Origin of the sequence: Halalkalibacter oceani, assembly GCF_040544555.1 — a bacterium.
In the GTDB taxonomy this organism is placed as follows: domain Bacteria; phylum Bacillota; class Bacilli; order Bacillales; family Bacillaceae_D; genus Halalkalibacter; species Halalkalibacter oceani.
The window spans coordinates 1-57,671 of sequence record NZ_JBEPKD010000019.1; the positions used below are offsets into that span (position 1 = coordinate 1).

Genomic DNA, 57,671 nt, shown 5'->3' on the forward strand with positions numbered 1-57,671 from the left:
GAGAGGAGCCATAGCAGCTTAATCGAAAAAAGGCGCATTACCCTTTTTCAGGGGTATTGCTATGAGCGGAACCTCTGCCCAAAAAACAGTCCGAAGGGGTTTGTCGGACAGTGAGCAGAGAGAGGAGCCATAGCAGTTTAAGTCAGAGGGGAAAAGCGACTGGGCGGTTTTTCCTAAAAGATAAGGAAGTATAAAAATTTTCGGGATGATTCGAGGCGGGGCGTCGGCTTCGCGCGTTACGCGGATGGCTGAAAGAACCCCGCTTTCAGCTACCCTTAAACGATTGTAACGGCTCCGCACGCCGCTTCTAAGAAAAGCCGCAACGCTTTTTTCTTATACATGGATTTCAATGTCTTGCTCATACTACATAACATATGCAGGAAAGAAAGGGGATTCGTATGAGTAAGGTATTGAGCTGGCTTTGGGCTGGTGTTGTCATTTGTGTACTTGGCTTAAATGGAGCACAAGCTGCTGGCTACCCAGGCTTTCCAGCGGCAGAGAAAGTAATCGTTATTGTAACAGCCGCGGAGGATGTTGATCATGCAGCTGCTGAAGTGATGGCCCAATGTTCAACCTGTGAAATAAGAAAGACTTTTTCTGAAGTGTTGAACGGGTTCTCGGTCGAGGTTCTTGAAAGTGAAGTCGAGCTGCTGCGGCAAATCAACGAAATTGAACGCGTTGATCCGGTCGTTCAATACGAGGCGGAGCTGGATGGCAGCGTGCCGTTTATCGGCGGTGATCAGGTGCGGGGGTCGCTCGATCGCAATGGGGATCGTTTGACCGGAAAAGGGATCAAGGTTGCTGTCATTGATACAGGAATTGACTACCGTCATCCTGATTTAAAGCGAAATTATAAAGGCGGCTACGATGTCGTCGATTATGATAATGACCCGATGGAGACGATTTCCTCTCAGGGAGCTCCGACGCTGCACGGCACGCATGTCGCCGGCATTATCGCGGCCAATGGGCAGGTGAAGGGTGTAGCGCCCGAAGCCGAAATTTATGCTTACCGCGCGCTTGGTCCGGGAGGCCAGGGGACAACGGAGCAAGTAATTGAAGCGATTGAAAAAGCGGTCGCTGATGGTGTTGATGTCATTAATCTTTCCCTGGGAAATACCGTGAATGGACCGGACTGGCCGACAAGCGTGGCGCTTGATAAGGCGGTCGAGGCCGGGATCGTCGCGGTAACCTCGAATGGCAACAGTGGACCGAATATGTGGACGGTCGGTTCGCCCGGCACTTCAACGAAAGCGATCTCCGTCGGCGCTTCGGCTCCACCGATTCAAACCCCTTATGTGACGGTGGCGGGGCAGGAGCGGGAAGTTACGCTTTATCCATTAGGAGGAACGCTTCCGTGGGAATTAAAGCGGGATGCCCCGATGGTTGATGTCGGATATGGATTAGAAGAAGATTGGAAAAATAGTGACGTTCAAGGGAAGATTGCCTTAATCAAACGGGGGATGATCCCTTTCGCGGAAAAAGCGCAGGCCGCTTTGGCGGCGGGTGCAAAAGCGGCGATTATTTACAATAATCTCCCGGGCGACTTTGTCGGCGTCACACAGGTTGGCGTCAAGCTGCCGGTTGTCAGCATTTCAAAGGAAGATGGAGAATGGTTGAAAGAGCAGGTGGAGAAAGAAGGAGACTCTCTTCACATCCGGACGATTTACCGCCATGAGGAGGATTTTATCGCGCCGTTCAGTTCAAGGGGGCCGGTCACCCAGACATGGGAGGTGAAGCCGGACCTGGTCGCGCCGGGAGTGGCGATTGACAGTACTGTCCCGAACGGCTACCTCGGGTTGAACGGGACGAGCATGTCGGCTCCGCATGTGGCTGGAGCGGCAGCTCTCGTGAAGCAGGCCCACCCTGACTGGACGCCGGAGCAAATCAAGGCGGCATTAATGAACAGTGCAAAAAAACTCGTCACAAAGGAGGGAGAGCCTTATTTGCCGTATGAACAGGGAGCCGGACGTCTTCAGGTCGACAAGGCGGTTGAAACGACGACGCTTGCTTACCCCGGCGCGTTAACGTTCGGAAAATGGTCGAAAGATGACCCGCGTGAAAAGCGCCAGGTCAGTTTCACCGTTGAAAACGTCGGCAGACGGACAAACACCTATCACATTAATCCGCCATTTGAAGCGCCTGACGGGTTGCAGTGGGAGGTCCCTTATGCGGTAACGCTTGCCCCCGGAGAAAAGGAAGAGGTGACGATTCAGCTTGATCTTTTTCCAGCCGTACTTGAAGAGGGCATTCATCACGGGGACATTGTTGTGGAAGGCGGCGAAGAGGACATTGTTGTGCCGTATGTCTTTTTTATTGAGGAGCCTGATTATCCGCGCGTCATGGCCTTCAGCTTTGCACCGGGAGATGCGCCGGGAGAATACCGCTACGAGCTGTATTTGCCGGGAGGAGCCGAAGAGGTCGGCATCGCCCTTTATGATCCGGATACGTTCGAGTTTATCCGTTTCCTTGACGTCAAGCACAATGTCGGACGTGGCATGACGGGAGGGGAATGGAAGGAGCTTGATCTGGAAGATGGAACCTATAAAGCGCTCGTCTACGCCAAGCAGGATGGTAAGGAAGACACGATTGAAGCTCTGATTACGGTGGGGGAATATCCTCCCCCTGAAAAACAGGGTACAGAGGCCCAATTTAGACCTGCTTTACCAAACTAATGTAATAAAGCAGGTCTTGTGGCTGTTGTTTTTGACAGATGTGTGAACGCAAAAAAGAAGTGGGATAATCTCTATTGATTTAATAGTAAAACACATTGACATGAGGTTATCCCTATTGTAAGATTACAAAGGATAAAATGGTAAGGGTTACAGTACATAGGGTAGGTTCGTTCTTTAAAAGAGCTTAAAGGTTTTGAGGGGGCAAGCTGATGCCTGATCATAAACGCAGCCCATGGAGAGCTATGGTGCTTGTTTCTATAATATCCTCTTATATTGTAGGCGGCGTAATAGGTGGAGTTTTTTTTGGCATATGGCTGGATTCCAAATTTAGTACACAACCTTTATTCCTGATTAGTTTTCTTCTATTAGGGCTTGCAACTGGACTTTATGGAACTTATCGCACAATCCAGCCTTTTTTAGGAGACGATGCTAAGAAATGATACTGTTCGAAGAGAAAATGAAGCATTATTCAGTTGTTGTTGCGTTGATTGGAATAAGTACACTTCTCATCTTCCTACTAACTCCGTTACAAAGCTATTCCCTTGGTTTTTTTATTGGCCTTACCTTTGGTTTCATCAATCTTTGGACAATCTATTATAAGACAAAAATTGTTGGACGTGCTGCAAATGTAAAAAATAAATCCGCCTTCTCATTCATCTGGGCAGGTTCAGGGTTTGTCGTACGGACAGCAATAGCCTTGTGTGCCGTTTGGCTGGCGATTGCCTATCCTGCGTATATTCATCTCCTTTCAGTCATTACAGGGTTTTCCCTGATCTATATAATTTTACTTATTGACATGATTATCCAATTTATAAGAAAGAGGTGAAAGATATGGATCATGAAGCTCCGATTCGAACTTATTTCGGATTAGATTTTAATATGTCGACTGTCCTAATGACAACGGTCGCCTGCATAATTGTTTTTCTTATCTGTTTCATTGGAACACGCCGCTTGTCAATGCGTCCGTCAGGTCTGCAGAACTTCCTGGAATGGATGATTGATTTTGTCAGAGGCATTATTAAGGCTAACATGGATTGGAAAGTCGGGGGACAGTTTATCGCACTGGCCTTTACCTTGTTATTCTACACCTTCGTCGCCAACATGCTTGGGATGCCGTTTGAGCTTTATAACCCTTCAACGCATGAAGTATGGTGGAAATCGCCTACCTCTGACCCGGTATTAACGTTGACGATGGCGGTACTAGTTGTCGTACTGACTCATTACTACGGGATCAAAATCAGAGGACTCGGGGAGTATTTGAAAGATTATATCCGCCCGGTTCCATTTTTGCTGCCGTTCAAAATCATTGAAGAGTTTGCAAATACGTTAACGCTCGGCATGCGTCTGTTTGGTAACGTTTATGCGAAGGAAATCCTGATGGTGTTACTCGTAACGGTGGGGACATCAAGCTTGTTTGGGGTTTTCGGGGCGTTTTTACCGCTTATGGCTTGGCAGGCATTCGGTATTTTTATCGGATCGATCCAGGCGTATATTTTTGCCATGCTCGCCATGGTTTATATGGCTCACAAAGTTGAGCATCATTAAGTGAACACCGTCCTTTTTTCGGACATTGTATAAATTTACTATTTCATAAATTACTAAGGAGGAAGTTAGATTATGTCTATGTCTTTATTAGCAGCTGGTATTGCAGCAGGTTTAGCAGCAATTGGTGGAGGGATTGCCGTAGCACTTATCGTAGCCGCAACGATTCAAGGGGTAACACGTCAACCTGAACTTCGCGGAACTCTACAAACACTTATGTTCATTGGTGTACCACTTGCCGAAGCCGTGCCGATCATCGCGATCGTTATTTCTTTCCTATTATTGTTCCAATAATAATGAGGATCGTACAAGCTCTCATAAGCAAAATGGCGATAGCGTTCAAGCGAACCTTCGCCATTCCTTATGTGGCTTGTTGTCAATGTCAAACGTAACTTATCACAGGAAGTATTCATAGAGATTATCCTTTTTAATCTTCATAACGAAGAAAGGAGTGAATGAAGTGGATTCAATCAACTGGGGATCAGCGCTTTATCAGCTAGTAGCATTCGTAGCATTGCTGCTATTATTAAATAAATTTGCTCTTAAGCCGCTTATGGGCATCATGGAAAAACGTGAGCAGCTTGTCAATGAACAAATTGATTCTGCTGAAAAGACTCGTAAAGAAGCAGATGCTTTTATTAATGAACAGCGCAAGGAGCTAGAAAAGGCTCGTGTTGAGGCGCAGCAGATTATTGAGCAGGCGAAGAAGCTGAGCGAGCAGCAGGCTCAGGATATTATCCAGCAGGCGAGAGAAAATGCTGAGCGCGTCAAGGACTCTGCTCTTGCAGAAATCCAACGTGAAAAAGAACAAGCCGTTGCTTCTCTTCGTGAACAGGTGGCAAGCCTTTCCGTTTTAATTGCGACAAAAGTAATTGAAAAGGAACTCGATGCGAAGGAGCAGGAGAAACTTGTGCAGGAGTATCTTAAAGAGGTAGGCGAGGAGCTATGAGCAATCAAATAGCAGCCAATCGCTATGCACAAGCCCTATTTGAGCTTGCACAGGAAAAGAACATTCTTCAAACAGTGAGCAGTGAACTGGAACTGGCGAAGAGAGTGTATGAATCAACGCCTGAACTTGGACGGGTTTTAAATCATCCGAAGATCAGCGATGCACAAAAGAGAGAATTCATTCAGAAGAGCTTTGGAGATGCAATAAGCGAAACGAGCTTACATACGTTCTTTCTCCTTATTGACCGGAAGCGGATTGATATTCTCGTACCAATGATTACAACATTTCAAGCCTTGGCTTATGAGGCTCAAAATATGGCGGAAGCCGTTGTTTATTCAGCCAAGCCGCTGACGGAGCAGGATGAGCAGCAGGTGGCTAACGTATTTGCAGGCAAGGTAGGCAAAGCCAATCTTGTCGTGAAGAATATTGTCAATCAAGATTTGATTGGTGGCATTAAGGTCCGCATCGGGGACCGTATTTTTGACGGTAGTGTTAAAGCACAGCTTGACCGTATCGAGCGCGAGCTTAGTACCGGAACACGCTAGTAGAAGATAGGGGTGAATGAATATGAGCATCAAACCAGAGGAAATTAGCTCTCTTATAAAGCAGCAGATTGAAAACTTTCAATCTGAAGTTCAAGTACAAGAGGTAGGTACGGTTATCCGTGTTGGTGATGGTATCGCTCTTGCTCATGGCCTTGAAAATGTTATGGCCGGTGAGCTGCTTGAATTCTCAAACGGGGTAATGGGGATGGCTCAGAACCTTGAGGAGAACAGTGTCGGGATTATTATCCTTGGACCTTACAAGGAAATTCGTGAAGGTGACGAAGTAAAACGTACTGGTCGCATCATGGAAGTTCCGGTAGGGGAAGAATTATTAGGACGTGTTGTCAATCCATTAGGACAGCCGATTGACGGACTTGGCCCAATCGCGACATCAAAGACTCGTCCAATTGAAAGCAAAGCACCAGGTGTTATGGATCGTAAATCCGTACATGAGCCGCTTCAAACAGGAATCAAGGCGATTGATACAATGATTCCAATCGGTCGTGGGCAACGTGAATTGATTATCGGTGACCGTCAAACGGGTAAAACAGCGATTGCGATTGACACAATTTTGAATCAAAAAGATGAAGACATGATTTGTATTTATGTCGCCATCGGTCAAAAGGAATCAACGGTTTCCGGCGTTGTGGAAACATTGCGTCAGCGCGGTGCACTTGATTATACGATCATTGTATCGGCGGGTGCTTCTGATCCGGCTCCTTTGCTCTTCCTCGCACCATATGCAGGGGTTTCGATGGGTGAAGAGTTCATGTACAACGGCAAACATGTTCTTGTGATCTATGATGACTTGACGAAGCAGGCATCTGCTTATCGTGAGCTTTCATTATTGCTGCGTCGTCCTCCAGGTCGTGAAGCATTCCCAGGGGATGTGTTCTACTTACACTCCCGTTTACTTGAACGTGCTGCAAAGCTCAGTGATGCCAAGGGTGGCGGCTCGATTACAGCGCTTCCTTTCATTGAGACACAAGCAGGTGACGTTTCAGCATACATTCCAACAAACGTTATTTCGATTACAGACGGACAGATTTTCCTTCAATCCGACCTTTTCTATTCCGGTGTACGTCCAGCGGTTAACGCCGGTCTATCGGTTTCCCGGGTAGGGGGTTCAGCGCAAATTAAAGCGATGAAGAAAGTTTCCGGTACGTTGCGTCTTGACCTCGCTGCTTACCGTGAGCTTGAAGCATTTGCTCAATTTGGTTCTGATTTGGATCGCGCAACACAGGCGAAGCTGAACCGTGGGCAACGTACGGTTGAAATTTTGAAGCAGGATCTTCACCAGCCTTTACCGGTTGAAAAGCAAGTTGCAAGTATTTATGCGTTAACAAAAGGATTCTTGGATGATATTCCACTTCAGGATGTACGCCGCTTCGAAGCGGAATTGCTTACATTCCTTGAACATAATAAGAAAGAGCTGCTTGAAGGTATTCGTACTACAGGCAACCTGCCTGACGACGCAGAGTTCAAAGCGGCGATCGAAGAGTTCAAAAAAGGGTTTAACGTATCAAGCAACTAATGCTTGGAACCTTCAAAAAGGTGGTGAAATAAAATGGCTTCATTGCGAGATATAAAAGCACGGATTACGTCAACGAAGAAGACGAAGCAGATTACGAAGGCGATGCAAATGGTATCGGCTGCCAAGTTAAACCGCGCGCAAAACAATGCGCAGTCTTTTCTGCCTTATACAGAGAAAATCCGTGAAGTGGTGGCGAGTATTGCCGCTTCTGGAACTCAGGTCTCTCACCCGATGCTGGAAGAACGTCCGGTAAAAAAGACAGGCTATGTGGTGATTACTTCTGACCGCGGGTTAGCGGGCGGCTATAATGCCAGTCTGATTCGTGAGCTTATGGAAACGATCAAGCAACGCCACTCCTCAACCGATGAATATGCGATTGTGGTGATGGGGCGTATCGGACGTGATTTGTTTAAAAAGCGTAACCTGCCGATCGTTCAGGAAATTGTCGGGCTGGCCGATCAGCCTGAGTTTCACGACATCAAAACGATTGCCAAAAATACGGTTGATATGTTCTCAGATGGCGTATTTGATGAATTATATCTTTGGTACAACCACTTTGTCAGTCCGATTACGCAAGATGTGACTGAGAAGAAGCTTTTACCGTTAACGGATTTGGCTGAAACGGCTGCTACGAGCACATATGAATATGAACCGTCTGAGCAGGCCATTTTAGAGCGCCTGTTGCCGCAATATGCTGAGAGCTTGATTTTCGGCGCCTTACTTGATGCGAAAGCGAGTGAGTTCGGCGCGCGGATGACAGCGATGAGCGCAGCAACAGACAATGCGACATCTCTTATCGATGAGTTGACATTATCCTATAACCGTGCGCGTCAAGCGGCGATTACGCAGGAAATCACCGAGATCGTCGGCGGCGCGGCGGCGCTTGAATAAAGATCGGATGACGGCGGCGTCTTTTCGGGAAGGCGCTGCTAACTGACATACAGAGAAATGCCTGTCTCTTAACGGAGTAGACATGATTGATTGAACGATAACAGCTGAATATAGTTATATAGGAGGGATAGGAAAACATGAATACAGGTCGTATTACACAAGTAATGGGTCCGGTTGTCGATGTGAAGTTCGATGACGGCCAGCTGCCTGAAATCAACAATGCATTAGTGGTCCGTCAATCGGCCTCTGGACAAAATGCTGTTGATGTCAATGTTACCCTTGAAGTAGCGTTACATCTTGGGGACAATTCAGTTCGTACGGTAGCGATGGATTCTACAGACGGTCTTGTACGTGGTACAGCCGCTGTTGATACAGGTGCGCCAATCTCAGTACCGGTTGGTGAAGTAACGCTTGGTCGGGTTTTCAATGTTCTTGGAGAAACAATTGACCTTGATGAGCCGATTCCTGCAGATGCGAAGCGTGATCCAATTCACCGTGAGTCACCAAAATTTGAAGAGCTTTCTACAACAACGGAAATCCTTGAAACAGGGATCAAAGTTGTTGACTTGCTTGCCCCATACATCAAAGGTGGTAAAATCGGTCTCTTCGGTGGAGCCGGTGTAGGGAAAACAGTTCTTATCCAGGAATTAATTAATAACATCGCTCAAGAGCACGGCGGTATTTCTGTATTTGCCGGTGTTGGAGAGCGTACGCGTGAAGGGAATGACCTTTACCATGAAATGACGGATTCCGGCGTTATTAAGAAAACGGCGATGGTTTTCGGACAAATGAACGAGCCTCCTGGTGCACGTATGCGTGTTGCCCTTTCAGGCTTGACGATGGCTGAGCATTTCCGTGATCGCGACGGACAGGACGTTCTTCTGTTCATCGATAACATCTTCCGCTTTACACAAGCCGGTTCTGAGGTTTCGGCTTTACTTGGCCGTATGCCTTCTGCCGTTGGTTACCAGCCGACACTTGCTACGGAAATGGGTCAGTTGCAAGAACGGATTACGTCAACAAAAGTTGGTTCCGTTACATCAATTCAAGCGATTTATGTACCAGCCGATGACTATACCGATCCAGCGCCGGCAACGACGTTTGCCCACTTGGATGCAACAACAAACCTTGAGCGTAAGCTGTCTGAGATGGGGATTTATCCAGCTGTGGACCCGCTTGCTTCAACATCACGTGCACTTTCTCCAGAGATTGTCGGTGAAGAACATTACAACGTAGCGCGTCAGGTTCAATCTACGCTTCAAAAGTATAAAGAACTACAGGATATCATTGCGATTCTTGGTATGGACGAGTTATCTGAAGAAGATAAGCTTGTCGTTCAACGTGCTCGTCGTATTCAATTCTTCCTGTCTCAGAACTTCCACGTCGCTGAGCAGTTCACTGGACAGCCAGGTTCTTACGTGCCGGTAAAAGAGACAATTAAAGGATTTAAAGAAATTCTCGAAGGAAAGTATGATGATCTTCCTGAAGATGCGTTCCGTCTTGTCGGACGAATTGAGGAAGTTGTTGAAAAAGCAAAAGAAATGGCTTAATCCCCTTTGATCCGGCCTGCATTGCGTAATGCGCGGCCGCTCAGGTAATAAGCTTTACTTTTCAAACCCGGGATTGCTAGTAGGGAGGGTCTACACATGTCGACGATTCATGTAAATGTTGTTACTCCTGATGGCAAGGTGTATGACGGCGATGTCGAAATGGTCAGTGTTCGTACAGTAGAGGGCGAACTCGGTATCTTACCTCGACATATTCCGTTGGTTGCTCCATTAACAGTAGGAGCAGTACGCTTAAAAAAAGGCTCTACTGTTGAAAAAGTAGCTGTGAGTGGCGGATTTGTAGAAGTTCGTCCCGACCAGGTAACAATTTTAGCAGAGGCTGCTGAGTTGCCTTCAGGGATTGATGTGGAACGTGCACGTCAAGCGAAAGAGCGTGCAGAAAAACGGATTCATTCAACTCAAAATGATGCCGTGGATTTTAAACGGGCTGAACTCGCTTTAAAGCGTGCCGTCAACCGTTTGGATGTAGCAGGCAAATAAAAGAAAAAAGACCGATCCAAATTGGATCGGTCTTTTTTTGTCGCAGTCAGCCAGGGCGGATCATCCCCGGCTGACGTGAAACGTGCGTGCTATTCCCCTTCATTAAACAATATGTCGCTTTTTGTGAGCAAATGTTGAACAATATCAAAAAAAATAGGTCCGAACAACCACGAAGAAAACTTGTTTTAGCAGTAGATTTTTTTAGAAATATCCGGTACTATGGAGGGTGGATTGCTTTATATCCAGCAGGAAGATCAAAGCAAAAAGGAGTAATGACAGTGCTAGAAGGATTTGGTCAACAAGCAGTCATACATATTGTCGTCAATATCTTTTTTTTAGCTGCTACATGGTGGGCATTACAATCCTTTCGATTTGATCTTTTTGTAAAGGATCCGGAAGGGCCAAAGGCGAAGGCGCTGGTTATCCTTATCACGATAGCCATTGCTCACCTTGTCAGCCAGTTTTTCCTCGACTATTTAAATTCTTCCCTGATGCTGAGGTATTTATGGGAATAATGATGTCGAGCGATGACTACAACTTCCATGTATGGATCACTCCCCAATGGTCAAAATGAGTAGTAATTAGACTTTCTCGGGGGAGGAGAAAAGCATATGGCGTTTTGGAGATGGGTTGTCATTGGTTTTGTTTTATCTGCATGGGGGTATATGCATGTACAGAGCTCGGAGGCATATGACGCATCTATTGAGCCGCTTACGGAGCTGCTTCAATTTGCGGAAGATGAGCAGCTTGCTGTCAATGAGTGGCAGGTTCGTGTGCGCGAGGATCAGCTTGGAAGTGTATCGAAACAAGCGTTCATCGCGAAAACACAATCGTTGGAAAAGAAGCTATCCGGCTGGGAAAAAGAATCCCTTTCTCTCGAAGGTTCGGAATGGAAGGCTCTTTTTACATATCATGACCCAAATCAGCAGATGACGGAGTCTGTGCAGCTCTTCGCTTACCAAGACGGTCAGGCAGATCAGCATACTGCTTTACTAACGTATGCGGTCAAGGGAACAAACAATCCTGGTGAAGATCTGGAAAGCCATCAGAATCTGGTGGAACAAAGAATTCAGCAGCTTGGTCTCGCACAATCTGATGTATATGTTCAAATTCAAGCTTACGATCACAACGACAGAAATGTATCAAACAAACAATTGGCACGAACATGGGTAACAAAGCTTGGCGCAAAAAAGGTTGAAGCTCTTAATGAAGAGAGTTTTGTTTCACTGTCAGCGTATAACCCCGATTGGCCAACAGGAATTGTAACAAATGAACTTGAAATGAATGTCCAGCTCGCGATCCGGGAACAAGGATTGGGCGCGAGAACTACAGTAACATTAGGAACGCCTATTATTACCACTGAATATTGATGATAGAGAAGAGAATATATTTAGACGCGGAGGGGAATACGTTGGAGAAAATTATTGTCCGGGGTGGCAATCAGCTGCACGGCAAAATCAAGGTAGAAGGCGCAAAGAATGCTGTACTCCCTGTAATTGCTGCCTCGATTTTGGCTGAGCGTGGCACTAGCCACATTTATGATGTGCCATCATTAGCAGATGTATACACGATGAGAGAAGTATTACGCAATTTAAATATTGAGGTCGAATATGAAAATAGAAGCTTCCGGGTTAATGCAGAAGGCGTCCTGAAAACAGAAGCTCCATTTGAATATGTACGGAAAATGAGAGCGTCGTTTCTTGTGATGGGGCCATTATTGGCGCGTGTCGGGAAAGCGCGAATCGCCCTGCCAGGTGGATGTGCGATCGGTTCCCGTCCAATTGACCAGCACCTGAAAGGCTTTGAGGCGATGGGAGCAAAGGTCGAAATTGGAAAAGGCTTTATTGAGGCCCAGGTTGATGGACGTTTGCAAGGCGCAAAGATCTATCTCGACTTCCCAAGTGTCGGCGCAACGGAAAATATTATGATGGCTGCGACGATGGCTGAAGGAACGACGATTATTGAAAATGCCGCGGAAGAGCCGGAAATTGTCTGTTTAGCGAACTATTTAAACGCGATGGGGGCGAAAGTCCGTGGTGCCGGAACGGGTATCATTCGCGTGGAAGGTGTCGAGGGATTGCAGGGAGCGGAACATACTGTCATTCCTGACCGAATTGAAGCAGGTACGTTTATGGTGGCAGCGGCGATCACAAAGGGCGACCTCGTTGTGGAAGGGGCTGTAGCTGAGCACCTTCGGCCGCTTATTGCCAAAATGGAGGAAATGGGCGTCACGATTACGGAAGTTGAGAATGGATTGCGTGTCATTGGTCCGGAAACATTAAAGCCGGTCGATATTAAAACAATGCCTCATCCTGGATTCCCCACTGATATGCAGGCGCAAATGATGGCGCTGCTCTTGCAGGCTGACGGCACGAGTGTCATTACGGAGACAGTGTTTGAAAACCGTTATATGCATGTGGAAGAGTTTCGTCGCATGAACAGCAACATTAAAATTGAAGGCCGTTCAGCGATTATTACAGGACCGAATCAACTTCAGGGCGCTGAAGTTGCGGCGACGGACTTACGAGCGGGAGCAGCCCTTATTTTAGCCGGCCTTGTGGCGGAAGGCGTCACTCGGGTTACTGAATTACAACATATTGACAGAGGTTATGTCAACCTTGCTGCCAAGCTGCAATCGATTGGAGCAGATGTGGAACGGATCGAGGAAGTCGTTGAGACTGGAATCGAAGACATGGAAGCTCCGGCATCATTACGACTTAATACGAATTTTGTTTAAGCCAAAAAGTCTCAAAAGGGAACTGACACCTTTTTGAGACTTTTTTATGGTGGAATGTATCTGGCTAATTCGCGGAAGGGCGTCGGCTTCGTGCGTAAGACAAAAGCAAAGTCACCTTTTGTCTTACGCTCTTGTTCTATTTTCAGGCAAGCCTTCATATGATGTAAGGAACTATACTAATGGAGGACTGTTCATGATGAAGCGACTTCTGATTGCAGCAACCATTCTTTGCACGGTTGTTCTAATGATTCCAGCAATGCTCGTACAACTCACTTCGGGCCCGGCTGATCAGCAGGCTCAGACCACTGCCGGTCCCGCGCCTGAAGAAAAAGCCTGGTCATATGATCCAGGGGAAGACATCAAGGTCAAGGTGTACCGCAGTCAGACCGAAACAGTCGAAGAACTGCCGCTTGAGCAATATGTGATCGGCGTTGTTTCCTCAGAAATGCCGGCTGATTTTGAAGTCGAAGCGTTAAAAGCCCAGGCGCTGACAGCAAGAACATACATAATCAAGCAAATGCTCGAGCCTACCGACATCCAAGTACCGCAAGGAGCGATGGTCACCGATACGGTTATGCATCAGGTGTTCCATAATGAAGAAGAATTGAAAAGCCTCTGGGGCGAAGAGTATGAATGGAAAAAAGCCCGGATTGAAGAAGCGGTGTACGCCACCCAGGGGCAGGTGATGACATTTGAAGGGGAGCCGATTACAGCCTCTTTCTTTTCCACGAGTAATGGATATACGGAAAACTCTGAGGATTACTGGCAAAACGAGATTCCTTATTTACGCAGCGTCGCAAGTCCGTGGGATCAGACGTCTCCACGTTTTACGGCGCAAAAGGAAATGCCGGTGACCGAATTTGAACAAAAGCTTGACGTCCAACTTAGCGGTGACAGCGAAATCGGCACAATCGCGGAACGAACCGACGGAGGAAGAGTCGCGAAGGTTGTGATTGGAGATAAGGAGCTGAGCGGTCGGGAGGTACGCGATAAGCTTGAGCTTGATTCCTCCGACTTTCAGTGGCAGCTGAAAGGGGATCAGGTCGTCATTCAGACGAGAGGCTGGGGGCATGGTGTCGGGATGAGCCAATACGGCGCCGACGGGATGGCAAAGGAAGGCAGAAACTATGAAGAAATTGTCCGCCACTTTTATCAGGGTATTGATATTCAGGAGCTTGATCCTTATGTCGCCAAACTCACTGCCAGAAAAGAATAAACAGACTGACAGCGTTTTGATAGGGTCCCGAAAGGTGAAACAAACCTTTTCGGGGCTCTTTCTTATTTTCAAGCAAAAAACAAAAATCGCATACATAAAAGAAATGACAATGTCGAATACTAAATGAAAAAAAATCTCGCGCCGATGTATACATTTTGGCAAATCGGAACAGAATGGTTGCTGAGGTGATGAGAAATGAAAAAAGAAGAAAATCAACGTTCTTCTAAATCTGAAGCGAAAATCAATATTCAACGTCTGTTAAAGAAACGCTGGGTTGTCCCTGCCCTTTACTTAATTGCCGCAGCTGGAGTACTAAGCTCCGTGTTCTTCCTGCAAGGCCAGGATGAATCAGCATTGCCGGAAGACAATATGGAAGTGACAGAGGGAGAGCAGGGAACAAATCCATATGGGGAAAATGCGATTGAAGTCACATCGTCCCAGGAAATTGTCAGAATGCCTGTTGAAGAAGAAGCAAATGTAACGATTGTCGGTCAATTTTACGATGTCAACGCATCTGAAGAAGAACAGCAAGAAGCCCTTGTCTACTACAATAATACCTATTACCAAAACAAAGGAATTGACTTAGCCCATGTGGAAGGAGAGGCCTTCCCGGTTGTCGCTTCTTTAAGCGGAACGGTGGTAAGAGCCGATAAAGATGAATTGCTCGGCTATGTCGTCGAAATCAGTCATGATGATGGCGTTGTCACTCATTATCACAGCTTGGGCTCATTGGAAGTAGAAGAAGGAGCTATCGTACAGCAAGGGGATGTTCTTGGTGAAGCAGGACGAAGCATCTATAATGAAGATGCTGGTATCCATGTCCACTTTGAAATCCGTCAGGATGGAGTCGCTGTTAATCCTAATGATATTTTCCAGCAGCCAATTGATGCGATCAAGGATGCTGCGAGCAAGGATGAAGAAGAGCAGCCAGCCGAAGACGCACCAGCTGAAGGAGACCAGCCGGCAGACGGGGATGAGAATGAAGCCGATGCGGCTGACGATGAAGGTGAGCAGCCTGAAGAAGGTCTGCCATTGGAAGACGAAAACACTGACAACACGCAAGAATAAAGAAAAAAGGGCTTGAGACAAAACTAGCTTTGGACCTACTGGCAATGGCTTCACACGCCACAAGCCCGTTGTGAGAAACCCACTCACAACGGGCTTTAAAAGATCGTGGCGGTTCCGCTCATTGCTTAGAGGCTGGAGCAAAAGGTAAAAAACAACCTTTTGTTCAGCCTCTTTTTCATGTGGAAGGAGCCAGTTCAAGAGCCAGCCACGTCGAGCTGTTTGATATGGACATCAATCGTCGCCGGCTCGATTTGAAAATGAAATAAAAAATCATTGAAGATCGCCTGCTGAATCGCGGCGATGGTGCTGCGTAACGGCTTAACTGCGGAATAGTGGAGAATCAGGTGGACTTTGATACAAGGTAAATGTTCGATATGAATGTCAACCTGACTGCATTTTTTAACGACTTCAAGCGACTCGCAGCTTTTGCTGATAATTTGTTTAAACACCTGATCGTCGATGTGAATCATTCCATCCTGAAAGTTCGGCTGGATAATCGTTGTTTCGCCGATCAGTTTTTTTTGCTGGAAAAAGATTTTCTTGCCCTTTTGCATAATCCGCTTGAAAATGTTTTGTTCCACTTCTTTATAGGGCAGCGGGATCACATGCTTCTCCTGCATTTGCCTTGTGTAAAGCGCCATTTTGATTTCCTTCGAGGAACGGACATCCTCAACGGCAAAATAATGATCAATCGTTCCCAGCTCAAGCTGATCGGCTATCCGGTTCACCATTTTTTTCGATGTACCAATAAGCAAAAGCTTATCAATCGCCAGTGAGCGGAGCGCTTCCTGCACTTCACGGGCATGATCGTCATAAAAAAAGATCGCTCGTTTGACCGCTGTAATATAAGTCTTTTCGTATTTGGCCGACGTTCCGGCTGCTTTCCGGCCGTTGTGGATCAACAGGCCATCATCGATGATCGTCGTAATGCCGTGACTGTAGGCGAAGGAGAGCGCTGATGTGCTTTTTCCGGTTCCGCTTTTCCCGTAAAGCGCGTAGATTTCCATCTGTCGGCTCCTCTCTTAGTCAGAAGGCTTGTTCTGGTCTTTTTCCTTATTATACTGATCGAGACCTTTGCGGAAAAGCTCAAGGACGATTTCGTGCTGCGTTTTGTTCCTCACATGCTGTTTGATTTCATTCAGCTCGGCGACGAGGTCGGCATCGAAATGAATATTAACGGTTTTTCCTTTATCCTTTGGATGGATCTCCAGACCGGCTTCGCTCTGTTTTACCTGTCCTTCGAGGAGCATGTCATCTGAAAACCAGTCCGCCTCCGGAATGGAAATGTACTCCCCTTCAAAATAAATTTCACTTAACGTCTCATTAAAAGAAATGCTGACCGGGTTATGCGCCCGTTCATTAGCATCGCGTATTTGTCTGGCGATCTCCTGATTGCTTGTCGTATTCTCCAGCTTGATTTTCACCTTCATCTAAACCATTCCTCCCGATTAACAAGGCTTCAGTTTATTTTCAGGAATATCCTTGAGCAGGGCAAAGCTCGACTCCAATTGAATCGTATACATAAACTCTGTCTTCAACAACTGGGAAGAGACGACAATCCCCGCTTCAGGCGGCTGACCATCTGCCTCGACAGAAACACGATCAAGCACCTTGTATTGCGGCTGCAAATAGCCTTTTTCAAAAAGAAAGCTGTAGACGTCGGCTTTCGGATAGAGGAACCGTTTCTTTCCCTGCTTTGTCGGCAATGCCCAGAATTTCTCCTTTTCATCAAGCACCGTTCCCAAATAGCCTTCATCGGCCCAGCGCTTTATCGTCGACATATTATTTTTCTTGCCAGTATGTTTGTAAATAAGATCGATGATTTCCTTCGAGGAAATATAATGAAGCCGCTCCTTCTCCTGAGAGACGACGATCTCCAGTCGTTCCTTCAGCTCGACCAATGTCTGTTGATCCGCTTTCATCCGTTCTTCGGTTGCTCTAATGGCCTCTTCGATCTCTTCTCGTTTCAATCCGTTCACTTCCTTACCTGAATTCCTTTCCCTCTTAGCGCTATACTTTCTATTTTACATGGAGATGTCTCAAAAGGTCATCTTAATTCTTTTAAAACGGCAATAAGAACGAATCAACTGAAAAAGGACGATTTTCACTTTTTCAGCTGATTTTGCCTCATAAGAACGAATTCCTTCGCCATTATTCAACAAAAAAATCAAAAATGAAATCTGTAAGATATTATAACATGTAAAATATAAATTAATGCAATTAAAATATTGACATAAAAATATTGATAACATAGTATGGTTAGTAAGAATATTTTGATAATTAAAAGGCAGGTGAAGCGATGGCTGATTGCATAAAGGAAGAGAAAACAAAAAGCATGACATAGAAAAAGAAACTTGGAGGGATTAGATGGGAACACAGCAGCAAACGAAGTCGTTTCATAATCTGATCGGCCGTGAATGGCTGCCATCAAACTCTGGTGAGACATTTACGGTCATCAATCCGGCCGATACGAGAATCGAGCTGGGTGTCTGTCAGCAATCAAATGAGGAAGATGTCGAAGCGGCGGTGGCAGCGGCGAAACAGGCATTGCCCGACTGGAGCGCAGAAGCAGCCCCGGTTCGCGGACACTATATCGCCAAAGCCGCCACTCTCATTGAAGAGCGCACCGACGAATTCATTAAACAGCTGATCATCGAGGTCGGCAAATCCTATGCCGATGCGAAAGCTGAGGTGATTAGAACCGTGCGGGTCATGCGCTTTCTGGCAGGAGAAGCCGAGCGGCTGAAAGGCGAAACGATTCCTTCCTGGGATAAGGAAGTCATCGGCTATACGAAGCGTGAGCCTGTTGGCGTCGTCGGTCTGATTACGCCGTGGAATGTTCCGCTTGCGATCGCCGCCTGGAAGATTGCGACCGCGCTTACTTGTGGCTGCACGGTCGTATTCAAGCCATCGAGCCAGACGCCGCTCGTCAGCCTCCAGCTTGTCGAAGCGTATCAGGAAGTGAATCTCCCGGCAGGCGTGCTCAATTTTGTGACCGGCCCCGGATCGACGGTAGGAAACGCGATTGCCACCCATCCGGATATTAAGGCGATCAGCTTTACCGGCTCAAACAAAATCGGACTTGCCATCAATCAGCTTGTCGCCAAACGAGGCGCGCGCTTTCAGGCTGAAATGGGAGGGAAAAATCCGTTTGTCATCCTGAATGATGCGGATCTTACTCTTGCCGTGGAACATGTCATCGCCGGCGGCTTCGGTGAAAGTGGGCAGCGCTGTACGGCGACGAGCCGTGTCATCGTCCTTCCCGGGATCGCCGAGTCATTCATCGCCCTGCTCAAGGAGCGCGTCGGCCGGATGAAGGTCGGCAATCCTCTCGATGAAGGGACGGATATGGGGCCGGTGATTGACAAAGGCTCGATGGAAAGCATTCTTGCCTATATCGAAATCGGCAAGAGGGAAAACGGTCAGCTGGTGACAGGGGGCGGCCGCTTAACGGAAGGAGACTATGCTCATGGCTACTTTATTGCCCCTACGGTTTTTCGCGGCATTACGCCGGAAATGACAATCGCCCAGGAGGAGATTTTCGGACCGGTGATCAGCGTGATGGAGGCCGATAACTTTAATCAGGCGCTAGAATGGGCCAATCAAGTTGAATACGGCCTGTCCTCGACGATATACACAAATGATATGGAAAAAGCGATGCGTTTTGTGAACGGGATTGAAGCCGGCTTTACTCATGTCAACATGCCATCGACCTATAGCGAGCCGCATTTTCCGTTTGGCGGAATCAAAGCGACCGGAATCGGCGGGATGCGCGAGGTCGGCAGCACGGCAATCGACTTTTACACGGAATATAAGACGGTCTATATGAAGCCGCATAACCAACAGTAAGGAGGGGCTCTTCATGCATATGAACAGAATGAAAAACAAAACGATTTCATTGCAGGACTTGAGCGCTAACTTTTCTGAAATTGAACCGCCATTAACAGAGAAGGAAGCAATGGACGAAGCAAACCGCTGTCTCTATTGCTATGACGCGCCCTGTATTACCGCCTGTCCGACCGACATCAATATCCCTTCCTTCATCAAGAAGATCGCATCGGGCAATATGAAGGGTTCCGCGAGGGTGATCATGGAGGCAAACCCTGTCGGCGCCAGCTGTGCCCGCGTCTGTCCGACCGAGGAGCTTTGTGAGGGGGCCTGTGTGCTGAATGACGCCTCATTGCCGATTATGATCGGGAACTTGCAGCGTCATGCGACAAACTGGGCGATCAAAAACAACGAGCAGCTGTTTAAAGCCGGCAGAGCCAATGGAAAGAAAGTCGCGATTATCGGCGGCGGACCGGCAGGCTTATCAGCGGCGCGCGAACTGGCCCGTCTCGGCTATCAGGTGACGATTTTTGAGGCGAAGGAAAAAGCGGGCGGGCTCGACACGTACGGGATCGTTTCCTTCCGCTTGCCACAGGAAGTCTCGCTCTGGGAAGTGGAGCAGGTCGAAAAGCTCGGTGTCGAGATCCGGACAAACACAACTGTCGGGAAGGACATTAGCGCCACAGAAATGAAGGAAGGCTATGATGCGGTTGTGCTGGCGATCGGAATGGCGAAGGTGCCGATGCTTGGGATAGAAGGCGAGGACGCGGATGGCGTTTATGACGCGATTGAATTTGTGGAAAGCACGAAAACGCCGCCGCTTGACGAGTCGTTTATCGGCAAAAAAGTGGCGATTATCGGTGCCGGAAACACGGCGATTGATGCCGCAACCTGTTCGGTTCGTCTCGGTGCCGGCAATGTGAAGATGCTCTATCGCCGGACGGAAGCGGAAATGAGCGCGTATGAATTTGAATATGAATTTGCGAAGCAGGATGGCGTCGAATTCAGATGGCTGACCCAGCCGACAAAAATTGTGACCGAAAACGGCAAAGTAACGGGGCTTCAATGCGTCAGGATGGAGCTGGGGGAAGCGGATGCGTCCGGGCGGCGTCGTCCGGTGCCAATCGAAGGGTCAACATTTACGCTTGACGTTGATGCGGTCATTAAAGCGATCGGCCAAACCCGCTATATCCAGCTAATTGAAGCATTCGGCCTGGAGCATCACAACGGAACGGTCAAGGTGAATCTTGAGACGTACCAGACATCCGATCCGGACGTTTACGCGGCAGGCGATGTCATTTTCGGTGATGGTCAGGGAGAAGCAATGGTTGTGACGGCAGCCCAGCAAGGGAAGCTGACCGCCTATTCGATTCATAAACAATTAGGAGAAAAAGCGATTGAAAGCGCTTAACTACATGGAGAAAGACAGGAGGTAATTCAATGGCTGACTTACAAATCAATTTTGCCGGGATTCAAGCGCCTAATCCGTTTTGGCTCGCATCGGCTCCACCGACGAACACAGGCTATCAGGTGCAGCGCGCCTTTGAAGCAGGCTGGGGAGGAGCTGTCTGGAAAACGCTCGGTGATCCGATCCTTAACGTATCATCGCGGTTTGCGGCAATGCATTTCAACGGGCAGCGCGTAGCCGGCTTTAATAACATTGAATTGATTACCGACCGACCGCTTGAAGTCAATCTTGAGGAAATTTATGAGACGAAAAAGAAGTACCCGAATCACGCCTTGATTGCTTCGCTCATGGTCGAGCCTGAACAGGAAAAATGGCATGAAATTGTTAAGCGGACGGAAGCGGCCGGCGTCGACGGCCTGGAGCTGAACTTCGGCTGTCCGCACGGCATGGCGGAACGTGGCATGGGCTCCGCCTCCGGTCAGGTGCCAGAGCTTGTTGAAAAACAGACGTACTGGGTGAAGGAAGTCGCGCAAACGCCGGTCATCGTTAAGCTGACGCCAAACATCACCGATATTACCGCGACAGCGGAGGCGGCTGTCCAGGGCGGCGCTGACGCGATTAGCATGATTAATACGATTAACAGTCTTGCCGGTGTCGATCTCGATACGTGGAATACGGTGCCGCATGTCGGCGGAAAAGGGGCACATGGCGGCTACTGCGGTCCGGCGGTGAAGCCGATCGCCTTGAACATGGTCGCGGAATGCGCGCGCAATCCACGAATCAACGTGCCGATTTCGGGCATCGGCGGCATTTCCAACTGGAAGGATGCGGCTGAATTTATGCTGATGGGTTCAGGCAGCGTCCAAGTTTGTACGGCGGCGATGCATCACGGCTTCAGCATCGTCGAGGACATGATTGACGGATTGAGCAATTATTTGGACAGCAAGCAGATCTCTTCGGTTGAAGGCCTTGTCGCCAAATCAGTCGAACGGTATTCAGACTGGGGCAATCTCGACCTCAACTACAAGGTCGTCGCGCGCATTAATAACAACACCTGTATTAACTGTAATAAATGCCATATTGCCTGTGAAGATACGTCTCATCAATGCATTGATATGCTGACCTCGCCTGATGGCAATAAATATTTGGAGGTGCGCGAGGAGGACTGCGTCGGCTGTAACCTCTGCTCGATCGTTTGTCCGGTCGAAGGGGCGATCGAGATGGTCGAAATTCCAAATGGCGAGCCGATGACCTGGAACGAACGGCAGGCTGTGCTTCAGCAAAGCGTAAAATCATAAATCGTGAGGAGGAGAATGGAAGATGAAAAAAATCATCACGAATGGAACGATTGTAACCGCAGCAGATCAATATGAAGCGGATATTTTAATCGAGGATGGAAAAATCGCCGCGATCGGTGAACGGCTTACGGCAGATGGCGCGGAAATCGTCGATGCGAAAGGAGCCTATATTTTCCCGGGCGGGATCGATCCCCATACTCATTTGGAAATGCCGTTTGGCGGCACGGTGACGGTTGACGACTTTGAAACAGGGACGACCGCCGCCGCATTTGGCGGCACGACAACCGTGATTGATTTTTGTTTGACGAATAAAGGCGAGCCGTTAAAGAACGCGATAAAAACATGGCATGACAAATCACGGGATAAAGCGGTGATCGACTATAGTTTTCACTTAATGATCGGCGAAGTGAATGAACAGGTGCTCGAAGAAATTCCGCTCGTGATCGAGGAAGAAGGGATTACGTCCTTTAAAGTGTTTATGGCGTATAAAAATGTGTTCCAGGCCGATGATGAGACATTATTCCGGACGCTGCTGTTCGCGAAGGAGCACGGGGCGCTTGTCATGGTTCATGCTGAAAACGGCGACGTCATCGAGCATCTCGTTAAGGAGGCGCTCGATAGCGGCAAGACTGACCCGATTTATCACGCCTTAACGAGGCCGCCTGAGGTAGAAGGGGAAGCGACACACCGCGCCGCCCAGCTGACGGGACTGGCCGATTCACAGCTTTACGTCGTCCACGTCTCCTGTGCCGAAGCGATGGAGAAAATCGCCGATGCCCGGAAAAAGGGCTACCGCATTTACGGAGAGACATGTCCGCAATATTTAGTGCTTGATCAAACGGCTTTAGAAAAGCCGGATTTTGAAGGCGCCAAATACGTCTGGTCGCCGCCGCTGCGTGAAAAGTGGAACCAGGAGGAGCTGTGGAAGGGGCTCGCCAACGGTCAGCTTCATACTCTCGGTTCGGATCAGTGCTCATTTAATTTTAAAGGGCAAAAGGAGCTGGGCAGAGGCGACTTTACGAAAATTCCGAACGGAGGGCCGATGATTGAGGACCGCTTCAGCATTTTGTATTCAGAGGGAGTCGAGAAAGGCCGGATTTCGCTCAATCAATTTGTTGATATTGTCTCGACGAAGATTGCCAAGCTGTTTGGACTCTTTCCGCAGAAGGGGACGATTGCCGTTGGCAGCGATGCCGATCTTGTTATCTTTGACCCAACGGCGGAACGGGTCATTTCCGCGGAAACGCATCATATGGCGGTTGACTACAATGCATTTGAAGGGATGACGATCAAAGGTGAGCCCGTTTCCGTGCTGTCACGCGGTGAGTTTGTCATCCGTGATAAAGCATTTGTCGGCAAGCCCGGAGCCGGGAAGTACTTGAAGCGCAAGCGCTTTGCCAATATAAGCAATTCAGCTAAAAAGCGGGTGACGTTTCAACAATAAGAAAACCGCGCAGCTTCTTTTCTTAGAAGCGGCGTGCAGAGCCGTTACCATCTTTTAAGGATGGCTGAAAACGGACTTTTTTCAGCCATCCGCGTAACGTGCGGAGTCGAAGCCCTTCCGCGAGTCTTCCCACACTTCTTCCGCAGCAAAAATAAACGATGGGGATTGGAGAGAACGCTATTATGGCATCTGAGAAGGTCTGCTCGAAGGGAAGGAACATAGTCTTCTGTTTAGGAGCGTCAAGAAAGTGAATCTTGCGAAGACGAAGTAGAAATAGATAGGAAGTCGCTGCAGATTTGCTCTCTTCATTTCATGAAAAAGAGGGGAATTAAGATGAAAAAAAGCAGCTATCATTTAAAATCACCAGACCTTCTTCCAATTGCCCATAGTGAGCGCAAAATTAGTACGCTCGGTTTTTCCATCATGTGGGTCGGAATGGCGGTCGTCTTAGCGGCGTTTGCCATCGGCGGAGATGGCGTGCAAGGTATGCCGTTAATCTATGTTCTCCTGGCCTCGATTATTGGCTGTATACTGATCGGCTTGTTTATCACGCTGACAGCCGATGTTGGAATTGAGCATGGTCTCTCGTTTCCGGTCTATATGAGGGCGCCGTTCGGCGTCGCCGGCACCCATTTTCCGTCGATTGTCCGGGGGATTACCGCCTCGATCTGGTTTGGGATCAACACGTATTTCGGTTCAGCGGCGATCAACGGCATTTTAAATATACTGACCGGCTTTGACAATTGGTTCGTCTGTTTTCTGATTTTTGCTCTCGCCCAGCTGATCAACACGGCAATCGGAATCAAGGCGGTCGAAAAGTTTGCCGATCTCGCCGCGCCGATCATTATTCTGATCGCGCTTTGGATGTACAGCACGCTCGCCGATCAGGCGGCGGCAATTGACCGCAACGTATGGACGTGGATTGAAAGTCCTGTCTCGGGCATTTTGCTGTTTACTGCCTTTATGACGGTCATCACCGGTAATATGGGCTATTGGTCAACGCTTGCGACGGATGCCTCCTCCTTGTCACGCTTTATTAAAGCGCCGAAGTTTGAACGCAACTGGTTCAAACGAAATAAAGGGGTGCTCGTCGGCAGCGTCGTTGCCCTGCCATTGACGCAAACGCTCATTGTGGCGATCGGCGGAGTTGCCTATATCGCGGTCGGCAATTATGATCCGATCGTCGCGCTGCAGGAGTCGGCAAGCGGCTGGATTTTAGTCGTCCTGCTTTTGATGATTGTCTTTTCACAATGGTCGACGAACACGTCCGCCAATGTCGTTCCGGCGGCGACGATTTTTTCCAATGCTGGCGGGCCGAAGATTCCTTTTTATGTAGGGGTTTTTCTGGCGGGGGTTGTCGGCACGGTGACGCAGCCGTGGAATTTGTTCAATGTGTTAATTCCGTTTCTGACGACCGTTGGCGGCATCCTATCGGCGATTGTCGGCGTGATTTTTGCCGATTACTATATGCTGCGCAAGCGCCGTTTGAATGTACATGACCTGTATGAGAAGGAAGGCCAGTATGCTTACGTGAACGGCGTCAATTGGGCCGGCATTCTCGCCTGGGTAATTGGCGGGGCGATCGCGATTGCCTTTCCGACCTATTCTTTCTTTGTCGGCTTCATCATCGGTGCGGCCAGCTATTATCTGCTCGCCAAGTATTGGTGGTTCGAGAAATACAAGCAAGCGGAAATTGAAGACCCGGATGATGAGAAGTACTTAGGGATCACGGTCGGCCGTGACTGGCTGATTGACAGCGAGGAAGTGTTCGAATCGAAAAAACAAATCGTCAATTAAATAAGCTGGAAGGAGGCTTCGTTATGTCAGCGTATGCCGAGTTTATCGAAGAGAAGAAAAAAATTGATGAACTGCTTGCTAAAGGATACGAAATAACGAACGTAAACGAGAATTTGAGCGGCGCATTCGTCGAATTTCAACTTCCGAATGACGCGCTCGATTACCCTGAAAAAAGCAAAGAGTTGCACATCCTGACAGCCGACGCCCGAAAATATTTCTCCAACCTGATTCTCGCCAAACAACGTCACTTGTAAAGGGCGCTGAACAAACCGAGCAATGAGAAGGGAACGAGGGGATCCCACTCCCCGTTGACTGCAGAAGGGTAAGATGAATCATGGCTAAGTCGAAGCGCTGTCAAAGGCGTGTCTTCCTTTGATAGAAAACTAAAAGGAGGTTAGAAGAATGAAAGTGGAAGCAGGAACAGAGGATCTCGTTCAAAAAGACAGGGCTCATCTTTGGCATTCAATGGCGAAATATAATGAAAAAGCGGCGCCGATGATCGTTTCAGAGGGGGAAGGCTCGTGGTTTACGGCGACGGATGGCAAGAAATATTTAGACGGTGTCTCCGGCCTCTGGTGTCTAAATCTCGGTCATGGGCGGCAGGAAATCGCCCAGGCCGCCTACGACCAGCTGCTCAATATGTCTTATTCGCCGCTGACGATGAGCCATGTACCGGCGATTGAGCTGTCTACGAAGATTAGCGAGCTGCTCGGCGAGTCGTATACGACGTACTTTAGCAACAGCGGCTCTGAAGCGAATGAGGTCGCTTTTAAAATCGCCCGCCAATACCATGCCCAGAACGGCAAGCCTGAAAAGTATAAAATCATTTCAAGATACCGTGCGTATCATGGTTCAACATTAGGAGCGCTGAGTGCGACAGCACAAGCAAACCGAAAAACGAAATATGGGCCGAGTGCGCCGGGCTTTCTCCATGTGCCGCCTCCATACAGCTACCGCAGTTCATTTGCCGACAGGGCGAACAGCGATCTCGCGGCAGCTGACTATGTGGAGGAAGTGATGAACTGGGAGGATCCGGAGACAGTCGCGGCTTTTATTCTTGAGCCATACATTTCGGGTGGTGGCGTAATCATTCCATCGCCTGAGTATTTAACAAGGGTGGCCGAAATTTGTCGCAAGTATGATGTATTGCTTATTTTGGATGAGGTCGTTTCTGGCTTTGGACGGACGGGGGAAATGTTTGGCTTCATGCATTCCAAAGACGCCCAGCCGGACATCATCACGATGGCAAAGGGCTTAACGAGCGGCTATCTTCCGCTTGGCGCGACAGCGGTCCGTTCCACCATTTACGAGCGGTTCAAAAAGCAGGAAACGAAAGCCCATTTCCGCCATATCTCGACTTTTGGCGGACATCCGGCGGCCTGCGCTGTGGCACTGAAGAGTATTGAAATCCTGGAAAGAGAACGGATCGTCGAGCGCGTGGCGACCGTAAGCCAATCGATTCTCAGCAAGCTTCATCAGCTCAACATGCTTCCGCAAGTCGGTGAAGTACGGGGCATCGGCTTCTTATATGGCATTGAGCTAGTTGAAGACAAAGAGACAAAAGCGCCGCTCTCCGATGAAAAGGTCGGGGCGATATTGGCGGCCTGCAAGGAAAAAGGGCTGATTATCGGCCGCAACGGCGATACGATTCCAGGCTATCAAAACGTACTCATTATTGCGCCGCCGTTGTCGTCAACAGAGGATGATCTTCACTTTTTAGTAAGAACGATCGATACTGTGCTGCGGGCGCAGGCTTAGCCCCCTTTTAGCAAAATGAGCGAAACCTCTCACGTCAGATTTTTTGTGAGAGGTTTTTTTACAATCTCTGGTCCCTGATTAGCACTTTTGTGATAACATGTAAAAAGAGAGAAACGATTCCCAACGAAACGTAAGGATAACGATGCCCTTTATTTCTGGCCCTTCAATGGTGAAAGCGCTTTCAGTTGATTATCTATTTTCCTTAAGGGAGGTAAATGGAAATGAAAAGAACGGTGTATCGGGGAATTGGCTTTAAGGAAGCAGAGGAAGTCGTCAAAAACCAGAAATATGATCGCAGCGAGCTGCGAGATTTTCAAAATGGAGTAGCTGCAAAATCATTGTTTGGACCGGGAATCTATCTCATTAATGACGCGGAATTGGCGGCGCATTACGCCTTCTGCCATGCTGAAGTGGAGGAGGAGGAGTTGGCCGTCGTTTTAAAGCAGACGGTTCATTTTCAAAATCCTTTCATTGTCAACTACACCTATAGTGAGCGGCAATTGAAAAAGGACGCGCTAAGCTGGAAGTTCACGGATGATTTCCCCGAGCTTCATTCAGGACCTGACTCACTGGAAACGCTGAAATGGGTCGGGACGATTATTAAAGAATATTTGCTCACGCACGGCTATGACGGGATTACCTACCATATTGATGATGAGATTATCTACTATGTCAGCTACCATCATCATCAGCAGATCACAGGAATAGAATTTGACTTTGTCTTTAATATTAATGAAGTAAAGAAGCAGTCAGTCTAGTTTAACGTAGATGGTATCTGATCCAGCTTCTTTAGATAAGCATTTCAGATGCCATTCCCGCCCTCTTTGTCGGATCATTGCCCCTCTTTTCACCTTCCTGTCTCTCCCTTTCCTTCTCTTACATTGTATTTCCAGCAAACTTATACTATAATGATTGCAAAAATCGACTGTCGACCATTTAGGGGATGAAAACGATGCCAGATAACGATCCGTTACAAAATACGTCCTTGTCTCATCAAATTGCCGAGAAAATTACCAATCAAATTATGAGCGGGGAGCTGCAGCCCGGTGAAAAGATAATCGAAGCGAACTATGCGAAGGAATTCGGCACAAGCCGTGCGCCGATTCGTGAATCTCTTTATCTATTAGCGACCGATGGATTAATAGAGCGGATCCCGCGACGCGGCGCTGTCGTGAAAGGCTATAGTGAAATGGAAGTGTACGATTTGCTTGAGCTGCGGATGATGCTCGAAGGCCTGGCGATGAAGCGCTTAGCCGATTTGGAGCAAAAGCAGCCGACGATCAAAAAAATGGAGGATACGATTAAAGAAATGGACGCGCTTGACTCCCGTGATGATAAGGCGTACGCGCTATTAAATCAAACCTTCCATCTTTATTTGATTGAGATGAGCGGAAGTAAAACGATTAAAGATATGTACACCAGACTCAGCCGGCAATTGCTCGTCCTGCAGCGGATGTCCTTTCTGGAAGAAGCCCATGTGCGCAAATCAATTGAAGAACATAAAGTGATCCTCGATTTAATCAAGAAGGGCCTTGTCGAGGAAGCGCGCGTCATTTTAGATATGCACAATCAAGGCATCATTAGCCGGATTGAGCAAAAAATCTTTCCTCATAAAAAATGAGCGGAACCGTCACGATTTTTTTAAAAGCCCGTTGTGAGTGGATGTCTCACAACGGGCTTGGGGCGTGTGAAGCCATTGACTGATTTTGAAAGAGACTGGACAAAAGGTTGTTTTTTACCTTTTGCCTAGCCTCTAAGCTAGTTTTGTCTCAAGCTCAGTTTTGCATCACCTAACAACCCTTATACGATCCTCCCCCGAAATTTTTCAGTTAGCCGAAAGGGCCGCCAGACGGCTTATCCACATGCTAGCAACCTTTCTCTTTCCAAATGATAGACATTTTCTGAACAGCCGCTCATATACTGGCACTAATCATTGAAAAGATAGGAGGCCGTTATGAACTATCGTTTAGTAACGTTTGATGTATTTAGTGCGCTGGCCAATATCGAAGGCACCTTTATTCCGATTTTGGCGCGTCATCCTCAATTCGTCAATCAGGATGCAGCCGCTTTTTTTCGAATGTGGCGAACAAAGCAGTATGAATATTTAATCATGTTGAACTCGTTACAGCGACATTTCCTCGGGTTTAAAGAAGTGACGAGACGGACACTTGTCCACACGCTTTACGCCCATCGGATTGACCTTTCTGAACATGATCAGGAGCGGCTCGTGCAGAAATGGAGCGAGCTTGAATTTTGGGATGATGCCCGCCAAACCGTCGAGCAGGTGAAGGAGAAAGGCTATACGATTGCGATGCTTTCAAATGGAGGGCAGGAGATGCTCATCTCCTTGCAAAACCGGCTGGGAGTCGGCTTTGACTACATCTTTTCGGCTGAGGAAATGGGCTGTTATAAGCCCTCACCAACGGTCTATCAATATGCTTATGAGCAAGCCGGAGTTGAAAAAGAGCAAATGCTTCATGTCGCCGGGTCGGCACCGGATATCGTCGGAGCGATTTCCGCCGGAATTCCTAGTGCCTGGTCGAATCGGCTGAATGCGCTCCCGATTGATCTGAGCTATCAGCCTACGTACCATTTTCAGAGGATTGAAGAGCTCCTTGCTTATCTCTGAAAATGAAATCGTGCGACGGTTTATTGTCGACTGTCGTCCGAAAGCGATAAATTGTAAGCGATTTCTTGTTCGAGGGAACAACATTTTGGGATGATTCGAAGAAGGGCGTCGGCTTCGCTCGTTACGCGGAAGGCAGAAAAAAGCCCGTTTTCAGCCATCTTAAAAGAGGGTAACGGCTCCGCACGCCGCTTCTAAGAAAAGCCGCTACGCGGTTTTCTTATCCTATTGGAGGTTTGGAGATGAAGAAAGCACTTATGATGATGTTGCTGGCGGCAGGCTGTCTAGTGCTGGCGGCATGTGGGAATGAACAGACAACCTATGATCCGGGGGCGTATGCGGCGATTGATAATGAGGAGGTGATCGCCGGAATCGATGAAATTACGGAGCGCGTCCATAAAGGAGAGCTGACGGAGGAGGAAGGAATCGCCGAGCTGCGCGAATGGATTCCGAAGCCCGAAGACTATCCGCGGCGGAATATCGAGTACATTATTCCGTGGGGAGAAGGAGGAGGCTCAGACCTTTATGCGCGGCAGATCAGCCGCGATGCGGAGAAAATTCTCGGCGTGACGCTCGTTCCGAACAATATGCCGGGTGGAAATGGCGAAGTGGCGTTGGCCTACGCTCTTTCACAGCCGGCGGATGGTTATACGATTTACGGAGCGATCACCTCTCAGGTCATTAATGACACATTAGGAGAACAGCCGTACAGCTTCATTGATGATACGACATTCATCATCCGCAACCAGGGTCCGACCGAGGTGTTCTGGACGCGCAGCGATGGTCCCTATCAAACATGGGAGGATCTGATCGAAGCTGATCGCGACAATCCCGGAAGTGTAACGTTTACCGGCGCCGGTGCGTTAGCTGATGACGAATTGCGGATTATGGAAATGAACAACCAGCTTGGCACCTCATTCACGTATATTCCAAGCAATGCGTCGGGAGAACGGGTATCGAGTGTGCTCGGCGGCCATATTGACGTGCTGCATGAAACGACGGGAGCGGTGATTGACTTGTACCGCGCCGGGCAAATCCGTCCGTTGCTCGTGCCGAGTGACGCCCCTTTCGACGGCATTGACGCCCCGACCACAGCTGAGCTTGGGATCGACATTTCGATTGGGCGCTGGAGAGGGATGAACGCCCCTGGTCATCTTGATCCGGCCATTACCGTTTACTTGCACAATGTGTTTTATGCGGCGGCAAACCTGCCACACTATCGGCAATTTGAAGAGGATTCCTATTTTCATATGGTGGACGGGTACTTGGATTATGAGGACTATCGTGCCCATGCCGAAGAAGAGCGTGAGACAATCGTGCAGCTATTGCGCGATCTTGGCTATATGGAATGATCATCCGTAAAGGAGGGAGCGGTTTTGAGTCGTTTTTTTCATCGTTATGGTGAGGTGCTTGTCACCGGCAGTATCTTTTTTGTCAGCTTGATTTTGATCGTGACGGTTCAGTTGCATATCCGTATTTCGCCATTGCGGGACTCCGGTGAGTCTGTCGGTCCCCAGTTTTGGCCGATGCTGTTGCTCGTGCTGCTTTGTGCGCTATCGGCGGTAACATTCATCAGGGCGATCAAAAAGAAGCGGCAGGAAAGCGTCGATGAACAAGAAGAAACAGCGTATATTCAGCAATTTACGAATGGCCGTCTGTTGGCGATCGTCGCGGCGATCTTTTTCTACCTTCTCCTACTGCCGTATCTCGGCTTTATCGTGATGACCGCTGTTTTCAGTGTCGTATGCGGTGTCATTATGAAGATGAAACGGTTGAAAAATATCGCGTTTTCCTTGATCGCGCTCGTCTTTCTAACCTATGTTTTCGGGAATTTCTTAACGATTCCTCTTCCCAGAGGCGTCGGGATTTTAAGGGAAGCGAGTTACTTCTTCTATTAAGGCGGTGGATGTGAATGATGGAAAGTATTCTCTTAGGCTGGCAGACGGTCTTTCATCCTGTCTATTTTATGATGGTCGTTCTCGGCGTCCTGATCGGGATTCTGTTCGGCGTAGTCCCGGGATTGAGCGGAGTGACGGCGATCAGCCTGCTGATTCCGTTTACGTATGCAATGGAACCCTTAAATGGCTTTCTGATTATGATCGCGATTTATGCCGCTTCGATCTATGGCGGCAGTATTGCGGCGATTCTGTTTAATATACCTGGCGATGCGCCGGCAGCGATGACGGCGCTCGACGGCTACCCGCTTGCCAGGAAAGGCCATGCCGGGCGCGCATTAGGAATGGCGGCGATTTCCTCGCTTGTCGGCGGTTCCATCAGCGTCATAGCGATTACGTTTTTAGCGCCGCAGGCAGCGAAAATCGCTCTTTCATTCGGACCTCCCGAATACTTTGCTTTAGGTCTTCTCGGCTTGACCGTCGTGGCGAGCATTGATGCCAATCATCAGCTTAAAGCGTTCGTATCCGTCTTTCTTGGACTTTTTCTGGCGACGGTCGGTCTTGATGTTATTACCGGGGTGGCGCGTTACACCTTCAATTCAACAATCCTGATGTCCGGAATTGATTTTGTCCCGGCGATCATCGGTTTATTTGCCTTATCGGAAGTTTTTCTGCGATTGCATAAAAAAGCATTGCGGCAAAAGATGCCGGGCGGAGGGAAAGCAGTTCCGCGCTTTGCGATGCCGACGAAAGAGGATGTCGCCAATGTTAAGAATACATGGCTTCGCTCCAGCGTGATTGGCACCGTCATCGGCTTTTTACCGGGAGCCGGAGCGACGATCGCCGCCTTTGTCGGTTACGGTGCCGCCGTTTCTGTTTCGAAAGATAAGGAGTCATACGGGAAAGGAAATATCGATGGCGTCGCCGGGCCGGAAGCGGCAAATAATGCGGCTGTCGGCGGAGCGATGGTTCCTCTTTTAACGCTCGGGATTCCGGGCGGGGCGGTGACGGCGGTTATTTTGAGCGCGTTTTTAATTCATGGCCTTCAGCCGGGACCGCTTTTATTTGAGCAAAATCCGGAGATTGTCTACACATTATTCAGCGGCATGTTCGTCGCCAATATTTTGATGACGCTTGTCGTGTTAGTGGCAATTCGTTATTTAGTAAAAGTGCTCGACGTGCCATACGAATATTTAGCGATGGCGATTATTCTCCTCTCACTTGTCGGCTCGTTTGCGATTAATAACCGCATTGGCGACGTCTGGATCATGTTTTTCTTCGGGCTTATCGGTTATATGCTGAAGCGTTATCATTTTTCACTAGCGGCTGTTGTGTTAGGCATCGTGTTAGGACAAATTATTGAGACAGGACTCCGGCAAGGGCTGATGATTACCCAGGGAAGCATCCTCGGCTTCTTCACCCGGCCGGGAAGTGGGGTCATCCTGACGCTGACTATTTTGGCGTTGTTCTTTCCCCTGCTGAAAAGGCTGAGGACAAAACGGGACATTCCGCAGGACTAAAAGCGATCTTGACGTTCGTGACGGTTCATTTTCGCTTTTTCTGGGTAAATGGAAGTAAGCGCTGGAGGACCGGGCTATCCCGAATGAAGCTTTCTCAAAGGCTATTGTCTCCTTTGAGAGAGCTTTTTCACATGTACAGGGGTGAGCTTGGTCGACTATTTGCTGTCGTCGCGTAGCCCGGATGGTGTCAGTCTGCTAAGAAAATAATAAAAAATGGATGCTGTTCAGCTAGGAACCACTGATTTTCTCTAGAAACGAGCACGAAACCAATCTTATTGTTGTAATAGTCAGAATAATATACTACACTGAAGATAAGTCGATTGTCGACCGGATCAAGCGAACTCAAAATGGGGGGGAGCACATGAAAGTTACGATAAGCCGCATGGAGAAGGATTGCAAAATGATCCTGCAGGAAAGTGCCGAGATGGCGATTATCACGATTCATCGCCCGCAGCAGCGGAATGCGATGACGAAAGAAATGTGGGAAGAGCTTGCGAGAATTGGCCAAAGAGTGGTCAAAAATCCGAGGACGAAGGTTGTTATCATCCGCGGTGGACAAGGGCAGTTCACGGCAGGTTCCGATATTAAGCAATTTAACCGTTTTACGGTGGAAGAAGCAGAAGAGTCGTTTCAGGCGATGGAGCGGGCCATTTCCACGATTGAAAAAATCCCACTGCCGACGATTGCTGTCGTCAACGGCCCGGCGATGGGAGCCGGGCTGGAGCTGGCGCTTGCCTGTGATTTGCGAATTGGGACGGTCGACGCGAAATTGGGGATGCCGATCGGACGGCTCGGCATCACGTTAAATCAAGCCTTCACGAACCGGCTCGTGCAGTTAATCGGCAAAAGCCGGACGCTGGATCTCGTCTATACGGGGAGAATTCTTGATGCCGAGGAAGGGTATCAGCTCGGGATGCTCAATTATGTCGTGCCGGAAGATAGCGACAGCAGCCATTACGCGCTGAAAATCGCCCAGCAGATTTTGTCCCAGTCCCCGGCCTCGCTTAAAGCGGTCAAACGTTCGGTGGCGTACGTCCAGCCGAGCACCTCGATCCAGTGGGAGACCGGTACGGAGACGAGCGTCGATCCGGTCGACTTCCCGGAAGGGGTTCGCGCCTTTGTTGAAAAAAGAAAACCGAATTTCAGAAGGAGAGGATAGAGATGTCAGCACTCGAAGGAATAAAGGTGATTGATTTAACGCGGATCTTGAGCGGACCCTACTGTACGATGACGCTCGGGGACCTCGGAGCCGAGATCATTAAGGTGGAAAGCCCGGGCGGGGATGATACACGCCAATGGGGGCCTCCTTTTGTTGAAGACGAAAGCGCTTATTTTTTAAGCATTAACCGTAATAAGAAAAGCATCGTTCTTAATTTGAAGGAGGAGCGCGACAAGGAGATCTTCCTTAAGCTCGTCGAGGAGGCCGATGTCGTCGTGGAAAACTTCCGCCCCGGCACGATCAAGAGGCTCGGTATCGGCTACGAGGTGCTGAAGGAGCGTAACCCGAAAATTATTCTCGCTTCCATCTCCGGCTTTGGTCAGACGGGAACGTACGCGCAGAAGCCGGGCTATGATGTGCTGGCGCAAGGAATGGGCGGATTGATGTCCGTGACGGGAGAGCCGGGCCGACCGCCGACGAAGGCCGGATTTTCCCTTGCCGATGTCGGAACGGGGATGTGGGCTGCATTCGGCATTTTAGCCGCGCTGCTTGAACGCGACAAATCGGGGGAAGGGCAGTGGATTGATACGTCGTTACTCGATACGATCGTTTCCTGGTCGACCTATCATGCCGGCAATTATTTCGCTTCGGGTGAGGATCCGGTTCCGCTTGGCAGCGAGCATCCGAACATCGTCCCGTATCAAGTATTTGAAGCGGAGGACGGTCATTTTATTCTCGCGGTCGGGAATGATAAAATGTGGCAGACGTTTCTCGGGGCAATGAAGGATGAAACGCTTGAGCAGGAAAAATATGCGACGAACGCCGATCGCGTCAGACAGCGCAAGGAGCTTGTCGCCCACTTGAATGATGTTTTTTCCAAGAAGCCGATCAAGCATTGGATCGAGCTGTTTGAATCGGTGAAAATTCCGTGCGGTCCGGTTAACAAATTCTCAGATATTCTGAACGATCAGCACATGCTCGAACGGGAAATGGTCGTGGAAACGGAACACCCGAAGGTCGGGAAGCTGAAAATGCTCGGCACGCCGGTGAAATTTTCAAGAACGCCGGCGCAGATCAAAAGCGCCCCGCCGGCATTGGGTGAGCATACGGAAGAAATTTTAAAACGGCTCGGCTATACTACGGAGTGAGGGATAAACGGCTCGGGCGGAACGGGGCCGCTGACACCGCCTGTCCCAATATTCGCACAAAAAGCCGGATCAAGGCAGGATTTCGACAAGAAACCGCAAATAAATAAGGATAGAGATCGTTATTTACGCTCGGATAGGAGAATGGTTATGAACGAAGAAGCGAAAAAACAGCATGTGATTGAACTCGAAGATATTGTCTGGAAACGGGACGGAAAGTATATTTTAAACTCCGTATCCTGGACGGTCGAAAAGGGGCAGCATTGGGCGGTACTTGGCTTGAACGGCTCCGGCAAAACGTCGCTGCTTAAGATGATTACAGGCTATCAATGGCCAAATGGTGGCGCCGTGACCGTCTTTGGACAACGTTTTGGACAAGTCAACATCCAGGAGCTGCGCAAATCAATCGGGTGGGTCAGTACATCATTGGACGACCGCTTTCAGAACCGGACGCGCGATACCGCTCTCGAAATTATCCTTAGTGGAAAAAACGCCTCCGTCGGCATTTACGAAGAGGTGACAGAGGCCGATATCGAAAAGGGCCGCAAGCTGCTTAAACAGCTCGGAATTGACCATGTCGGCAATCAATACTTTCCGTCGCTCTCCCAAGGGGAAAGACGGAAGGCGATGATTGGCCGGGCGTTAATGGCCTCGCCGGAACTGTTAATACTTGATGAGCCTTGTAACGGCTTGGACATTTATTCAAAAGAGGAGCTGCTGGCGACGATTGAAGAGATGTGCCAGGACCCGGAAGGCCCGACATTGCTCTATGTGACTCATCATATCGAAGAAATCGTTCCTTCGGTTTCCCACGCCCTCCTGCTCAACAAAGGAGAAATCGTCGGCTCGGGCGAAAAGCGCGCCGTACTGACCGAACCGTTGCTGGAGCAAACGTTCCACGTACCTGTCGCCCTGCAGTGGGAAGGCGAACGGCCGTGGGTGCGGATTACTGCAAAGCGGACGATTACGAACTGAGTGCGATAAAACCTTCAACCACCCACCGAACCAATCTTTTATGATTGCTTCGGTGGGTGGTTTTTTGTGCCGGCGTTAAGCTAATATAGCGGAGGCGGGAAGCGGAACCTTATTCCGCTATTTCGCATTCAGCCCGCTCGTTGCGCTTACGTGAGGAACCTCATTCCGCTATTGGCCGCTACAAGGAGGAGAGACCGCTTATGAGAGCCTAATAACGGAATCTCGTTCCTTGTAAGGTGAAAAATTGCCTTGAATAAAGGAATAGAGGAATCACGTTCCGCTCAAAGTTCGAGCGTGCTGAAAAAACTTTCCCTTTTTCAAAAAATGACTGAAAAAAATTTAAAAAGGCAAAATTAGCCGATTTTCTTTTGCTAGCGTCGATATAGCCATAATTTCTAACCTTTTCAAACATTTGCCATACTTGACAGTTGTCTTAAAATTTGAAATAATGTGTACTGCAACACCTCGAATGCTATCTCTTTAATATGGCGGAAGCCTACTGTTAGTAGCTGTGAAACGTGTTATAGAGTAGTTGCAGTCTTTATTATCTTTTTATGGTAGCGCTTTCAAGAAAGGAGAGAATCTATTGCTGTATGTCTTCTTAGGAATTACACTGCTCTCTATTATTCTAGCTTTTCGTTTGAGAAAACCACTCATCCTCTCCGTCCCTTTTGCGGCGATCTTTCTTTATATGATCGTTCAAGTGGCGATGGTCCCTCTTGGTTTTTTTGAAACAGTGCGCTTTATCTTCGGCTTGCGTTAAAAATGGGAGTGATAGGTAAACCAATGACGGACTATTCAGTTTGCCCGAAATGTCAACAGCCATCATGGAAAGAAATGCCGTTTGCGCGTTATGTGATCTTTCTTAGTGCCCTTCCTGTCCTCGTTGCCCTCTGTTTGACGTTCATCATTGATCCGCTTCTTATTCTTTTTGTGCCGATTGTCCTGTTACTCAATATGCGGGCGGCGAAAAAGCGTATTCGGCTCGGGCGGTGTCAGACGTGCTTTTATACAGGGCCGCGCGCCTCATAATCTGCGCCATTGAAAGGGGGGATGCCTGCCGGAGTTCGTCGGAAGTTCACGAAAGGAAAAAGAAAAAAGGAGGAAGCTAGATGAGAAAAATTGATAAACGTGTTGCTGAAGCCTATTTTCGGGCACGGACTTGGCTTGTTGTGATCTGTCTGATCATTGGGGGAATTGTGTCCTTTGGTGTCGTTGCCTTTGCTGAAGCGTTATCGAGCTTTACGATCTTAGGCATGCCGGCGCATTACTACATGGGAGCGCAGGGCGCCGTCGTCATCTTCGTCATCCTGCTTTTTGCAAACGCTGTCATCAGTGACAGAATTGATCGGAAATTCGGGATTGATGAGGAGCAAAATACACGGGTCAGCTCAGGAAAAGTATTAGACCATTAAAAAAATAATGAGGGGGTTCAATAATGGACCAGCAAACACTCGTATCGATTTTGATGATTATTGCTACCTTTGGCCTTTATATTGGAATTTCTGTCTATAACAGAGCGAAGGCGACATCGGACTTCTACGTCGCCAGCCGTGGCGTTCCTCCATTGTGGAACGGGATGGCGATCGGCGGTGACTGGATGAGTGCCGCTTCTTTTATCGGGATGGCCGGTACAGTGATGGTGATGGGCTATGATGGGTTGGCCTACATCATGGGCTGGACCGGGGGCTATTTATTCCTCACCTTCTTACTGGCGCCGCAGCTGCGCAAATATGGCCGCTATACGGTGCCTGAATTTATCGGCGACCGCTTTGACAGTAACGCCGCCCGCCTGATTGCGGCGATCGCGACGATTATTATCAGCTTTACATACATTATCGGACAGCTTTCCGGTTCGGGCGTGGTGATCGGCCGAATCCTCAATATTCCGGCGATGTATGGCACGATGATCGGGGTAGTCGTTATCGCGATTTACGCGACACTCGGAGGAATGAAGGGGATTACGTGGACCCAGGTGGCCCAGTATATGATTTTGATCGTTGCTTATATCATTCCGATCGTATTTATGTCGCTGCAAATCACAAGCAATCCGCTGCCGTGGCTGACGTATGGAGGAATTGTCGATCAGCTCGGGGCACTCGACCGGGAGCTTGGGTTAAGCGAGTATTTTGCTCCGTTTGCCGAAAGCGATAAATCGCAGTTTATCGCGCTTATGTTTACGTTGATGGTCGGGACGGCCGCCCTGCCTCACGTCATCGTCCGCTTCTATACCGTAACAACAATGAAAGCAGCGCGCTGGAGTGGAGCATGGGCTCTTGTGTTTATCGCTCTTCTTTATTTATCTGCTCCTGCCTATGCCGCCTTCTCCCGCTTTATTTTAATGACGCGCGTCGCTGACCAGCCGATTGATCAACTGCCTGCCTGGACGGAAACTTGGGTCAATACGGGATTGCTGCAAGTGGCTGATACGAATGGGGACGGCATTCTGCAATGGCAGGAAATCATTATTTCGAATGATATTGTCGTCATGGCGACACCGGAAATCGCCAATCTTGGTGTGTTTGTCATCGGCTTGGTCGCTGCCGGGGCGATGGCGGCTGCCTTATCAACAGCCGGAGGTTTGCTCATTACGATTTCTTCCTCCTTTGCCCATGATATTTACTATCGCCTTGTCAATCCGCAGGCGAGCGATCGCAGACGGCTTGCTGCCGGGCGCTGGGCGATTGTGCTGGCGACGGTCATCGCCGGAATCGTGGCGCTCAATCCGCCAGGGGTGATTACGCAAATTGTTGCCTGGGCGTTTGCTCTTGCCGGTGGAACCTTCTTCCCGGTGCTGCTTCTTGGCGTGTGGTGGAAGCGGATGAACGCTCAAGGAGCGATCGCTGGGATGCTCGTCGGCCTGTCGGTGACATTGACCTATATCTTTTTGGCGCGGGCCGGCATTACGTTTTTAGGAATACAGGATACCGGCGCCGGCATTATCGGTGTGCCGATTAACCTGATTGTCTGTTATCTCGTTTCGAAAATGACGGCGGCTCCGTCGCAAAAGCTGCAGGATGAAGTCGTTGACCTCCGTTATCCTGAACAAATGAGCTATCGCGATGGCGAGGTTTGGATGGATGAATCCACTGGAAGATAAAGAACAGCTGGCCCGGATACACGAGCATCCGCTTTTTGCCGGGCTCCCGACAGGGGAGCTTGGCGGGCTGCTGGCTCAATGCGGGCTGAAACGATATCAAAAAGGCGAGAGGGTACTGTATGCCAAGACGCCTCGTCAAGGACTTCTGCTCATCCTCCAGGGGATGGCAGAAGTTTTTGTCGGACAGAGCAGCCAGAGGGAGGTCCTGGAAGTTCTGGAAAAGGGAGATATGATCGGTTTTTCGAGCCTGGCTGATTTCCTGGCAGAAAAAAACAGGCAGCGAGAGCGCTATCCTGTTGAAGTGAGGGCGATCGAGGAGACGCTTTGTCTCCACATTCCCTATACAGTGATCGAGCTGCGCTGGCATGAGCCGGCTGTCCGCGACTTTATTTTAAAGCAGGTGACCGTGCGGCTGCGCGATATTTACGCCTCGTTAGCGGAACAGGTTACGCTCGCTAAGCAATGGGGGGAGAGCGAGCCTTTCATTCGCCGCATTCACGATGTGATGAAAATGCCGATGATTAGCGTTGATATGGAGGATGATGTCCGGGATGTGGCGGCGGCGATGGTCGGACAGGCGACGAGCTCGGTTGTCGTTCTGAATGATAATGATCAATTGATCGGGATTATTACCGAGAAAGACCTTGTCGAAAGAGTCGTTGCAAAAGGGCTGGGCGCAGGGACGGTTGCTCGTGACATTATGACGCCACATCCCTACATTATTTCCCGGGACGCTTTTTACTACGAGGCGATGTCCGTCATGCTGATGAATGGCATTAAGCACCTCCCTGTCATGGACGGAGGGCGGGTCGCCGGAATGGTCAGTCTTTCCGATTTGCTCCAGCAGAAAAACCGTGGCGTCACAGGGGTCATTCAAAAGATCGAAGAAGCAACATCGGCGACGGTAGACAGGCTTAAGCCGGCAATGTATGAAGTTCTTTCCTACTTGATTCAGGATGAAATTCCGGTCGTTCACACGCTCGATGTAATGACAAAGCTCTATGACCGGCTCGCGCGCCATTGTGTCGAGCTGGCACTGAACCATTTAGCTGAGAATGGTTCAGGGGGACCGCCGGTTGCGTTTGGCTGGTATATGATGGGCAGCGGCGGGCGCGGCGAACAGTTTATGCTGACGGACCAGGACCATTTCCTCGTTTATGCTGACCCGCCGGATGAGGCGAAGCGGAGTGTTGACCAGTATTTTGCTGAGTTAGGGAAGGAGATCGTTCGTCAGCTTGAGCTGGCCGGCTACAAACGCTGTGACGGGCTGATGATGGCCAGTGAAGACAGATGGCGGGGCGCAATCTCGACCTGGCAGGAGCGCCTGCGAGGCTGGAGTCTGCGCGCGACGAATGATCATGTGCTGCTCGCCAATAATTTTTTATCATTTCGCCATCTGTATGGCGACGAGGAGCTGCATGATCAATTTACTGCCATCGTCAGGGAGCAGCTCGTAAAATCACGGATCTTTCTTTACCGGATGGCAGAGCTGGAAAAGGAGCATCCTGTTCCGCAGCTGGATCATCCTATCCGCGCCTTATTCAGAATGAAACGGGAAACCATTGATGGAAAGAAGCATGCTCTGTTCCCTCTGCATCACAGTATTCAACTGCTGGCGGCGAGGCATGGAATCGTTGATGGAACGCCGCTTGAACTGCTTGAAAAACTGATTGAAACGAACGTTCTTTCCCGGGAAACGGCCGATGATCTCCGCTTCGCCTACGAGGTTGTTCTGCGGATTCGGCTGCAAAGCGCGTGGCATGCTCATCAGCGTGGCGAGCCTTCGTCGAGCGAGATTCATTTCAGCCGGTTGCGCACAAAGGATAAGGAGGAACTGATTCTTGCTTTACGGGCGATCCGCTCTCTGCAAAATCAGGCGATCTCTTTTTAAAAGGAAGGATCGTCTCGACTCTGCTTTTAAAAAGATCCACCTCTATTGTGAGAAACAGGCTCACTCAATCGTGGCGGTTGTGTTCTCCATGAAAGCCCCTTGACCCTCCGCCCACTGCTTCTACGTCGCTTAATGGGAGGTGCTACTATGTTTAAAAAGAAGCCGTCTTTGCCGCATACGCCTTATTCGGAGTATCCGTTAAACACCTCGCTTCGTGAGCTGACGTTTACGGTATTTGATACGGAAACGACCGGGTTCGCCGTAGGGGCAAACGACCGGATGATCGAGCTTGCCGCCGTGACAGTGCGGCAGCTGGAAGTTGAGCAGAGGACATTTCAGACGTACGTCAATCCATGCCGTGAGATTCCAGCTAAGATTACAAGGCTGACCGGTATTTCCGGGGAAACGGTCGAGAACTCTCCTCTGGCGCTGGAAGCGCTCGAAGCTTTTTTTGATTTTGCGGATCAAACGGCAAGCGGCATTTGGGTAGGACATTATGTTGCCTTTGATATGATGGTCCTAAAGAAAGAGGCCCAGCGTCACGGCTATCGGCTGAATTTTCCAATCTGCCTTGATACATTAAATCTGATTGGCTTTATCAGTCCTTCCAATCAGATGCTTGATTTGGAAAAATACGCTTTGCAATTTGGCACGAAAATCTTCAACCGTCACGAAGCGCTCGGTGATGCGCTGACAACAGCCAATTTATTTTGCGCGCTGTTAATCCTGCTTGAACAGCGCGGAAAAAGAACGCTTGCCGACTTGATTGAGATCAGTGAAATGAACAGCCGAATGCTCCAATTCTGAAAAGTCGCGCTCGTCCCCCTAATAAGATGGTATATCTGCCTATGAACCCTAATAAACTGTACCAATCACCATCACAGAATTAGGGAGGCGAGTCGTGTGCACGATTACATCAAAGAGCGAACTATCAAGATAGGCAGGTATATCGTCGAGACGAGAAAGACGGTGAGGACAATAGCCAAGGAATTTGGAGTCTCGAAAAGTACCGTACACAAAGACCTCACGGAACGCTTGCCAGAGATTAATCCCGAGCTGGCAAATGAGGTAAAGGAAATACTTGAGTACCATAAATCAATCCGTCATCTTCGCGGGGGAGAAGCGACCAAAGTCAAGTATCGCAAAACGCAGGACCAGCCATTATCATCGATTGTAAAAGCACGCCAATAAAATTTGGAAAATCCATCCCTGTTCGAACAAATTTGTGGTAGAATTAACAATTAGGTAAATCGTAACAAGAAATGCGACTGATGTTCGGAAAACAGGGAGGCAAGGAAACATGTTTGGTCGAGATATTGGAATTGATTTAGGTACGGCAAACGTCCTTATTTATGTAAAGGGAAACGGCATCGTTTTAAATGAGCCATCCGTTGTCGCAGTTGATACAGCCACAAAAAGAGTTCTTGCAGTAGGAGAAGAAGCGTTCCGCATGGTTGGACGTACACCAGGAAATATAGTTGCCTTACGTCCGATGAAGGACGGAGTGATCGCAAACTTTGAAATGACAGAATCGATGCTAAAGCATTTTCTCGGGAAAATTAATGTAAAGAGTCTTTTCTCAAAGCCCCGTATTTTAATTTGCTGCCCGACAAACATTACGTCAGTCGAGCAAAAAGCAATTCGCGAGGCGGCTGAGAAGAGCGGAGGCAAAAATGTGTACTTGGAAGAGGAGCCGAAAGTAGCTGCAATCGGCGCTGGGATGGATATTTTTCAACCGAGCGGTAACATGGTCGTAGACATCGGCGGTGGAACAACAGATGTTGCTGTTCTTTCAATGGGTGATATTGTCACCTCCTCTTCCATTAAAGTAGCGGGAGACCGTTTTGACTCCGATATTCTTTCTTACATTAAAAAGAAGTATAAGCTGTTGATCGGGGAGCGAACATCGGAAAGCATTAAAATGCAGGTTGCAACTGTATTTCCAGGTGGACGTCAAGAGGAAATGGATATCCGTGGACGTGATATGGTCAGTGGACTTCCGCGCACAATTACGGTACACTCGAAGGAGATTGAACATGCCTTGTCGGAGTCGGTTTCTTATATTGTACAAGCTTCCAAACAAGTGTTGGAGCAAACCCCGCCAGAGCTTTCGGCAGACATCATTGACCGCGGTGTGATCCTGACAGGTGGAGGCGCGCTTCTGCATGGAATTGACCAGCTTCTCGCGGAAGAGCTGAAGGTTCCGGTCGTAGTCGCGGAAGAGCCGATGCATTGTGTGGCAAAAGGGACAGGGATTATCCTTGAGAACCTTGATCGAATGTCGAATAAGAAAATCCGGATTTAACGAGTAAAGCTCAAAGGAGGCTTGACGCCATGCTTCGCGGAATGTACGGGGCTGCGGCCGGCATGATTGCCCAGCAGCAGCGCCAGGAAATGCTTACGAACAATATTGCAAACGTCAATACGCCGGGTTTTAAAGCCGATCAGGCTTCTTTGCGTTCATTTCCGAACATGCTGATTCAGGCAATGGGAACGCAGGAAATGCCGGCGGGACAGTCAAGACCGATTGGCACGTTGACGACAGGTGTGTATCTTCAGGAACGGATGCCGAATTTTCGTCAAGGAGACATGATGGAAACCGGCAATAACACGGATGTGGCGATTTTACAAGGTGTGATGCCGGCAACGGAATCAGGCCGGCCGGGAGCGCTTTTTTTCGTCGTGCAAAATGATGACGGTGAACTGCGCTATTCAAGAAACGGGAATTTTACCGTTGATGGACAAGGGTTTCTGACGACATCTGAAGGACATTATGTGCTTGATACGGCAGGAAATCCGATCCAGGTTGATAATGAGGACTTTCGTGTGAATGAAGCCGGACAAATCATGACAGCGGCCGGGGCGCCGATTGCCCAGCTTGATCTCGCTTACGCTGATGACCCACTGCAGCTAGTGAAGGAAGGCAGCGGTTTGTTGCGTTTTGAAGGGGAAGGCGAGCTGCCGACGGCTGTCGGCAATGATGAGCTGACCTATCAGCTTCAGCAGGGCTTTCTGGAACGTTCAAATGTCGACACGGCAAGAACGATGACGGAAATGATGAATGCTTATCGCTCATTTGAAGCGAATCAGCGCATTTTGCAAGCCTATGACCAAAGCATGGACAAGGCTGTTAACGAAATTGGCCGGATTGGATAAGAAACGAGAACAGAATGCGTAAAGTAAAGGATGAAAAAAGAAAGCTACGGGTTTCCTTATAAGGAGGGGAACGGATGAACAGTTCAATGATAACGGCGTCGGTGACGGCTGGGCAGCTTCAGCAGAAGCTTGACACCATTTCGAATAATATCGCCAATGTGAATACGACGGGATTTAAAAGACGGGAAGTGACGTTTTCCGATTTGCTCCATCAGCAAATCAACAATCAAACGAATCCAAATTATGAAATGGGACGATTGACGCCGGCCGGGTTGCGCTCAGGCGTTGGCGCGAAAGTCGCTTCCACTGCGCTTCGTCTTGATCAAGGTTCCCTGGTCGGAACCGACCGTGAGCTTGATTTTGCGATCACGCAGCCAAACCATTTCTTCCGCATCGGTATCGAGGAAAATGGAGAACAGATCGAGTATCTTACGCGGGATGGTGCCTTTTATTTGAGCGAAGATCCGGATAACCCTGATCTCGTCACGATTGTGACAAGCAACGGCGACTTTCTGTTGAATGGCGGATTTGAACGCATTTCTTTCCCGCTTGATTTCGAGGAGATTCAGCTTAGTCCGGAAGGGATGCTGAATATTACGTTAAATGACGGGACGGTGCTCAATGCGGGACAGCTGGCGCTAACACACGTCCATAAGCCGCAGCTGTTGGAAGCTGCCGGAAATAATCTCTACCGTCTCCCTGACTTTGCTGCACTGGGCTATGCGGAGGCAGATATGCTCGAAGAAGTGCCTGGAAATGAAGGGCGGCTGATGCAGGGCTCACTTGAAGCGTCAAATGTTGACCTGGGCCGGGAAATGAATGAGCTGCTGACGACCCAGCGCCATTACCAATTTACGACAAGAGCGATGTCAATTGCCGATGAGATGGCGGGGCTGGTCAATGGGATTCGGAGATAACCGTCGATAGGGAAGAGAGCTTCTTAGTTTGCTTTTTGCTAAGGACTTAGACCGGATGAATGAGGTAGCGAGTAAAGGTGATCCGCCAACCCTGTCGATGGATTCAAGGAGAAAACGATGACTGAACAAGATTCACGGCTGAAACAAACAAAACGAGAGAACGCCGTTCAAGCCGGCAGCGCTAAGCCAAAGTCAAGGGAAGAACGTCGGCTGGCAAGCGGCGACGAGCATAAAAGCGCAAGCGGCCGTAAGAGCAGGAGGAGACCGCGTTTGCGTCTCATCCCGATCTGGCTGCGTATTCTTTTGTCAATCGTGTTAATCGGCGGCAGCCTTTTGCTCGGATTGATCGTCGGGTACGGCGTCATTGGAGACGGTGATCCTGCCGACGCTCTCAAACCGGAAACATGGTATCATATTTTAGACATTATCCGGGGTGAATAACACCACGGTTTGAGACCGTAGACAAAACGGCTTTGGGATAGGACTCTCAAAGCCGTTTTTGCATTTTTCGTAAGGTTTTCCGGAGAGGACCGTGTCGGTTTTGTGTTCCTCCAGTGCTTTCCCGCTAGAGAAAGCGGACGGATAGGAGGGAAGGGCAGGTTGCAGTTCAACCTTGATTACAAGTGCAGAGCGGCGCCGTTGCCGTCTTTTCTTTCTACGATAGGTGACAAAATGATAACATCAGATGTCAACAATCAAGCGGCGAAGCGCCACCAGGCTGCGTGAATATGGTATAATAACAAAAAGAATTCAACTAAGAGGTGGATGAATTGCTAACAATTGAAGAGATCAAAGAGATAATCCCCCATCGCTATCCATTTTTATTAATTGATCAAGTCCTTGAAGTCGAAGAAGGAAAGCGTGCGGTTGGCATAAAAAATGTTTCAATCAATGAAGAATTTTTTAACGGCCATTTTCCCGACTATCCTGTAATGCCTGGCGTCCTGATTGTGGAAGCCCTTGCCCAGGTTGGGGCAGTGGCGCTATTAAAGTCGGAGGCAAACCGGGGAAAGCTGGCCTTGTTTGCCGGTATCGACAATTGCCGTTTCAAACGACAGGTGAAGCCGGGAGATCAGTTGAGACTGGAAGTTGAAATTACACGTTTGAAAGGTCCCGTTGGGAAGGGACATGCTCTTGCTACAGTGAATGGAGAGGTCGCAGCAGAAACGGACATTACATTTGCCATCAAGTAATGTGCTTTGCAGACAATGTACTTCATTTAATAAGTGAGGGGGACCAGAGATGAACTCAGCTTTTATTCGTTTTGCACAAAACCACAGAAATGTAGAAACGCTGTTCAACTACATGAACGATGGCTTAATGCTGACGAATCATCGGCATGAAATCATTGCCGTTAATTCTGCGTTTCAGCGTATGACAGGCTATACATTAAAGGATATCGCGGGCATGAACCCAAGTATGCTCGAATCCGCAAACACACCGAAGCATGTCTATGACGAAATGTGGGATTCAATCAGACGCAATGGCTCATGGACTGGCGAGTTGTTATATGAGCGCAAAGACGGGACGCTCTTTTGGTCTTTTCTCACCGTTACACAAGTAGAACAGCCGCAGCCGGAGGATAGCTACTGTATCGCGATTATGCGCGATATCAGTGAGCGGAAGCAGCAGGAAGAACAAATGAAGTATAATGCTTCTCATGACACGCTGACGCAGCTGCCTAACCGGGTTTTGTTTAAGGACAAGCTTGAGGACGCTCTCCAGACGGCGGCCGAAAACGGAAAAAAAGTGGCCGTGCTTTTTCTTGATTTGGACCGCTTTAAAAAAATTAACGATTCTTACGGCCATCAAGTCGGAGATCAGCTGCTGGTGAAAATGGCCCGGCGCATTCAGCGGGTGATCGGCGAGGATGGCGTTGTCAGCCGATTCGGCGGCGACGAGTTCACGATTTTTCTTCCCGATATGGATGAGATGGTCACGGAGGATGTGATCTCCGCTTTATTTGCTGCTTTTGAAAAGCCGATCATCGTAAATGAAAAAGAACTGTATATGTCGATGAGCATCGGCGCCTGTTTTTTTCCGGAACACGGAAAAGATGCGCAAACGCTGCTGAAAAACGCAGACAGCGCGATGTACCGGACAAAAGAAGAAGGCCGTAACCACTATCAGCGCTACGAGCAGGGGATGAATGAGACAACCGCTGACGAGCTTTCCCTTGAGGCGGAACTGCTTAAAGCGATTCGCCGGCAGGAACTCGAAGTATATTACCAGCTGCAAGTCGACATTGATAAACGGATCCCTTTTGGAATCGAGGCGCTCGTCAGATGGAATCATCCATTGAAAAATGTCCTTTCCCCGGCGGTTTTTCTGCCGCTTGCCGAAGAGATGGGCGTCATCGCGGAAATTGACGAGTGGGTCCTGAATGAAGCGTGCCGTCAAACGAAGCGATGGCATCGCGAAGGCTTTGGAGAGCTGATCGTCTCCGTTAATGTTTCAAAAGAATTTTTTAAACGCCCTGACTTTGTCAGCCGTGTTGAACAGGCTCTGCTGCGGGCCGAGCTTGATCCGTCTTATCTCTGTCTGGAAATCACAGAAAAAACAGCCATTTTACAGGTCGACGATATTCGCGCCAAATTGAATCAGCTCAAGCAGAAGGGTGTCGCTGTGTCATTGGATGACTTCGGCACGGGCTATTCTTCTCTCAGTCAGCTGAGAATGTTCCCGATCGATACGCTGAAAATTGATCAATCGTTTGTCAGAGGACAGGTTTCACCTGAGAACCAGGCGATTGTCAAGCTGATCATCGCGATGGCCAACAGCTTGAATGTCTCCGTTATATGTGAAGGAATCGAAACGGAGGAACAGCTCTCTCTTATTCGCAATGAAGGCTGTTATAAAGCGCAAGGCTATTTGTTCAGCCGGCCTATTCCCGCAGACGAGTGTAAAGGCGTCATGGAAAGGCTGATTCGATCATTTACATAAGCATATGTATAAAAGCTCGATCAATGGGTAAGCCTATACAACAAGGGGTATAGGCTTTTTCTGTTTGACTGGCAGCAAGCGGAGCAGGCAGCATGTGGCGAAGATGTGTCAAAATGAGTTTTTGTTTTGACAAACTTTTGAAAAACCATGTGATAAGTTGTGAAGCTGGCAAGACATTGCCAAAAAAGCCAGTAATGTGTAGACGTTGTTGCAGAGACTTGGTAAGATACACACAGGCTAACGCGAGAGACATGTATGTCCGTTAGTCACATATCTAAATTTGGGGGTAATTGATTATGAAGAAGAAATTTTTAATGACAACAGCAGCAGCTGTCTTATCACTAGGACTATTAGCAGCGTGTGGCGGTGCTGAAGAAGATCCGGCACTAGATCAGCCAGGTGGAGTGGAAGATCCAGCTGATGCACCAACTGACGCACCTGAGTTAGATGCGCCTACTGAAGATCCGGGAATGGATGAGCCAATGGAAGAAGAGCCAACATTAGAGGATGATCCGGCTGAGGACGGTGCAGAGGAAGCACCATTAGAAGACGAACCAGTTGATGAGCTAGAAGAAGAGCCAGCTAGCTAATAACATTTCATACAAAAGAAAAAGGGAATACCCACAACAGGACGCTCATGTCTCAGCAACTCGTTTTCTGAGGATGATGGCCGTAAGGGATGGTTGGAAAGGTGAGAGCCTTTCCAACCATCCCTTTTTCTTATAGGAGACAAAAACGAGTCAGGGGCTGGGAATAAGGCAAAAACAACCTTATTCCCAGCCCCTAAAATGAGTTTTAATGGCTTTGGATCGCTTCCTGTTCATACTGGGCTTGTGCTTGCCCGGCAGTTGGCGGTGTACCGTGCACATAAGGCGGGGCAGGCGTAAGCTCTGGCGTTTGCCCCATTGCTTCAGGCTCGGCAACATATTCAAATGAAGCCTGGCCGTCCATGCTCTGACCATTGGCCCAGCGCCCGGCTTTGCTGTCTTCCCCGGCGGAAAAGTTCATGAACGAATAGGAGACTTCCTGTTTTTCAAGCTCCTGAGGGAACGTGCTCGGCACAATTGGCTTCTGATTTTGCTCAAGCTCCTCGATCGCCGCCATCCACTGATTCTGATGCATCGTGTCACGAGCCAGAAGGAAGGAAAGCATATCCCGCACCCCATTGTCGGTTGTCATCTCATACAACCGGGCAACTTGAAGGCGTCCTTGTGACTCGGCATTCAAGTTTGCTCTGAAGTCGGCAAGCATGTTTCCGCTGGCGATCATATAGCGGGAATTCCACGGATAGCCGACGCTGTCGACAGGCTGTGCGCCAAGACCGGATACGATCAGATGTTGCGGACTCATTCCGCTTAATACCGTTTTTACAATTTGATCCTGCACATCCTGATTGCCCCCCATCGCCGAGTTCAGAACCGGATTCTGGGCAGCCTGCTCCTGCTCACGTGCCGGCGCCTGATCAAGCAGCTGGGCAATCATCGTCGAAATCATTTCAACGTGGGCGATCTCCTCTGTACCAATATCAAGCAGCATATCACGGTATTTTTTCTCGCCGCGGCAGTTCCAGCCTTGAAATAAATATTGCATCATCACGCTAATCTCACCAAACTGTCCTCCGAGAATCTCCTGCAATTTCTTTGCGTAGACAGCATCGGGCTTATCCGGCTTCGCGTTATATTGAAGTTCTTTCACATGATAAAACATCAATGTCCCCCTTATTCGTAATTGAATTCGTCTTTTCTAGCTTCTCCATCTTCGAGATGAAAACACTTTCCATTTAGCTCCAACAATTCCAGCACTGCATCAATGTACAGTCAGAAAATTCTCAAATGGACAATTTTGCCGATTGTGAAGTAAAATAAAAGAAAACAGAAAATGATGAAAGGTGGGAACGGTTGATGGCCGTCCATTTGACGATAGATCCAGAGGGAAAGCAGCAGTCTTCTTCCTCGCCGAAAATGAAACAGGTGATGCTTTCATCGACGTTCGCGACCGGCCTGTTCTTCACATCTCCCTTGATTACCGAGGCGGCACTTGGCGATCAGCCGCTGCAGGAGGGGATGACTCATCCGGATGTGAAGCAGCTGCAGGAAGCGCTGAAAGAAAAGGGGCACTTCACCTACCATATGGCAACCGGTTATTACGGCACCATCACAAAAGAGGCAGTCGCCTCCTTCCAGCGCAGTCACGGACTTGAGGTGACAGGACAAGCTACGAGAAGCACGATTGATGAGCTTCTTTCTTCGGCCGGCAAAGCCGCGTCCGGTTCCGCCAATTCCGGCGGAGTGGTGCAGCAGGTGCTGCGTCCGGGTACAACGAGTGAACAGGTGAAGACACTCCAGCAGCAACTGAAGGAAGCCGGTTATTTTGACAATGACATTACCGGCTATTACGGACGGGCGACTTCCGCTGCGGTACGTTCGTTCCAGCAGGAGAATCAGCTTGCCGTTGACGGAATTGCCGGGCCGCAGACGTTGAACGCGCTGCAAAATCGTAACGTGGCGACTATCGCGCCGGTTGAGCACAAGCTGTCCGCTTCCTCCGTCCAGACAAGCATGTTACGTATTGGTTCAAAAGGACAGGCCGTCAAGGACGTGCAGCAGCGTCTTGCTGATCTTGGTTTTTATAAAAGCACGGCAGACGGAATTTTTGGAAACAGCACCGCCAGTGCGGTCAAACATTTTCAACAACAGCAGGGAATTACGGTTGATGGTATTGTCGGTCCGCAAACGCTGCGCGCGCTTCAATCTCCGGTATCCTCTGTATCGGCCAGTGTCGTCAGCAAGGAACCACCTTCCGTGCAGCCAAAGCCGCCTGTCGAGCAGACACCACCACCCGCTCAGGAAAAAGAAAAACCGGTTGAACAGCCGAAAGCGCCAGACTCGGCATTATTGAAGTTCGGCTCCGAGGGCCAGGCGGTGAGCGATCTTCAGACGCAACTGAAGCGAATCGGTTTGTTTAACCAGTCGGTCACCGGCTATTATGGCACGGTAACGGAGCAGTCGGTCAAAGCATTCCAGCGCCAACAAGGATTGACCGTCGACGGAATCGCCGGTCCGAAGACGATTGAGAAGCTGAATGCAGCAGCGGGCAAGTCCACGGAAACCCCGCAGGAATTTAACGCCTTGAACCTCGTCGCCGATGCCTCCGAACTGCTTGGCACCCCGTACGTCTGGGGCGGAACAACGGTGGCGGGATTCGACTGCAGCGGTTTCATTTCCTACGTCTTTGCGAAAAACGGCATTCAATTGCCGCGCACCGTCGCCGGAATGTGGGAAGTAGGGACAGAAGTGAAGGAGCCGCGCGTCGGCGATATCGTCTTTTTTGAAACCTATACAAAAGGACCATCCCATGCCGGCATCTACATTGGAAATGGACAATTCACCCACAGCGGCACCTCAACCGGCGTTGCAATCGGCAGCCTCGAAGCCGCCTACTGGAAAGACCGCTACCTCGGAACAAAACGGATGTTTTAGTAGATGTCACAGACATCTACTAAGCAGTGAGCGGAGCCGCCACGATCTTTTAAAGTCCGATGTGAGTGGGTTTCTCACAACGGACTTGTGGCGAGTGGAGCCACTGCAAACAGGGTAAAGCGAGTTTTGTCTCAAGCTCTAAGCTGTAAGTGAAGCCTGCGCAAGGGTTTTTAAAGCAGTCAGGCAGGTGATTTTCCTGCCTGACGCTGCGCGCAGAACGGAGCCACTGCAAAACTGCGAAGCGGCGCTACATTTTTAGAACATGGAGAGGAGGAGGCCACTGAAAAACCTCTTTTTCCGTAACTCGAAGAAGTGTAATGGCTCCGCGCGTTGCGCGCCTTGCTACGGGAAACCCACTCGTAGCAAGGCTTTCAAAATCAGGCAACGGCTACGCTCATTACGAAAAAGCTGCTGGAAAAGTGGAAATCGTACTTTTTCAGCAGCTTCGAGAGGAGCGGGGGTCTCTTCTTCTCTTTGCATAATGCCCGCTCATGTAAGCCGAAGAGGATGTTTTTTTCCCTTTTAAACGTAAAGCACATGTTTGGCCTTTTATTTTGAAAGCGCATTCAATGATAAGGAAGGCGGGAGAAGATGGAAAAGAAGAAACAAACGTCTTATGGGGATGCCGGCTTCAGCCGGTTTATCAAAATGGCGTTTCAGCGACATCTTGGACATGAGGAAGAGGATTTCGATAAGCCGGTCATCGGGATTTGCAATACGTTCAGCGAGGTCAATCGCTGCCACAGTCACATTAAACCGATGATTGAGGTGATGAAGCAGGGTGTGTTAATGGCCGGCGGCATTCCGCTTGAATTTCCGACCACTTCCATTGGAGAGATGTTTACAAGCCCGACAACGATGCTTTACCGCAACCTGGTCGCGATGGATACAGAAGAAATGATCGCGGCCCAGCCGATTGACGGAGTGATCCTGATCGGCGGCTGCGACAAAATGCTGCCGGCGCAGCTGATGGGAGCGGCGAGTGCCAATAAACCGGCGATTGCCTTTACGGGCGGGCCGATGGCCAATGGGGAATATAAAGGGAAGTCGCTTGGAGCCTGTTCGGATTGCCGCCACTTCTGGCAGGAGTACAAAGCCGGGACGGTCTCAGAAGAAGAAATACAGGAGATTAACAGCAGGCTGGCACCGACGGCGGGACATTGTATGGTGATGGGCTCGGCCTCGACAATCGCCGCCTGTGCCGAAGTGCTTGGGATGATGGTGCCTGGTGCAGCCGCTGCACCGGCGACCGAAAATGAGCGGCTGCGGCTGGCAAGAGAAACCGGCAAAACAATTGTCACTGCCGTCAAGCGCGGACTGCGGCCATCCGATATTATGACCGAAAAAGCGTTCAGCAATGCGATTCGTACGCTGCTTGCCGTCGGCGGCTCGACCAATGCCGTCATTCATTTACTTGCGATTGCCAAACGGCTTGGAATCGGCTTGACGCTTGATCGCTTTGAGACACTAAGCAGGGAGACGCCGTTTTTGGCGAATTTACGGCCGGCAGGTGACTATCAGATGGAGGATTTTTATCGTGCCGGCGGCGTCCCTGCGCTGCTGAAGGAGCTGCAGCCACTTCTTTATGATGAAGAGATGACGATTACCGGGCAGACGTGGAAGCAGATTTTAGAAAGAATAAAAGTAGATGAGGTCTACCGCCCGATTATAAAATCGCTCGACGAGCCGTTGCATAAAGAAGGCGGTATCGCCGTTCTGAAAGGGAATCTTGCACCAAACGGGGCGATTATCAAGCCGAAGGCGGTAAGAGACAGTCGTCTGCTGTCCCACCGAGGCAAGGCGGTCGTCTTTTCGTCCATTGAAGAGATGGAAAAGCGGGTGAACGACCCGGAGCTTGAAGTTGATGAAAATAGCGTGCTGATCCTGCAAAATGCCGGGCCGGTCGGAGCACCGGGGATGCCGGAGGCGGGCATGATTCCGATTCCGGAAAAGCTGCTTAAACAGGGTGTCCGTGATATGGTGCGGATTTCGGACTGCCGAATGAGTGGAACGGCATTTGGCACGGTCGTGCTCCATGCCGCCCCTGAGGCCGCGGTTGGCGGGCCGATCGGACTGGTGCGTAATGGCGACTGGATAGAGCTTAATGTCGAAAAAAGGCAGCTGATTCTCGACGTGGCGGAAGAAGAGCTTGAAGCCAGACGGAAGCAATGGCGGCCGCCCGTCTATGACGACTACCGCAGAGGTTATACGAAGCTGTACCGCGAGCATGTTCTCCAGGCAGATGAAGGCTGTGATTTTGACTTTTTGCTGCCGCCAAACGAAAAAGCATAAAGGAAAGAAGCGGGCTAAAGGATGTTTCCATTTGGCCTGCTGTTTCATTTGTGCAACAGGGGAGGCGGTACTCTCTTATTCTACTAGACGTTTCGGACTACAAAGCATAGAAAGAGCGAGCTGTTTCCCTTTGTTTCGCCATTTTTGACATAAAGATGAAATTTCTCTTTTTTTTTATGTAAAATAAGCCAAAATCACCATCATTTCGACGGCAATCTGTGTTACTATTTCCATTAGACGGATATGAGTCATTAAAGTTAATTTCACTAGAATGAAGCTATGTGTATCATTACTCTATGAACGCTATACATATTAAACGCAGAACCACACTTTAATAGACTCATAATGATGAAAATAGAATGGAGTGATGCAATGCGCAAGCTAACGTTTCTTACAATTTTATTGACCTTGGTCTTAACGCCGTTCATTCAAGGTGAAGGGCAAGTCGTACAGGCACAAGGTCCGTTTCCTGATATGCCTTCTTACGGCGGTAGTGAAATCACCCGTTTGTATCAGGATAACATCCTTCAAGGAAACCCGGATGGAACGTTGCGGCCAAACGATCAAGTAACGCGGGCGGAAGCAGTGACGCTGCTCGGACGGGCGTTGAAGCTCGATGGAACACAGAGAGCGACGAAATTCTCTGATGTTTCGGCTAATCACTATGCTTCAGGCTATATCGCCACAGGAACAGAGCGCGGTTTGATCGCCGGTACAACGCCAACGACGTTTTCACCGAACTCTCCGGTGACGAGAGCGCAGATGGCAGTATTTTTATCACGCGCGTTTGATTTAAAGAGCACGCGTGTCGATGTTGTCTACCGTGATGTCAACGCGAATACGTTCGGCGCCACGCAAATCAACGCGATTACGACAGCACGCATTTCAGCGGGCTATCCAAATGGCACATTCGGTCCAAATAATGGGACAACCCGTCTCGAATTCGCGCTTTTCCTCGCAAGAGCGCTTTATCCGGAATACAAGCTGCCAGAATACCAGCCGGATCAGGATTTGCTTGATTCTGTCGCGACGCGGGCCGTCGTCTACAATGCTCCAGAAGGCTTGAACGTCCGCTCGACACCTGATACGAGCCGGGCACCGATCGGCAGGCTGAGCAATGGCGATGTCGTGCAGTATTATGCGACAACAGGCAACTGGGCCGTCTTTACGTACCAAGGGCAGACAGCCTATGTTTCACTCTCCTACCTGCGTGCTCCATCAAGCGGTGGATCCGGTTCCCTTAAAGGGAAAGTGATTGTCGTCGACCCGGGTCACGGGGCACACGACCCAGGGGCCACCGCAAATGGAGTCAGGGAAAAGGATGTCGTCCTCAATGTCGGCTTGAAGCTCAAGCGCCGTTTGGAAGCGGCCGGGGCGACCGTCGTCATGACGCGCTCATCCGATGTCTTCCTCGAACTGAGTCAACGGGTGGCGATTGCCAACAACCGCAATGCCGACGCCTTTATCAGCGTGCATGCCAATGCAGCCGGAAGCAGCGCGGCCAGCGGCACGGAAACGTTTTGGCACAGCAATTATGCAGCAGCTTCGAGCAAAAAGCTCGCCGATTCGATTCAAAGTGAATTAATCAAGAAGCTGAAGACGAACAACCGCGGCGTCAAGGAAGGCAACTTCCATGTCATTCGCAACTCACGAATGCCGAGCGTCCTCGTCGAAGTCGGCTTCCTGACGAACGCAGAAGAAGCGCGTAAGCTGGCATCTGATTCCTTCCAGGAGGATGCAGCCGAAGCAATTTATCAGGGCGTGCTTCATTTCTTTAAGTAACTAACGCGCTTCCTCCCAGAAAGTCCAGTTTTCTTCCATCGTGGAAGAGAGGCTGGGCTTTTTGTTTTCCTATTCCCCGAAAGAGAGAAAACAAAGCGGGAAAAAACGACTTTTCGAACATTCCCTTTATGAAAAATTGTGGTATACTTTTAGAGGATTTTTTAAAATATAAAGGAGGGTGTTTCATTGAAAAAAGGACTTGCTAGTATTCTCGCATTACTGCTTTCTCTCACCATTGCCCAGTCGGCGTTCGCGAACGGGGCAGAAGAAGCGAGTCGTGGTGAATTCGTCAAGGCTTTGCTTGAAACGCTTGAAGTCGATGTAGCCCATTATGCCGAACTTGATGACAACGAGTTCGAAGATGTTCCTGCGGAGCTTGCGCCATACGTGAAGGCTGCCGGGACGCTTGGCATTACGAAGGGCATCAGCAACACCACCTTTGGTACGAACGAAAAAATCACTCGTGAGCAGGCGTACGTCTTTTTGATCCGCGCCTTGAATCTCGCCGATGACTATGATGTCGTTGTGTTGAATAACTACTATGATGCCGACAACGTGAGCGACTGGGCAAAAGGGGAGCTGGCTGCGGCGATTGAGCTTGGGCTGCTGCAAGGCTATCTTGATCACACCCTTCGGCCGGGAAGAAACCTGTTGACTAAGCATATGGACTTATTATTAGCGCGCTATGATGAAAACTTTGACCGGGTTTCCATCGTCCATACGAATGACCTTCACGGTCGCGTTCTTTATAATGAAGAAAATGGCGAAATGGGACTCGCTAAAATCGCAACAAAAATTGAACAGGTGCGCAGCTCGAATCCCGATACATTTGTATTTGATATGGGGGATACGTTCCACGGAACGAATTACGTTAACCTGAACGAGGGACAGGCTGCCGTTGAGGCGATGCAGCTTATCGGCTTTGATGCGCTCGTACCGGGAAATCATGATTTCAACTTTGGCCGTGAACGTTTGCTTGAAATTGCGGCTGAGACCGATTTTCCGATCATCAGCGCGAACGTCGTTGAAACCGAAACAGGGGAAACAATTTTGCCAGCGTATGACATTGTCACGCTTGGGGACAAGACGTTTGCCTTGATCGGCGTTACGGCCCAGGATACCGTTGTGAAGACGCATCCTGCTAATATTGAAGGACTGACGTTTAAAGCGGAAGCTGAAACGATTGAGACGTATGTCAAGGAGCTTCAGGATGAAGTTGATCATATTCTCGTTCTTTCCCATGCCGGCTATGACATTGACCAGCAAATTGCCGCGCAGGTAGATGGAATTGACTTGATTCTTGGTGGCCATACGCATACAACACTGGAAAAGCCGGAGCTTCACGGACAGACCTATATTACACAGGCGTATGAGCACGGGAAGGCGTTTGGTGTGACCCATATGCTTTATTTTGAGGATGAATTGATCGGGGTTCAAGGTCATCTTGTCCGCGATTCAGCTGCGCTTGAGCCGGATCAGCAGGTGACGGATCTTTTGAATGAATACGTGGAGGAAGTCGAGGAAGCTTTCTCGGAAGTCATTGGCACAATCGCCGTTGATTTGGACGGAGCGCGTGAGGATGTCCGGACGAAAGAGACGAACCTCGGCAACCTGATCACTGATGCGATGCGCGATGTGGTCGATGCTGAAATCGCCGTGACAAATGGCGGTGGCATTCGTGACAACATTGCAGCTGGGGAAGTGACGTTTGGCGATGTCAATACCGCCTTCCCGTTCCCGAACTTTGTTATCGCGCTAGAGCTGACAGGGGAACAGCTGCTAAATAGCATTGAACACTCGGTTTCTTTGTATCCGGAAGAAAATGGCGGCTTCCTGCAAACCTCGGGCTTGACGTACAGCTTTGACCCGGCGCGTCCGGCAGGCTCCCGCATTACAGAAGCGCTTGTCAATGGCGAGCCGCTGCAGGCCGATGCTGTCTATACAGTGGCAACAAATGATTTCACCGCTGCCGGTGGAGATGGCTATGAATGGTTTATGGAAGCCAACCTTGTTGCCGACACCGGAGAGTATCTCAGTACAGTGCTGATTGACTATA

General features: G+C 49.2%; 54 protein-coding genes (1 of these 54 running past the window's edge). 50 read left to right on the top strand and 4 right to left on the bottom strand.

Features of this window, described 5'->3' with window-relative positions:
* The first annotated feature begins 398 nt into the window (after positions 1-398).
* The 16 genes from ABMB67_RS17095 to spoIIQ all read left to right on the top strand — a co-directional run bounded on the left by ABMB67_RS17095 (position 399) and on the right by spoIIQ (position 15,202).
* Positions 399-2,672 carry a S8 family serine peptidase gene (locus tag ABMB67_RS17095; RefSeq protein ID WP_285890354.1) on the top strand — a complete coding sequence of 758 codons (2,274 nt, stop codon included), beginning with the start codon at positions 399-401 and terminating at the stop codon, positions 2,670-2,672.
* Positions 2,673-2,881: 209 nt separating this feature from the next.
* Positions 2,882-3,112 (top strand): AtpZ/AtpI family protein, encoded by a 231-nt coding sequence (locus ABMB67_RS17100; protein ID WP_354572827.1) that lies wholly within the window; start codon positions 2,882-2,884, stop codon positions 3,110-3,112.
* Complete coding sequence (locus ABMB67_RS17105) at positions 3,109-3,498, top strand: ATP synthase subunit I (RefSeq protein ID WP_251223070.1); 390 nt, start codon at positions 3,109-3,111, stop codon at positions 3,496-3,498. The genes ABMB67_RS17100 and ABMB67_RS17105 overlap by 4 nt, the downstream gene beginning before the upstream one ends.
* A gap of 5 nt (positions 3,499-3,503) precedes the next feature.
* Positions 3,504-4,217: a F0F1 ATP synthase subunit A gene (atpB, locus tag ABMB67_RS17110; protein WP_251223071.1), complete on the top strand. Its 714-nt coding sequence runs from the start codon at positions 3,504-3,506 to the stop codon at positions 4,215-4,217.
* A gap of 78 nt (positions 4,218-4,295) precedes the next feature.
* Positions 4,296-4,508, top strand: a complete 213-nt coding sequence (gene atpE / locus ABMB67_RS17115; RefSeq protein ID WP_285890361.1) for a F0F1 ATP synthase subunit C — start codon at positions 4,296-4,298, stop codon at positions 4,506-4,508.
* Positions 4,509-4,674: 166 nt separating this feature from the next.
* Entirely contained in the window at positions 4,675-5,163 is a 489-nt protein-coding gene (gene atpF, locus ABMB67_RS17120; protein ID WP_251223073.1) for a F0F1 ATP synthase subunit B, read from the top strand.
* Positions 5,160-5,708: a F0F1 ATP synthase subunit delta gene (locus tag ABMB67_RS17125; protein WP_251223074.1), complete on the top strand. Its 549-nt coding sequence runs from the start codon at positions 5,160-5,162 to the stop codon at positions 5,706-5,708. The genes atpF and ABMB67_RS17125 overlap by 4 nt, the downstream gene beginning before the upstream one ends.
* Positions 5,709-5,730: 22 nt before the next feature.
* On the top strand, positions 5,731-7,242 hold the full coding sequence (gene atpA / locus ABMB67_RS17130) for a F0F1 ATP synthase subunit alpha (RefSeq protein ID WP_251223075.1): 1,512 nt from the start codon (positions 5,731-5,733) through the stop codon (positions 7,240-7,242).
* A 33-nt stretch (positions 7,243-7,275) separates the two neighbouring features.
* Positions 7,276-8,133 (top strand): ATP synthase F1 subunit gamma, encoded by an 858-nt coding sequence (atpG, locus tag ABMB67_RS17135; protein WP_251223076.1) that lies wholly within the window; start codon positions 7,276-7,278, stop codon positions 8,131-8,133.
* 137 nt (positions 8,134-8,270) lie between these two features.
* Complete coding sequence (gene atpD / locus ABMB67_RS17140; protein WP_251223077.1) at positions 8,271-9,683, top strand: F0F1 ATP synthase subunit beta; 1,413 nt, start codon at positions 8,271-8,273, stop codon at positions 9,681-9,683.
* Between the two features lie 96 nt (positions 9,684-9,779).
* The gene (locus tag ABMB67_RS17145; protein WP_251223078.1) at positions 9,780-10,181 is read left to right on the top strand and encodes a F0F1 ATP synthase subunit epsilon; all 402 of its coding nucleotides are present in this window, start codon (positions 9,780-9,782) and stop codon (positions 10,179-10,181) included.
* A 278-nt stretch (positions 10,182-10,459) separates the two neighbouring features.
* Positions 10,460-10,696, top strand: coding sequence for a DUF1146 family protein (locus ABMB67_RS17150; RefSeq protein WP_251192869.1), 237 nt, complete (start codon positions 10,460-10,462; stop codon positions 10,694-10,696).
* Between the two features lie 96 nt (positions 10,697-10,792).
* Positions 10,793-11,551 (top strand): YwmB family TATA-box binding protein, encoded by a 759-nt coding sequence (locus ABMB67_RS17155; protein WP_354572828.1) that lies wholly within the window; start codon positions 10,793-10,795, stop codon positions 11,549-11,551.
* Positions 11,552-11,592: 41 nt separating this feature from the next.
* Positions 11,593-12,918, top strand: coding sequence for a UDP-N-acetylglucosamine 1-carboxyvinyltransferase (murA, locus tag ABMB67_RS17160; protein ID WP_354572829.1), 1,326 nt, complete (start codon positions 11,593-11,595; stop codon positions 12,916-12,918).
* A 196-nt stretch (positions 12,919-13,114) separates the two neighbouring features.
* Positions 13,115-14,134, top strand: a complete 1,020-nt coding sequence (gene spoIID, locus ABMB67_RS17165; protein ID WP_390189100.1) for a stage II sporulation protein D — start codon at positions 13,115-13,117, stop codon at positions 14,132-14,134.
* A gap of 195 nt (positions 14,135-14,329) precedes the next feature.
* Positions 14,330-15,202 carry a stage II sporulation protein SpoIIQ gene (gene spoIIQ, locus ABMB67_RS17170; RefSeq protein ID WP_251223081.1) on the top strand — a complete coding sequence of 291 codons (873 nt, stop codon included), beginning with the start codon at positions 14,330-14,332 and terminating at the stop codon, positions 15,200-15,202.
* Positions 15,203-15,396: 194 nt separating this feature from the next.
* On the opposite strand, the gene ABMB67_RS17175 is transcribed toward spoIIQ, so the two are convergent.
* The 3 genes from ABMB67_RS17175 to ABMB67_RS17185 are packed head-to-tail and all read right to left on the bottom strand — an operon-like array spanning position 15,397 to position 17,172.
* Positions 15,397-16,209: a P-loop NTPase family protein gene (locus ABMB67_RS17175; RefSeq protein ID WP_354572831.1), complete on the bottom strand. Its 813-nt coding sequence runs from the start codon at positions 16,207-16,209 to the stop codon at positions 15,397-15,399.
* A gap of 15 nt (positions 16,210-16,224) precedes the next feature.
* Positions 16,225-16,632, bottom strand: coding sequence for a hypothetical protein (locus ABMB67_RS17180; RefSeq protein ID WP_354572832.1), 408 nt, complete (start codon positions 16,630-16,632; stop codon positions 16,225-16,227).
* Positions 16,633-16,650: 18 nt separating this feature from the next.
* On the bottom strand, positions 16,651-17,172 hold the full coding sequence (locus ABMB67_RS17185; protein ID WP_251223084.1) for a hypothetical protein: 522 nt from the start codon (positions 17,170-17,172) through the stop codon (positions 16,651-16,653).
* 397 nt (positions 17,173-17,569) lie between these two features.
* Here ABMB67_RS17185 and ABMB67_RS17190 point away from each other — a divergent pair, with 397 nt between their 5' ends.
* The 30 genes from ABMB67_RS17190 to ABMB67_RS17335 all read left to right on the top strand — a co-directional run bounded on the left by ABMB67_RS17190 (position 17,570) and on the right by ABMB67_RS17335 (position 48,652).
* A complete protein-coding gene (locus tag ABMB67_RS17190; protein ID WP_354572833.1) occupies positions 17,570-19,051 on the top strand; it encodes an aldehyde dehydrogenase family protein in 1,482 nt (493 codons plus the stop codon).
* Between the two features lie 19 nt (positions 19,052-19,070).
* A complete protein-coding gene (locus ABMB67_RS17195; RefSeq protein WP_390189098.1) occupies positions 19,071-20,441 on the top strand; it encodes an NAD(P)-dependent oxidoreductase in 1,371 nt (456 codons plus the stop codon).
* A 29-nt stretch (positions 20,442-20,470) separates the two neighbouring features.
* Complete coding sequence (gene preA, locus ABMB67_RS17200) at positions 20,471-21,736, top strand: NAD-dependent dihydropyrimidine dehydrogenase subunit PreA (RefSeq protein WP_354572834.1); 1,266 nt, start codon at positions 20,471-20,473, stop codon at positions 21,734-21,736.
* Between the two features lie 22 nt (positions 21,737-21,758).
* Entirely contained in the window at positions 21,759-23,180 is a 1,422-nt protein-coding gene (gene hydA / locus ABMB67_RS17205) for a dihydropyrimidinase (protein ID WP_354572835.1), read from the top strand.
* 333 nt (positions 23,181-23,513) lie between these two features.
* Positions 23,514-24,977: an NCS1 family transporter gene (locus ABMB67_RS17210; RefSeq protein WP_354572836.1), complete on the top strand. Its 1,464-nt coding sequence runs from the start codon at positions 23,514-23,516 to the stop codon at positions 24,975-24,977.
* A gap of 23 nt (positions 24,978-25,000) precedes the next feature.
* Entirely contained in the window at positions 25,001-25,231 is a 231-nt protein-coding gene (locus tag ABMB67_RS17215; RefSeq protein WP_354572837.1) for a hypothetical protein, read from the top strand.
* Positions 25,232-25,379: 148 nt separating this feature from the next.
* Positions 25,380-26,735 (top strand): aminotransferase, encoded by a 1,356-nt coding sequence (locus ABMB67_RS17220; RefSeq protein ID WP_354572838.1) that lies wholly within the window; start codon positions 25,380-25,382, stop codon positions 26,733-26,735.
* Positions 26,736-26,956: 221 nt separating this feature from the next.
* Positions 26,957-27,493, top strand: coding sequence for a hypothetical protein (locus tag ABMB67_RS17225; protein ID WP_251223091.1), 537 nt, complete (start codon positions 26,957-26,959; stop codon positions 27,491-27,493).
* A gap of 194 nt (positions 27,494-27,687) precedes the next feature.
* On the top strand, positions 27,688-28,356 hold the full coding sequence (locus tag ABMB67_RS17230; protein WP_251223092.1) for a GntR family transcriptional regulator: 669 nt from the start codon (positions 27,688-27,690) through the stop codon (positions 28,354-28,356).
* 333 nt (positions 28,357-28,689) lie between these two features.
* Complete coding sequence (locus ABMB67_RS17235) at positions 28,690-29,364, top strand: haloacid dehalogenase type II (protein ID WP_251223093.1); 675 nt, start codon at positions 28,690-28,692, stop codon at positions 29,362-29,364.
* A gap of 239 nt (positions 29,365-29,603) precedes the next feature.
* Positions 29,604-30,713, top strand: a complete 1,110-nt coding sequence (locus ABMB67_RS17240; protein WP_354572839.1) for a tripartite tricarboxylate transporter substrate binding protein — start codon at positions 29,604-29,606, stop codon at positions 30,711-30,713.
* A gap of 24 nt (positions 30,714-30,737) precedes the next feature.
* Positions 30,738-31,259: a tripartite tricarboxylate transporter TctB family protein gene (locus ABMB67_RS17245; protein ID WP_251223095.1), complete on the top strand. Its 522-nt coding sequence runs from the start codon at positions 30,738-30,740 to the stop codon at positions 31,257-31,259.
* A gap of 14 nt (positions 31,260-31,273) precedes the next feature.
* On the top strand, positions 31,274-32,776 hold the full coding sequence (locus tag ABMB67_RS17250; protein WP_354572840.1) for a tripartite tricarboxylate transporter permease: 1,503 nt from the start codon (positions 31,274-31,276) through the stop codon (positions 32,774-32,776).
* Positions 32,777-33,137: 361 nt separating this feature from the next.
* Complete coding sequence (locus tag ABMB67_RS17255) at positions 33,138-33,935, top strand: enoyl-CoA hydratase/isomerase family protein (protein WP_354572841.1); 798 nt, start codon at positions 33,138-33,140, stop codon at positions 33,933-33,935.
* A gap of 2 nt (positions 33,936-33,937) precedes the next feature.
* A complete protein-coding gene (locus tag ABMB67_RS17260) occupies positions 33,938-35,083 on the top strand; it encodes a CaiB/BaiF CoA transferase family protein (protein ID WP_354572842.1) in 1,146 nt (381 codons plus the stop codon).
* 147 nt (positions 35,084-35,230) lie between these two features.
* Positions 35,231-36,055: an ABC transporter ATP-binding protein gene (locus ABMB67_RS17265; RefSeq protein WP_354572843.1), complete on the top strand. Its 825-nt coding sequence runs from the start codon at positions 35,231-35,233 to the stop codon at positions 36,053-36,055.
* A gap of 586 nt (positions 36,056-36,641) precedes the next feature.
* A complete protein-coding gene (locus ABMB67_RS17270) occupies positions 36,642-36,818 on the top strand; it encodes a hypothetical protein (protein ID WP_354572844.1) in 177 nt (58 codons plus the stop codon).
* A 23-nt stretch (positions 36,819-36,841) separates the two neighbouring features.
* On the top strand, positions 36,842-37,087 hold the full coding sequence (locus ABMB67_RS17275; protein ID WP_354572845.1) for a hypothetical protein: 246 nt from the start codon (positions 36,842-36,844) through the stop codon (positions 37,085-37,087).
* A gap of 80 nt (positions 37,088-37,167) precedes the next feature.
* Positions 37,168-37,470 (top strand): DUF4212 domain-containing protein, encoded by a 303-nt coding sequence (locus ABMB67_RS17280; RefSeq protein ID WP_251223102.1) that lies wholly within the window; start codon positions 37,168-37,170, stop codon positions 37,468-37,470.
* A 23-nt stretch (positions 37,471-37,493) separates the two neighbouring features.
* Complete coding sequence (locus ABMB67_RS17285; RefSeq protein WP_354572846.1) at positions 37,494-39,155, top strand: sodium:solute symporter family protein; 1,662 nt, start codon at positions 37,494-37,496, stop codon at positions 39,153-39,155.
* Positions 39,118-41,046 carry a DUF294 nucleotidyltransferase-like domain-containing protein gene (locus ABMB67_RS17290; protein ID WP_354572847.1) on the top strand — a complete coding sequence of 643 codons (1,929 nt, stop codon included), beginning with the start codon at positions 39,118-39,120 and terminating at the stop codon, positions 41,044-41,046. Before ABMB67_RS17285 ends, ABMB67_RS17290 begins: the two co-directional genes overlap by 38 nt.
* 147 nt (positions 41,047-41,193) lie before the next feature.
* Entirely contained in the window at positions 41,194-41,853 is a 660-nt protein-coding gene (locus tag ABMB67_RS17295; protein ID WP_354572848.1) for a 3'-5' exonuclease, read from the top strand.
* 96 nt (positions 41,854-41,949) lie between these two features.
* The gene (gene spoIIID, locus ABMB67_RS17300) at positions 41,950-42,237 is read left to right on the top strand and encodes a sporulation transcriptional regulator SpoIIID (protein WP_251223106.1); all 288 of its coding nucleotides are present in this window, start codon (positions 41,950-41,952) and stop codon (positions 42,235-42,237) included.
* Positions 42,238-42,346: 109 nt separating this feature from the next.
* Positions 42,347-43,351, top strand: coding sequence for a rod shape-determining protein (locus ABMB67_RS17305; RefSeq protein ID WP_251223107.1), 1,005 nt, complete (start codon positions 42,347-42,349; stop codon positions 43,349-43,351).
* A 29-nt stretch (positions 43,352-43,380) separates the two neighbouring features.
* Entirely contained in the window at positions 43,381-44,202 is an 822-nt protein-coding gene (locus tag ABMB67_RS17310; protein WP_354572849.1) for a flagellar hook-basal body protein, read from the top strand.
* Between the two features lie 74 nt (positions 44,203-44,276).
* Complete coding sequence (locus ABMB67_RS17315; RefSeq protein ID WP_251223109.1) at positions 44,277-45,119, top strand: flagellar hook-basal body protein; 843 nt, start codon at positions 44,277-44,279, stop codon at positions 45,117-45,119.
* A 117-nt stretch (positions 45,120-45,236) separates the two neighbouring features.
* Complete coding sequence (locus ABMB67_RS17320; protein WP_251223110.1) at positions 45,237-45,560, top strand: DNA-directed RNA polymerase subunit beta; 324 nt, start codon at positions 45,237-45,239, stop codon at positions 45,558-45,560.
* 329 nt (positions 45,561-45,889) lie between these two features.
* Positions 45,890-46,312 carry a 3-hydroxyacyl-ACP dehydratase FabZ gene (gene fabZ / locus ABMB67_RS17325; protein ID WP_251223111.1) on the top strand — a complete coding sequence of 141 codons (423 nt, stop codon included), beginning with the start codon at positions 45,890-45,892 and terminating at the stop codon, positions 46,310-46,312.
* A 49-nt stretch (positions 46,313-46,361) separates the two neighbouring features.
* Complete coding sequence (locus ABMB67_RS17330; protein WP_354572850.1) at positions 46,362-48,062, top strand: putative bifunctional diguanylate cyclase/phosphodiesterase; 1,701 nt, start codon at positions 46,362-46,364, stop codon at positions 48,060-48,062.
* A gap of 296 nt (positions 48,063-48,358) precedes the next feature.
* On the top strand, positions 48,359-48,652 hold the full coding sequence (locus ABMB67_RS17335) for a hypothetical protein (RefSeq protein WP_354572851.1): 294 nt from the start codon (positions 48,359-48,361) through the stop codon (positions 48,650-48,652).
* Between the two features lie 205 nt (positions 48,653-48,857).
* On the opposite strand, the gene ABMB67_RS17340 is transcribed toward ABMB67_RS17335, so the two are convergent.
* The gene (locus ABMB67_RS17340) at positions 48,858-49,769 is read right to left on the bottom strand and encodes a manganese catalase family protein (RefSeq protein ID WP_354572852.1); all 912 of its coding nucleotides are present in this window, start codon (positions 49,767-49,769) and stop codon (positions 48,858-48,860) included.
* A gap of 194 nt (positions 49,770-49,963) precedes the next feature.
* On the opposite strand from ABMB67_RS17340, the gene ABMB67_RS17345 reads away from it, so the two are divergent.
* The 4 genes from ABMB67_RS17345 to ABMB67_RS17360 all read left to right on the top strand — a co-directional run.
* Positions 49,964-51,541 (top strand): C40 family peptidase, encoded by a 1,578-nt coding sequence (locus ABMB67_RS17345; protein ID WP_354572853.1) that lies wholly within the window; start codon positions 49,964-49,966, stop codon positions 51,539-51,541.
* Between the two features lie 591 nt (positions 51,542-52,132).
* On the top strand, positions 52,133-53,833 hold the full coding sequence (locus ABMB67_RS17350) for a dihydroxy-acid dehydratase (protein WP_354572854.1): 1,701 nt from the start codon (positions 52,133-52,135) through the stop codon (positions 53,831-53,833).
* Between the two features lie 372 nt (positions 53,834-54,205).
* Entirely contained in the window at positions 54,206-55,615 is a 1,410-nt protein-coding gene (locus tag ABMB67_RS17355; protein WP_354572855.1) for an N-acetylmuramoyl-L-alanine amidase, read from the top strand.
* 186 nt (positions 55,616-55,801) lie between these two features.
* Positions 55,802-57,671: the 5' portion of a 5'-nucleotidase C-terminal domain-containing protein gene (locus tag ABMB67_RS17360; RefSeq protein WP_354572856.1), read on the top strand. The gene runs 56 nt beyond the window's last position; only the first 1,870 of its 1,926 coding nucleotides appear in the window; its start codon is at positions 55,802-55,804; its stop codon lies off the right edge, out of view.

What these genes read in the sequence shown, in the direction of transcription:
- ABMB67_RS17315 (WP_251223109.1), top strand. Translation starts at nt 44,277, where the DNA reads ATGAACAGTTCAATGATAACGGCGTCGGTGACGGCTGGGCAGCTTCAG.
- ABMB67_RS17175 (WP_354572831.1), bottom strand. Translation starts at nt 16,209, where the DNA reads ATGGAAATCTACGCGCTTTACGGGAAAAGCGGAACCGGAAAAAGCACA.
- ABMB67_RS17335 (WP_354572851.1), top strand. Translation starts at nt 48,359, where the DNA reads ATGAAGAAGAAATTTTTAATGACAACAGCAGCAGCTGTCTTATCACTA.
- preA (WP_354572834.1), top strand. Translation starts at nt 20,471, where the DNA reads ATGGCTGACTTACAAATCAATTTTGCCGGGATTCAAGCGCCTAATCCG.
- ABMB67_RS17310 (WP_354572849.1), top strand. Translation starts at nt 43,381, where the DNA reads ATGCTTCGCGGAATGTACGGGGCTGCGGCCGGCATGATTGCCCAGCAG.
- atpE (WP_285890361.1), top strand. Translation starts at nt 4,296, where the DNA reads ATGTCTTTATTAGCAGCTGGTATTGCAGCAGGTTTAGCAGCAATTGGT.
- ABMB67_RS17355 (WP_354572855.1), top strand. Translation starts at nt 54,206, where the DNA reads ATGCGCAAGCTAACGTTTCTTACAATTTTATTGACCTTGGTCTTAACG.
- atpG (WP_251223076.1), top strand. Translation starts at nt 7,276, where the DNA reads ATGGCTTCATTGCGAGATATAAAAGCACGGATTACGTCAACGAAGAAG.
- atpA (WP_251223075.1), top strand. Translation starts at nt 5,731, where the DNA reads ATGAGCATCAAACCAGAGGAAATTAGCTCTCTTATAAAGCAGCAGATT.
- ABMB67_RS17285 (WP_354572846.1), top strand. Translation starts at nt 37,494, where the DNA reads ATGGACCAGCAAACACTCGTATCGATTTTGATGATTATTGCTACCTTT.
- ABMB67_RS17220 (WP_354572838.1), top strand. Translation starts at nt 25,380, where the DNA reads ATGAAAGTGGAAGCAGGAACAGAGGATCTCGTTCAAAAAGACAGGGCT.
- ABMB67_RS17350 (WP_354572854.1), top strand. Translation starts at nt 52,133, where the DNA reads ATGGAAAAGAAGAAACAAACGTCTTATGGGGATGCCGGCTTCAGCCGG.
- ABMB67_RS17105 (WP_251223070.1), top strand. Translation starts at nt 3,109, where the DNA reads ATGATACTGTTCGAAGAGAAAATGAAGCATTATTCAGTTGTTGTTGCG.
- ABMB67_RS17125 (WP_251223074.1), top strand. Translation starts at nt 5,160, where the DNA reads ATGAGCAATCAAATAGCAGCCAATCGCTATGCACAAGCCCTATTTGAG.
- ABMB67_RS17290 (WP_354572847.1), top strand. Translation starts at nt 39,118, where the DNA reads ATGGCGAGGTTTGGATGGATGAATCCACTGGAAGATAAAGAACAGCTG.
- ABMB67_RS17320 (WP_251223110.1), top strand. Translation starts at nt 45,237, where the DNA reads ATGACTGAACAAGATTCACGGCTGAAACAAACAAAACGAGAGAACGCC.
- ABMB67_RS17100 (WP_354572827.1), top strand. Translation starts at nt 2,882, where the DNA reads ATGCCTGATCATAAACGCAGCCCATGGAGAGCTATGGTGCTTGTTTCT.
- ABMB67_RS17210 (WP_354572836.1), top strand. Translation starts at nt 23,514, where the DNA reads ATGAAAAAAAGCAGCTATCATTTAAAATCACCAGACCTTCTTCCAATT.
- atpD (WP_251223077.1), top strand. Translation starts at nt 8,271, where the DNA reads ATGAATACAGGTCGTATTACACAAGTAATGGGTCCGGTTGTCGATGTG.
- ABMB67_RS17265 (WP_354572843.1), top strand. Translation starts at nt 35,231, where the DNA reads ATGAACGAAGAAGCGAAAAAACAGCATGTGATTGAACTCGAAGATATT.
- ABMB67_RS17235 (WP_251223093.1), top strand. Translation starts at nt 28,690, where the DNA reads ATGAACTATCGTTTAGTAACGTTTGATGTATTTAGTGCGCTGGCCAAT.
- ABMB67_RS17260 (WP_354572842.1), top strand. Translation starts at nt 33,938, where the DNA reads ATGTCAGCACTCGAAGGAATAAAGGTGATTGATTTAACGCGGATCTTG.
- ABMB67_RS17280 (WP_251223102.1), top strand. Translation starts at nt 37,168, where the DNA reads ATGAGAAAAATTGATAAACGTGTTGCTGAAGCCTATTTTCGGGCACGG.
- ABMB67_RS17305 (WP_251223107.1), top strand. Translation starts at nt 42,347, where the DNA reads ATGTTTGGTCGAGATATTGGAATTGATTTAGGTACGGCAAACGTCCTT.
- ABMB67_RS17195 (WP_390189098.1), top strand. Translation starts at nt 19,071, where the DNA reads ATGAACAGAATGAAAAACAAAACGATTTCATTGCAGGACTTGAGCGCT.
- ABMB67_RS17240 (WP_354572839.1), top strand. Translation starts at nt 29,604, where the DNA reads ATGAAGAAAGCACTTATGATGATGTTGCTGGCGGCAGGCTGTCTAGTG.
- ABMB67_RS17145 (WP_251223078.1), top strand. Translation starts at nt 9,780, where the DNA reads ATGTCGACGATTCATGTAAATGTTGTTACTCCTGATGGCAAGGTGTAT.
- ABMB67_RS17230 (WP_251223092.1), top strand. Translation starts at nt 27,688, where the DNA reads ATGCCAGATAACGATCCGTTACAAAATACGTCCTTGTCTCATCAAATT.
- ABMB67_RS17225 (WP_251223091.1), top strand. Translation starts at nt 26,957, where the DNA reads ATGAAAAGAACGGTGTATCGGGGAATTGGCTTTAAGGAAGCAGAGGAA.
- ABMB67_RS17275 (WP_354572845.1), top strand. Translation starts at nt 36,842, where the DNA reads ATGACGGACTATTCAGTTTGCCCGAAATGTCAACAGCCATCATGGAAA.
- ABMB67_RS17255 (WP_354572841.1), top strand. Translation starts at nt 33,138, where the DNA reads ATGAAAGTTACGATAAGCCGCATGGAGAAGGATTGCAAAATGATCCTG.
- hydA (WP_354572835.1), top strand. Translation starts at nt 21,759, where the DNA reads ATGAAAAAAATCATCACGAATGGAACGATTGTAACCGCAGCAGATCAA.
- atpB (WP_251223071.1), top strand. Translation starts at nt 3,504, where the DNA reads ATGGATCATGAAGCTCCGATTCGAACTTATTTCGGATTAGATTTTAAT.
- ABMB67_RS17250 (WP_354572840.1), top strand. Translation starts at nt 31,274, where the DNA reads ATGATGGAAAGTATTCTCTTAGGCTGGCAGACGGTCTTTCATCCTGTC.
- ABMB67_RS17295 (WP_354572848.1), top strand. Translation starts at nt 41,194, where the DNA reads ATGTTTAAAAAGAAGCCGTCTTTGCCGCATACGCCTTATTCGGAGTAT.
- ABMB67_RS17095 (WP_285890354.1), top strand. Translation starts at nt 399, where the DNA reads ATGAGTAAGGTATTGAGCTGGCTTTGGGCTGGTGTTGTCATTTGTGTA.
- ABMB67_RS17330 (WP_354572850.1), top strand. Translation starts at nt 46,362, where the DNA reads ATGAACTCAGCTTTTATTCGTTTTGCACAAAACCACAGAAATGTAGAA.
- ABMB67_RS17345 (WP_354572853.1), top strand. Translation starts at nt 49,964, where the DNA reads ATGGCCGTCCATTTGACGATAGATCCAGAGGGAAAGCAGCAGTCTTCT.
- ABMB67_RS17215 (WP_354572837.1), top strand. Translation starts at nt 25,001, where the DNA reads ATGTCAGCGTATGCCGAGTTTATCGAAGAGAAGAAAAAAATTGATGAA.
- spoIIQ (WP_251223081.1), top strand. Translation starts at nt 14,330, where the DNA reads ATGAAAAAAGAAGAAAATCAACGTTCTTCTAAATCTGAAGCGAAAATC.
- ABMB67_RS17340 (WP_354572852.1), bottom strand. Translation starts at nt 49,769, where the DNA reads ATGTTTTATCATGTGAAAGAACTTCAATATAACGCGAAGCCGGATAAG.
- ABMB67_RS17155 (WP_354572828.1), top strand. Translation starts at nt 10,793, where the DNA reads ATGGCGTTTTGGAGATGGGTTGTCATTGGTTTTGTTTTATCTGCATGG.
- ABMB67_RS17180 (WP_354572832.1), bottom strand. Translation starts at nt 16,632, where the DNA reads ATGAAGGTGAAAATCAAGCTGGAGAATACGACAAGCAATCAGGAGATC.
- ABMB67_RS17190 (WP_354572833.1), top strand. Translation starts at nt 17,570, where the DNA reads ATGGGAACACAGCAGCAAACGAAGTCGTTTCATAATCTGATCGGCCGT.
- spoIID (WP_390189100.1), top strand. Translation starts at nt 13,115, where the DNA reads ATGAAGCGACTTCTGATTGCAGCAACCATTCTTTGCACGGTTGTTCTA.